The following is a 54,184-nucleotide window of genomic DNA, read 5'->3' as shown; positions in this document are numbered from 1 at the left end:
TGAGCAGGTGGCGCGGATTGGCCGGGTCGTCCTCGATGGCGCGGCGCAGGCGCAGGATGCGCACGTCTATGCTGCGGTCGTTGATCGCGGCGCCGGGGCCGTCGGCGAGGCTCACCAGGCGGTCGCGGCCCAGCGCGCGGCCGCGGTTGGCGGCCAGGGCCTGCAGCAGGTCGAACTCGCCGGCGGCCAGCGGGATCACCTGCTCGCCATCCAGCAGCTGCCGGCGTTCGCCGTCCAGCCGGTAACGGCCGATGCGGACGGCGGCTTCCGGTTGTCGATGGACCTGGGCGCCGAGCAGGCGCTGGCGGCGGATCAGGGACTGGATGCGGGCGAGCAACTCGCGCGGCTCGAAGGGCTTGGGCAGGTAATCGTCGGCGCCGGTCTCCAGGCCGATGATGCGGTCCACCGGATCGCCGCGGGCGGTCAGCATCAGGATGGGGATGGCGTCGCCATTGGCGCGCAGCCGGCGGCAGGCGGCGAGGCCGTCTTCGCCCGGAAGCATCAGATCCAGCACCAGCACGTCGAAATGCTCGCGCTCCAGCAGCCGGTCCATGGCCGCGGTGTCCGCCGCCTCGCGCACCCGGTAGCCGCGGCTGCCGAGATAGCGGGCCAGCAACGCACGCAATTCAGCTTCGTCGTCCACCACCAGCAATTTGCCGGCTTCCTCCACCTCGTTCTCCGTCCATGACTTTACCGGCGACATCTTAGCCGCGCTGTCGGTGCCTCACCGCGGCCGCTACGGTTACCGGCGATTACCAGCGGGGCCGCCGGTAACCGCCGGTAATGAGGCCGATTCTCCAGGTAACCCGGCGGCAGGTCCGCTTCCGTAGAGTGCAGACGACCCGACGCGCAGGGCGGCGGGCATTGCGATCAGGAGGTTTTCCCATGACGACCCATCTTCGATTCCTGCGTACCGGCGGCGTGCCGGGCAGCGTGCTGGCCATGCTGCTGGCCGCTACGTTCGCGCTGCCGGTCCAGGCCGCCGGCGTGGCCGGATCGCGCGAGGTAACAGGCCCCAAGGGCGGCAGCATGGCGCGCCAGTACATGCGGCAAGGCGACGGCGCCGGCAACCGCAGCGGCCAGCGCAGCCGCAGCTGGAACAGGGCGGACGGCGGCAGCGGCGCGCGCAGCGCGCAGAACAGCCGCGGGGCCGATGGCAGCGCCAGCCACAGCAGCAGCGTGGCGGCCAGCAATGCCCGTGGCAGTGTAAGCAGCAGCGGCAGCGCCAGCCGGGATGCCGACGGCAACCTCAGCCAGAGCCGCAGCACTTCGGCGACCAGCGCCACCACCGGCAACTCGGTGCAGAGCAGCACCAGCTACAGCAAGGACAGCGGGTGGTCGCACAGCGCGACCTGCTATGACGCGGGCGGCAACACCATCGCCTGCCCTGGCCGTTGAGCCGGCACATGGATCAGGACGAGGAGCGGCAGATGAAGCGGATGATTTCAGGAGTGGCGCTGGCGGCGCTGCTGGGGCTGGCCGCCGGCATGGCGGCGAGCGGGGTGAGGGCGGCGGAGCCTGCGGCGCAGGAGGGAGCGGCGCGGATGAAGGAGCGGCTGCAGGAACGTTTCGCGGCGGCCGACACGAACCGGGACGGCAGCCTCAGCGAAGAAGAAGCGAAGGCAGGCATGCCCTTCGTCCATCGCCACTTCGGCGAGATCGACAACGCCGGCAAGGGCAGCGTGACGCAGGCGCAGGTGGAGGCTTACATCACCGCGCAGGCTGCATCGCGGCGGGGCAGCCGCTGAGTTGCGGCTGGGGGCTTGCCGGCGGGGCTGCCGCCTGCCGGGTTCAACTGCCCCAGGTCACCGGCACGCCGGCGCGGGCCGAGCGCTCCAGCATCTCCAGCAGCGGCCAGCCGCGCTGGGCGAGGCCGACCGGCGCCGCCATGCCGGTCTGGCCCTGTTCCCGGGCGGTCTCTTCGTCGGCGTCGCCCTGCCGGGTCTGGCGGGCGCGGTCTTCCTCGATGGCGGCATGCAGGCGCTCGATGGCGGCCGGCAGTTGCTCGACGGTGACGATGCCCTTGCTGTCCTGCGGGTCCTTGCCGAGGATGCCTAGCAGTGCCTTGGCGGCGTCGCCGAACATGATGACGTCGGCGCTTTCGTCGGAATGGAAGGTGATCAGCATGTATTCGCTCCCTCAGAGTCCCTTCACCGCGTAGATGCCCGGCGCATTGCGCCAGTAGCCTTTGTAGTCCATGCCGCAGCCGAACAGGAAGCGGTCGGCCACGTCCACGCCGGTGAAGTCGGCGCGCATGCCGGGGTAGGCCTTGCGCGTGTGGTTTTTATGTACCAGTACCGCTGTGAGTACTTCCCGCGCGCCTTCGTTCTTCAGGTAGTCGACGATGGCCGCCAGCGTGTGGCCTTCATCCAGGATGTCGTCCAGCACCAGCACGCTGCGGCCGCGCAGGTCCTGCGTGGGGCGCACCCGCCAATCCAGCAAGGTGCCCTGCAGCGCGTGGCCGTAGCGGCTGGCGTGCAGGTAGGAGGTTTCCAGCGGGAAAGGCAGGCGGGTGAGCAGGCGGCCGGCGAAGATCAGGCCGCCGTTCATCACCGTGTAGACCAGGGGGTTGCTGTCCGCCAGTCGGGTGGTGATTTCGTCCGCCATGCGGTCCAGCGCCTGCTCCACCGTCTGCGGGGAGGCGAGGCAGTCGGCTTCTGCGAGGATGAGGCGGAGGGCGTTGAGGTCGGTGGGCATGGATTGCTGCGAGGGCTCTCGGCCCGGGCACGGGAGGTCTGCGGAAGGCGCGCATTTTATCCCAGTGCGGCGGAAGCCACGCCGTTGGCGCAGTCGTCGGTAGTAAACTGCGGCGACCCTTCAAGGACCGCTTCCGATGCCCATTCACCAGATCGACCATCCGCTCGTGCGTCATAAGATCGGCCTCATGCGCGAGGCTGACATCAGCACCAAGAAATTCCGCGAGCTCACCGCCGAACTGGCGCGCCTGCTGGCCTACGAGGCCTGCAAGGACTTTCCGCTGGAAACCGTGACCATCGCCGGCTGGGCCGGGCCGGTGGAGGTGGAGCAGATCAAGGGCAAGAAGGTGACGGTGGTGCCCATCCTGCGTGCCGGCCTGGGCATGCTGGACGGCGTGCTGGACATGATTCCCAGCGCCAAGGTGAGCGTGGTGGGCATCGCCCGCGACGAGGAGACCCTGCAGCCGGCGCCTTACTTCGAGAAGTTCGTCGGCCATCTGGGCGAGCGCATGGCCTTGATCATCGACCCGATGCTGGCCACCGGCGGCTCCATGGTGGCGACGGTGGACATGCTCAAGCGCAACGGGTGTACCCAGGTTCGCGCGCTGGTGCTGGTGGCGGCGCCCGAAGGCATCGCCCGCATGGCGGCCGCCCATCCGGAGGTGGAGATCTACACCGCCAGCATAGACAGCCACCTCAACGAGCAGGGCTACATCATTCCCGGCCTCGGCGATGCCGGCGACAAGATCTTCGGCACCAAGATGAACTGAGCGCGGCTGCCGGCGCGGCAGCTGTTCGAGGCGGCGATGCCGCAGGCGCCGGGCCGGTCCTGGGCCGCTGGCGGTGCGGCAGCCGGCGGGCGGGCTGCCAGCGCGCGCAAGCCCGACGCCTCCCAACCCTTATCCATCACTTCCGCCCTCGGCGGGGAGCTCAACCATGCGTGAGAACGCAATTGCGCCGGCGGCCCCGGCGTGGCGCCAGGCGGTGGCCGGCGCGCAGATCCTGTTCGTGGCCTTTGGCGCCCTGGTGCTGGTGCCGCTGCTCACCGGCCTGAATCCCAGCATGGCGTTGCTGGGCGCCGGTGTCGGCACGCTGCTGTTCCAGGCGCTGACGCGGCGGCAGGTGCCGATCTTCCTCGGATCCAGCTTCGCTTTCATCGCCCCCATCATCTACTCGATGCAGACCTGGGGCCTGCCGGCCACCATGGGCGCGCTGGCCTGCGTCAGCCTGGCCTACTTCGCATTCGCCGGGCTGGTGAAGCGTTATGGCGCCCAGGTGGTGCACCGGCTGATGCCGCCGGTGGTCATCGGCCCCATCATCATGGTGATCGGCCTCGCGCTGGCCGGCGTGGCGGTGAACATGGCGATGGGCCTGAGCGGCGACGGCAAGCTCACGCTCATGCCGCGCGAGCAGGCGCTGCTGCTGGCGGTGGTTTCGCTGGGCACGACGATGGCGGCGGCGATCTTCGCCCGCGGCATCCTGCGGTTGGTGCCTATCCTGCTCGGTGTCGCCGCCGGCTATGTGCTGGCGGCGCTGATGGGCGACGTGGATTTCTCCAGGATCGCCAATGCGCCCTGGATTGCGATGCCGCACTTCGTCACCCCCAGCTTCGAGCTGGCGGCCATCCTGTTCATGCTGCCGGTGGCGCTGGCGCCGGCGATCGAGCACGTCGGCAATGTGATCGCGGTGGGCGGTGTTACCGGACGCGATTACACCCGCGAGCCGGGCCTGCACCGTACCCTGGCGGGCGACGGCCTGGGCGTGCTGTTCGCCGGCATGGTCGGCGGCCCGCCGGTGACCACCTATGCGGAGGTGACCGGCGCGGTGACGCTGACGCGCAACTTCAACCCGGTGATCATGACCTGGGCGGCGGTATTCGCGGTCGCGATGGCTTTCGTCGGCAAGTTCAATGCGGTGCTGCAGTCGATTCCGGCGCCGGTGATGGGCGGCATCATGATCCTGCTGTTCGGCTCCATCGCCGCCATCGGCCTGAAGACGCTGATCGCCGCGCGCACCGATCTGGAAGAGCCGCGCAACCTCGTCATCGTCTCCACCGTGCTGGTGCTGGGCATCGGCGGTTTCGGCTTCTCGATCGGCAGCTTCGTGCTGCAGGGCGTGAGTCTGTGCGGCGTGTTCGCGGTGCTGCTCAACCTCGTGCTGCCCGAGAAGCGCGCCAACGGCTGAACAAGCTGAGCAGTACCGGCACCAGGGGCGCGACAGAACCGCCGCGCACCCGACTCAACAGCATCCAGCCCACCCAGGCCCGCCGCACCAGCCACCAGGTGCGGCGCGGGCGGGCCATCAGCAGGAGCAGTGCGGCACCCGTCAGCAGGGGGGCTTTCTCCTTGGCCCAGTCCAGTTGATCACGCACCCGGTCCACCGTGTCCAGTGCGGACTCTATGCCTGCCAGCCGCCCCATCATGTCGTCCCGCTGCGCTTCGGCGCGGATCTGCAGCCGTTGCTTGCGCAGCGCCAGTTCGACCATCTGCGGGCTCATGCGGGTATCACCGTGCGCGGCTCATTCTTCGCGCTGCAGGGCCGCGCGGTCACGGCGGAGCTCGGCGAGGCTGGCGGAGAACAGGCTGCTGCCACGGCGTAGTTCGCGGGCCGCGTTGGCCGCGGTGAACAGGCCGCCGCCGAACAGGATGACGGTGGCGAGGCCGAGGGCGAGCAGGCGGTAATCGTCCCACAGCAGCACGGTGAGGAAGATCACCAGGAAGACGAGGCCGAAGCCCAGCAGCACCGCGGCGAGCACGGTGTTGAGCAGAAGTGCGGCCAGCCGCAGCTTTTCTTCCTGGAGTTCGACGCCCAGAAGTTCGAGCCGGGTCTGCACTGCGTGCAGCCCGGCATCGAGGATGCCGCGCAGGCTGTCAGCCAGGCGCGGCCGTCGCGATTCGCTCATGCGCCGGTTCAGCGGCGGCTGACCAGCAGGCCCAGCAGGAAGGCGACGCCGGCGGCAACGCCGACGGATTGCCAGGGGTGGGCGTGGACGTAATCGTCGGTGGCGTGGGCGGCCTGCTTGGTCTTCTCCAGCAGGGCGGCCTCGGCTTCGGCGATGCGCTCCTTGGCGCCGGCAAGGCGTTCACCGATACGGCCGCGAACGTCGTGGAGCTTCTCGCCAGCCTGGTCGGCGGTCAGTTTCAGCAGCTCTTCGGCGTCGGCGACGACGACCTTGAGATCGGAAACGAGTTTGTCCTTCGAGGGGTGCGTGGTGTCGCTCATTGAAGCCTCCGTGGGGGTGCTATGACATTCGCGGCGGGGCGCGAGGGCGGGTCAACGCTAATCCCAAATCCCGGTCGAAGCAAATGGCCCCGGCGGGCTCAGGCCGCGGGCTGGCGCGGCGTTGCGGCGGGGGCGACGCGGGGCAGATGGAGGGTGAAGACGGTGCCGGAGCCGGTATTACCGTTGCTCACGCTGCTCACTTCGATGCGACCGCCCAGCAGCTCGGTGACGATCTGATAGACCACATGCAGCCCCAGCCCGGTGCCGCCGTCGTGGCGCCGGGTGGTGAAGAAGGGGTCGAAGATCTGCGTCAACACTTCGGCGGGGATGCCGACGCCGGTGTCGGCGACGGTGAGGAGGACGCCATCTTCGCCTTCCGGTTCGGCGCGGATGGTGAGATTGCCTGCGCGGTTGTCGGGGAAACCGTGTACCAGCGCGTTCTCGATCAGGTTGGAGACGACCTGGCCGAGCGGGCCCGGGTAGCTGTCCATCTCGATGGCCGGGTCCAGTTCCAGCGCGAGGCTGACCGGCAGGCTGTGGTCCCACTTGTGCAGGCGGTGGTCGGCATCCACCAGGGTCTCGGCGAGCACGAAGCTGCGCCGTTCCATGGTGGTGCGGTCTATTGCCGTCTGTTTGAATCGCCGCACCAGCGAGCCAGCCCGGTCGACCGCCCGGGCGGCCAGTTCCATGCCTTCGCCGCAGTTGGCGAGGAAGGCAGTGAGGTCGGATTTCTTCAGCCCGGACTGGATGCGCTCCTCCAACTGCTGCAACTCCTGCCGCGCGGTGCTGAGCGCCATCATCGCGCTGCCCAGCGGGGTATTCAGCTCATGGGCGACGCCGGCCACCATGAGGCCGAGAGAAGAGAGCTTGTCAGCGCGGGCGAGGTCTTCCTGCACTGCGCGCAGGTTATCCAGCGAGTGCTGCAGGGCGGTGTTGGTTTGTGCCAGGGCGAGGCTTTTTTCCTCCTCGGCGCGCATGGCGAGGGCGAGGCGGGCGGAGAGGCCGACAGTGATTGCTACGGCCATCAACACCAGCAGGGTGAAAGTAAGTTTGCTGCGGGCGGCGACCGCGTCCAGTGCGGGCTCGGGGATGCGTACCAGTAAACGCCAGGTGAGCGGGTTGCTGCGCAGGCCTGCACCCGGCGTGGTATCGGCGCTGGGGTTGAAGGCGAGGTAGCTCCAGATGCCGTGCTCATCACGGTAGCTACCCCGGTCGTTCTCCTGCATCTGTCGCCACAACTGTGGGTAGTGTTGCGCCAGGCTGTCCTTTGGGCGGTCCAGTTGCCAGCCCCAGTTCATTTGCGCGTCAGGGTGGAGCAGCCAGTAACTGTCCTGGTTGATCAGTTGTATCTCCAGCCCCTGCTGCAGGCCAATGGCCATCAGGCGTTCGAGCAGGCGACCGGCGTGGTAATTGAGAATGACGATCCCGCGCTTGCGGCTCTTGTCGAATACAGGGGTAGCTACCCGCAGCGTCGGGCGCAAGGGCTGTTCGATGGCACCGTGCTCAATGTTGAGGTCCAGCGGGGAGTAATAGATGCTGCCACTGTTCAACTGCATGGTGTCGACGAAGTAAGGCCGATCAGCTTTATTTTGCAATTCTGCCCTGGGCACGAGCTCACTGTGCTGTGCCCTGTAGTTGATACGGATGCGCTCCATGCCGGTCTCGTCTATCCAGCGTACTTGGTCGTAGTAGCCGGAGCTCTCGGCGAAGCTGTGGAAGAGCTGTAGTTGCAAAGGGCCATCGGCAAGGCCGGTTCCGGGCAGGTGAGTGAAGAAGTCACCGAGGAACTGGATGTCGCGCTTCAAGATGGCCAGGCTACGCACCAGCACCTGGTTGCCTTCGGTCAGCGCGTCGGCTTGGGCACGCAGCAGTGGGGTGTGCAGCGTCTGGCGCAGGTCGTACCAGACCAGCGGGGTGCCGAAGCCGAAGACCAGCATCCAGGGTAGCAGCAGGGTGGCCAGCCGCCGGCGCACCAGCCACAGGCGGGCGAGGGAGGGGCTCGGCGCCAGGCCTGCCGGCGCGCCTTCTAGGGGTTCGCCTGCCATCCTCTTAATGTTGTCAGCAGATCGGACAGCGGCTGCGGTCGGCCGAAGAAGTAGCCCTGGGCCTGGTGGCACCCCCGGGCGATCAGCCATTCGCGCTGCGCGGGTGTCTCCACGCCTTCGGCGACCAGCCGCATGTCGAAACGTTGGCCGAGCCGGATGATCATGTCCGCAATCGCCAACCGTTCCGGTGTATTGCCGATCTCATGGACGAAGCTGCGATCTATCTTCAGCGTGGTGGCGGGCAGGCTGCGCAGGTAGGAGAGCGAGGAGTAGCCGGTGCCGAAGTCGTCGATGGCGAGCGGGAAGCCGGCATCGCGCAACTGTTCCAGCACGTTGCTGGTGCCGGTGCGCTCATCCATGGCGATGGATTCGGTCACCTCGATCTCCAGCAACGAGGCCGGCAGCCCGTGCAACTCCACGGTGGCGCGCAGGTCATTGAGGAAACCGTCGCGGGCCAGTTGCAGGGCGGACACGTTTACTGCCACCGGGATATTGCCGAAGCCAGCGGAGCCCAGGCGGGCGAGGGCGATGCAGGCGAGCTCGATGATGCGTCGGCCCAGCGGCACGATGAGGCCGTTGGCCTCCGCCATCGGGATGAACTCCGAGGGGGGGATGCTGGTGCCGTCGCGCTTGGTCCAGCGCGCGAGCGCTTCTGCGCCCACCACCCGGCCGCTGGCGAGGTCCACCTGCGGCTGCAGGGCGATGTGGATCTCGTCGCCCCGCAAGGCGTGGTAGAGGTCGTGGGACAGGGTGTAGCGCTTGTCGGCGGCTGCCTCCATGCCGGCCTCGTAGCCGATGACCTGGCTCAGTCCCTGGCGCCGCGCCTGCTTCAGCAGCAGCGAGCCGACCGCCATCGCGGAGCGCGCGGAGCCGGTGTAGCGGTCGAGATCGATGCGGGCGGCGCAGACGCTGATGAAAGGCGGAAAGTCGGGATCGTCCGGGTCTTCCGCTTCCAGGTGGCTCACGCACTCCATGCCCAGCATGGCGCCCGGGCCGAGGATGCCGAAGGTGTCGTCATGCAGGCGGGCGACCACCGCCGGCGAGGGAAAGCGCCGACGCAGGCGGTTGGCCATGCGGCGCAGCAACTGGTCGCCCTGGGAGATGCCGAGCGACAGGCAGCTCTCGGAGTACTGGTCGAGGTCGATCAACAGCAGGGCGCGGTCGCGGGGGGGCGGTACGGCGAGGAATTCCTCCAGCACCCGCACCAGGGCGTTGGCGTTGGGTATGCCCAGCAGCTCGTCCTCGAAGGCCATGCGGTCCAGCCGGCTGACGAGGGCGATGGAGACTAGTCCGGCGTTGATGTTGCTGGCGAACACCCGCAGCAGCTCGTGCTCGGTGGTGTCCAGCGGTCGGCGGGTGGCCAGGTAGGTTGCGCCATGCGGGCCTTCGGCGCTGCCAGGGAAGTAGAGCACCTGGCCGGTGTCGTCCTCCATGTTGCGGTGTTCTTCCAGCGCCCGCGACAGTAATTGGCGGATGCGGCCTTCCTCCAGCACTGACAACTTGCTGGCGACGAGCTGGCCGAAACGGCCGGCGGCGCCGACGATGGTGGCGGACAAAGGGTCGCCGTCGCTGCCTTCCTGCACGCAAACGATGCCTTCGGGTGTGAGGCCCAGCAGCCGGGCCAGTTCCTGCACCACGCGGGTGGAGAACTCCTGTAGGCTGCGGGCGTGGATCAGGCTGCTGCTGGCCTCCACGATCATCTGCAGGCCGCGGCGGGCGCGGCTGAGGGCGATCAGCTGTTCCCAGGCGCGCAGCGCGCTGGTGAGCACGCCGTAGAGGCGCTCGGTGGTGAGCTCGGTCTTGAGCCAGTAATCGTTGATGTCCAGCCGATCGAGCGCGGTCTGCATCGGCGCCATGCCGGGTTGACCGGTGAGCAGCACGATGCGGATCTCGGCGTTGCCGATGACTTCACGCAGGCTTTTCACCAGGCGCAAGCCGGCGTCGTCCGACTCCATCACCACGTCCAGCAGCACCACGGCGATGTCGCGGTCGCCAGCCAGCACCCGCGCGCCTTCGGCGGCGGAGCTGGCGGTGAGCAGTTCCACCGGCTGGCCTTGGTAGCGGAAGCGCGCCAGCGCATAGCTCAGGGTGCGCTGGAAGCTGGCGTCGTCATCGACCGAAAGCACCCGGAAGCGCTGTCCCGAGTTGGCCTCCGCGGCGGCCTGGCCGTCGTCTTCCGAGGCGAAGGCGAAATCCTCGTCCCCGGACGCCCCGCTGGGCGGCCGTGTCATCGAGCTGTCCATGTGGCGCTGCTCAGTGGTGTTGCGGCGGTGTGGAAATCGGCCGCAGCAAGGCGGGCGGTGCTTTCGCCGCGGTGCGTCGGGCGGTGCCGGAGTCTGTGCGCTGCGGGCGGCGGATATTCACCATTGGGGACCTCGCGATGCAAACGCTGCCCCATGAACTGGGGCTATATCGGAATCATAGACAGGCCAACGGAATATTCCAGACGCTCGCAGGGGCTTTCCCCATCAGGGGGTGAAGTCGTAATCCACCGTCAGCGGCGCGTGGTCCGAGAAGCGGGTGGTCTTCCATACGGCGGTGCTGCGGGCGGTGTCGGCGATGCCCGGGGTGGCGATCTGGTAGTCGATGCGCCAGCCCACGTTCTTCGCCCATGCCTGGCCGCGGTTGGACCACCATGTGTAGCACTCGTCGGTGGTTTCCGGGTGCAGGCGGCGGTACACATCCACCCAGCCCTGCTCCTCGAACAGCAGCGACAGCCAGGCGCGTTCTTCCGGCAGGAAACCGGAGTTCTTGCGGTTGCCCTTCCAGTTCTTCAGGTCGATCTCGCGATGGGCAATGTTCCAGTCGCCGCAGACCACCACTTCGCGGCCGCAGGCGCGCAGTTGCGCCAGGTGCGGCAGGAAGCGCTCCATGAAACTGAACTTCGCCAGCTGGCGTTCTTCCGAGCTGGATCCCGAGGGCAGGTAGAGGGAAATGACCGAGAGCTTGCCGAAATCCAGCTGCAGGTAGCGGCCCTCGGCGTCGATGTCGGCGATGCCCAGCCCTTCGACGATGTTGTCCGGCTCGTGTCGCGAATAGATGCCGACGCCGCTGTAGCCCTTCTTCTCCGCGTAGTGGAACCAACCTTTGTAGCCGGTCGGGGCGCGCATGGCGTCGGTGAGATCGGCGGCCTGTGCCTTCAGCTCCTGCAGGCAGACGATGTCCGCATTCTGCTGCGGCAGCCACTCCAGCAGCCCCTTGGTGACGGCGGAGCGGATGCCGTTGAGGTTGAGGGAGATGATGCGTAACATGGTCGAGTTTCCAGTCAACAGTAGCGATACGGGCAAAAGATCGTGGATTTTAGCCGGGATTTCATCGCGCTCGCCTGCCGCAAGGGCGTGCTGCGCTTCGGTAGCTTCATCACCAAGGCGGGTCGCAACTCGCCTTATTTTTTCAATGCCGGGCTGTTCGACGATGGCGCCTCCTTCCGTGAGCTCTGCGGGTATTACGCCCGTGCCATCCGTGAGTCCGGCCTCCGCTTCGACATGCTGTTCGGGCCGGCCTACAAGGGCATTCCGCTGGTTGCGGGCACCGCGATCCGGCTGGCGGAGCAAGGGGTGGATCTGCCCTTCGCCTTCAACCGCAAGGAAGCCAAGGACCACGGCGAAGGCGGCACGCTGATCGGCGCGCCGCTGGCCGGCAAGGTGCTGATCCTGGACGACGTCATTTCCGCCGGCACCTCGGTGCGCGAATCGGTGGAGATCATCCGCGCCGCCGGTGCGGAGCCGGCGGGCGTGGTCATCGCGCTGGATCGCATGGAGCGCGGCAAGGGCACGCTGTCGGCGGTGCAGGAAGTGCGGGAAACCTTCGGCATTCCGGTGATCGCGGTGGCGACGCTGGAAGACCTGATCGGCTTCCTGGCGGACAGCCCGCAACTGGTCGAGAACCTCGGAGCGGTGAAAGCCTACCGGGACACTTATGGGATTGCGTCGGCTCGCTGACATCGGCCTGGCGGTGCTGCTTGCGGCGCCGCTCGCAGCCTCTGCCCAGAGTGGCGGCGGCAAAAGCATCTATTGCTGCGACATCGGCGCCCAGCCGGTCTGCGGCGATGTGCTCCCCAATGCCTGTTATGGCCGGGCTTATCGCGAGATGAGCCCGCAGGGCGTGATACGCAGGCAAGTGGCGGCGCCGCTGACGGCGGAGGAGATTTCCCGCCGCAATGAAGAGGCCCGCGCGCGTGCCGAGGCCGAGGCACGCCTCGCGCGGCAGCGGCGGCTGGATCAGGCGCTGCTGGATACCTACCAGAGCGTGGCGGACGTTGAGTCCCGCCGGGACCGCGCGCTGGCCGACCTGGACAAGACCATCGCCGGCCTGCGCCTGCGCGAGGGCGAGTTGGTGGAGCGGCGCAACCGCATCGCCAAGGAAGTCGAGCCCTACCAGGGCAAGAGCGTGCCGCGCGAACTTGCCGACGATCTGGACAACGCCAACGGCGAGTTGAGCGCCCATCGCTCTGTCATCGACGCCAAGCAGCGCGAGCGGGAATCCATCCGCGCCCGGTTCGAAGAAGACCGGCGACGTTATATAGACCTGACGACAGGCGCCCCGCGTCGCTGAGCTTTGTGCGGCCCGGCCGCCCGGCTGGCGGGGCGCAGTCCCGAAACAGAGAGTTTTCCCATGAGTGCCGCGAACAGCACGGTAGTGCGTGCCGCCTGTCCCCACGACTGCCCCGATACCTGTGCCATGGAGGTGACGGTTGAGGACGGCCGCGCGGTGCGCCTGCGCGGCGCCGACGCCATGCCGTTCACCAACGGCGCGCTGTGCACCAAGGTGGCCCACTACCTGGAGCGGGTCTATTCCGACCAGCGCCTGCGCTACCCGATGAAGCGGGTAGGACGCAAAGGCGAGGGCCGCTTCGAGCGCATCAGCTGGGATGAGGCGCTGGACACCATCGCAGCGAAATTCCGCGACCTTGCCGCCGACGACCCCCGCGCCATCCTGCCCTACAGCTTCGCCGGCACCATGGGCCTGGTGCAGGGCGAGAGCCTGGACCGGCGCTTCTTCCATCGCCTGGGCGCCTCCTTCCTGGAACGCACCATCTGCTCCTCCGCTGGCACCGCCGGCTGGAAGGCGACCATAGGCGCCTCGGTGGGCGCTGACCCGGAGGCGGTCGTCAATGCGGAGCTGATCCTGATCTGGGGCGGTAACCCCATCGTCTCCAACCTGCATGGCTGGCGCTACCTGCAGGAAGCGAAGCGCAAGGGCGCGCGGCTGATCTGCATCGACCCGCGGCGCAGCGAGACGGCGGAAAAATGCGATCTGCACCTAGCGCCGCTGCCCGGCACCGACGGCGCGCTTGCGCTGGCAATGATGAACGTGCTGATCGCCGGGAACCTGCTGGACCGTGACTACATCGCCGCCAACACCCTGGGCTTCGACGCGCTCGTCGAACGGGTGGCGCAATTCACCCCGGACTGGGCCGCGCCGCTGACCGGTTTGCCGGCCGCGGCGATCCGCGAGCTGGCGCTGGAATACGGCCGGTCGCAACGCACGCTGATCCGCCTCAACTACGGCCTCAACCGCTGTGCCGGCGGCGGCATGGCGGTACGCAACATCGCCTGCCTGCCGGCGCTCACCGGTGCCTGGCGCCACGCCGGCTGCGGCGCGCTGCTGTCGACCTCGGGCAATTTCCCGCTGGACGGCCAGGCGCTGGCGCGGCCGGATCTCTACCCGGACGCGGAGCGCTTCCCGCCGCGCAGCATCAACATGTCCACCATAGGCGAGGCGCTGCTTACTGCCGGCGAGCCGCCGATACGGGCGATCTACGTCTACAACTCCAATCCGGTCGCAGTGGCGCCGGACAGCAACCGGGTGCGCGCCGGCTTCATGCGCGAAGACCTGTTCTGCGTGGTGCACGAGTTGTTCCAGACCGACACCGCCGACTACGCCGACATCCTGCTGCCTGCCACCAGCCAGTTGGAGCACCGCGACCTGCACACCACCTACGGCCACTACTACGCGGTGGCGAACACGCCGGCGATCGCGCCGCTGGGCGAGGCCAAGCCGAACACCGAGGTGTTCCGCCTGCTGGCGGCGCGGCTGGGCTTCACCGAGCCGGCGCTGTTCGAGAGCGACGAGGACATCGCCGCCGCCGCCTTCCGCCGGCGCGATCCGCGTGCCCTGGGGCTGGAGCCGGAGAAGCTGGCGGCGCGCGGCTGGGCGCGCATCAATCTGCCGCGGCCTTTCGCGCCTTTCGCCAGCGGCGAGTTCCGCACTGCCTCCGGCAAGTGCGAGTTCTATTCGGAAATGCTGGCCAGGCGCGGCCAGGATCCTTTACCGGCCTGGCATCCACCGTATGAATCGGTGCTCAGCAATCCGGCACTGGCGCGGCGCTACCCGCTGGCGCTGATTTCGCCGCCGGCGCGCAATTTTCTCAACACCAGCTTCGCCAACATGCCGCGCTTCCTGGAGCGCGAGGGCAGCCCCAGGCTGGAGATCCACCCGGCGGATGCCGAGCTGCGCGGCATCGCCAGCGGCCAGCGTCTGCGCATCCATAACGACAGGGGCGCCTTCCACGCCCTGGCGGTGGTTACCGACAAGGTGCGGCCCGGCGTGGTGGTGTGCCCCTCCATCTGGTGGCAGAAGCTCTCCGGCGACGGCGAGAATGCCAACGCGGTGACTTCCTCGGCGCTCACCGACATGGGCCGCGGCCCGGTGTTCTATGACTGCCTGGTGGAGGTCGTCCATGCTCCCGCGCCGGCGGCGGAGGCCGGCTGAGCGGCTCTCCGCCTTGCGGCAAGCCGCGCTGCCGCGGTTTCCAGGGCAAGCGTATGATCCGCCCGTACTGAATCCCGAACGCTCGCAGCATGACTCCCGACTACGATGCCGTCGCCGCCCTGGTGGCTGGCGCCCGCCGCATCCTCTTCATCACCGGCGCCGGTATTTCCGCCGACTCCGGTCTGCCGACCTATCGCGGCATTGGTGGCCTTTACCATGAGCGGCTGACCGCGGAAGGGCTGACCATCGAGGAGGCGATGTCCGGCAGCATGATGGAGGAGCATCCGGAGATCTCCTGGAAATACCTGGCTGAGATCGAGCGCAATTGCCGCGGCGCCGGCCCCAACGCCGCCCATCGCCTGATCGCCGAGCTGGAGCGGGAGAAGGCCGGCCATGGCGAGGCGGTGTGGGTGCTGACGCAGAACGTGGATGGCCTGCACCGCGCGGCTGGTTCGGCGAAGCTGATCGAGATCCACGGCACGGTGCATCACCTGCGCTGCACCGAATGCCCGCATGAGCGCGACGTGGCGGACTTCGCCGGTCTGACGCTGCCGCCGCCCTGCCCGCTGTGCGGCGGCGTGCTGCGGCCGGACGTGGTGCTGTTCGGCGAGATGCTGCCGCAGCGCGCGCTGGATCTGCTGCAGGCGCTGCTCGGCCAGGGCGTGGATCTGGTGCTCTCCGTCGGTACCACCAGCGTCTTTCCCTATATCGCAGGCCCGATCTGGTGGGCACGGCAGGCGGGCGTGCCCTCGGTGGAGATCAATCCGGGCGACACCGAGGTCAGCCACCTGGTGTCCCATCGCCTGCAGGTTGGCGCGGCGGAGGCGATGACGGAGATCTGGCGTCGCCTGCATCCGGACGCGGGGGCGGCTTAGGTCGGGCTGAAGCGGCAAGGCCGCCTCTTCGGCATGCTTTGGGGTTTAGGGGGTAGCCGCCATCATCCGACCGCGCGTTGAATCCCGCACCCCAAAGAAAAACGGCAGCCTTTCCGGCTGCCGTTTCCTTTATTACAGCAGCACCCGCTCGATGCCACCGCTGTTGGCCTTGGCCACGTAGTCCGGCATCCAGTTCTCGCCCAGCAGGTGCTTGGCCAGTTCGACCACGATGTAGTCCGGCTCCACGCCGCCGGCGTCGTCGGCGTAGCGCGAAAGACCCTGCAGGCAGCTCGGGCAGGAGGTGAGGATCTTGCTCGGCGCGTCCGGCTGCGCCTGCTGCAGCTTGGCCACGCCCTTCTCGATCTCTTCCTGCTTGCGGAAGCGCACCTGGGTCGAGATGTCCGGCCGGGCGACCGCCAGCGTGCCGGATTCGCCGCAGCAACGATCGGACAGATCCACCCGCGTGCCCATCAGCTCATTGGCCACCTTGATGCCGGAATGCACCTTCATCGGCGTGTGGCAGGGCTCGTGGTACATGTAGTTCACGCCCTGTATGCCCTCCAGCTTCACGCCCTTCTCCATCAGGTATTCGTGGATGTCGAGCAGCCGGCAACCGGGGAAAATCTTCTCGAATTCGTACTTCAGCAGCTGGTCCATGCAGGTGCCGCAGGACACGATCACCGTCTTGATGTCCAGGTAGTTCAGCGTGTTGGCGACACGGTGGAACAGCACCCGGTTGTCGGTGGTGATCTTCTGCCCCTTTTCTTCCTCGCCGGCGGCGGTCTGCGGGTAGCCGCAGCACAGGTAGCCCGGCGGCAGCACCGTCTGGGCGCCGACGTGGTAGAGCATGGCCTGGGTGGCGAGGCCGACCTGGCTGAACAGGCGCTCCGAGCCGCAGCCGGGGAAATAGAACACCGCCTCGGCATCCACGCCCGCCTTCTGCGGGTCGCGGATCACCGGGATGACCTTGTCGTCCTCGATGTCCAGCAGCGCGCGCGAGGTCTTCTTCGGCAGCTTGCCGGGCATCGGCTTGTTGATGAAGTGGATGACCTGCGCGCGCATCGGCGCCTTGCCCTGGGTGGCCGGGGGCGCCTTGGTCTGCGGCTGCACCAGGCCCAGGCTGCGGCCGACCTTGTTGGCGATGCGCTGCGCCTTGTAGCCCCAGTCGATCATGCCGGTGCGGATCAGCTTGATCGTGGCCGGGTCCTTGATCGTGAGGAAGGCCATGGCGGCGGCCTTGCCGGGGTTGAAGGACTTCTTGCCCTGCTTGCGCAGCAGGTTGCGCATCTTCACCGAGACGTCGCCGAAGTCGATGTCCACCGGACAGGGTTTCTCGCACTTGTGGCAGACGGTGCAGTGGTCGGCCACGTCCTCGAACTCGGCCCAGTGGGCGAGGGAGATGCCGCGGCGGGTCTGCTCCTCGTACAGCATGGCCTCGACCAGCAGCGAGGTGGAGAGGATCTTGTTGCGCGGCGAGTACAGCAGGTTGGCGCGCGGCACATGGGTGGAGCACACCGGCTTGCACTTGCCGCAGCGCAGGCAGTCCTTGATGTCGTGCGCGATTTCGCCGATCTCGGTGCGTTCCATGATCAGCGACTCATGCCCCATCAGGTTGAAGCTGGGGGTGTAGGCGTTCTCCAGGTTGCCCTTGATCGGGCCGCGCCGCATCAGCTTGCCGCGGTTGAAGCGGCCTTCCGGGTCCACCTTGGCCTTGTAGTTCCAGAAGCTGGTCATCTCCTCGTCGGTGAGGTAGTCCAGCTTGGTGATGCCGATGCCGTGCTCGCCGGAGATCACGCCGCCCAGCGAACGTGCCAGCGCCATGATGCGGTCCACGGCGCGGTTGGCGGTCTGCAGCATCTCGTAGTGGTCGGAGTTCACCGGCAGGTTGGTGTGCACATTGCCGTCGCCGGCGTGCATGTGCAGGGCGACGAAGACCCGGCCGCGCAGCACCTGTTTGTGGATTTCCTGGATGCGGGCCAGCACCGGGCCGAACAGCACGCCATCGAAGATCTTGTCCAGCCGCGGCTTGAGCTCGGTCTTCCACGAAACGCGGATGGAGTAATCCTGCAGGCGGTGGAACAGCCTGGGGTTGGCGGCGCGGTTGCTCAGCTCGCCGGCGACCACGCCGTAGGCGGCGAAGCGGCTTTCGGCCTCCGCCAGCGGCAGGTCCAGGTTCTCGAGCAGCCATTCCCAGCGCAGGCGCACCGCCTCGATATAGTTCAGCGCGGCCTCGCGGCGATCGCCGATGACGACCTCCTGCTCGAGGTTGGCGTCGCCCTGGTCCAGCGGCAGCGGGCCCTTCAGGAAGTCGGCCAGGGTGCGGCACAGCTCCAGCTTGTTGGAGATGGACAACTCGATGTTGATGCGCTCGATGCCGTCGCAGTAGTCGCCCATGCGCGGCAGCGGAATCACCACGTCTTCGTTGATCTTGAAGGCGTTGGTATGGCGGGAGATGGCGGCGGTGCGGGAGCGTTCCAGCCAGAAGCGCTTGCGTTGCTCCGGCGATACCGCGATGAAACCCTCGGCGCCACGGGCGTTGGTCATGCGCACCATCTCGGAGGCGGCGGCCATCACCGCGTTCTCGTCGAAGCCGACGACATCGCCGATCAGCACCATCTTCGGCCGGCCGTGGCGCTTGGCCTTGGTGGTATAGCCCACCGCCTTCACGTAGCGCTCGTCCAGGTGCTCCAGGCCGGCCAGCAGCACGCCGGCCTGGCTGCCTGGCGCGCCGGGCTTGAAGTAGTCGGTGATCTCGACGATGGCCGGCACCGCCTCGCGTACCTGGCCGAAGAACTCCAGGCAGACGGTGCGGGTGATGGGCGGCATCTTGTGCAGCACCCAGCGCGCGGCCACGATCAGGCCGTCGGTGCCTTCCTTCTGCACGCCGGGGATGCCGCCGAGGAATTTATCGGTGACGTCCTTGCCCAGGCCGTCCTTGCGGCAGTGGGCGCCGGGCATGGAGAGCAGTTCTTCGCCCAACGGCGCATAACTGAGGCCGTCGAAGCGGCGCAGGCGGAAGCGGGCGATGTGCTGCTCGTGGATCTTGCCGAAGTTGTGGTCCAGCCGCTCCACTTCCAGCCAGTTGCCGTCCGGCGTGACCATCTTCCACCACGCCAGGTTGTCCAGCGCCGTGCCCCACAGCACCGCCTTCTTGCCGCCGGCGTTCATGGCGATGTTGCCGCCCACGCAGGAGGCGCTGGCGGAGGTCGGGTCCACCGCGAACACCCGGCCGGCATTGCTGGCGGCCTCGGCCACCCGGTCAGTGACCACGCCGGCGCCGGTGCGCACGGTGGCGTAGGGCGAGGCCATCGGCTTGCCGTCGGCGTCCGGCAGCAGCATCTCTTCGACCGCTCCGATGGCGATCAGCTTCTCGGTGTTGATGACCACCGAGCTGGCGTCCAGTGGCACGGCGCCGCCGGTATAGCCGGTGCCGCCGCCACGCGGGATGATGGTCAGCCCCAACTCGATGCAGGTGCGTACCAGCGGCGCCATTTCCTCCTCGGTGTCCGGGTAGAGGACGACGAAGGGATACTCGACGCGCCAGTCAGTGGCGTCGGTGACGTGGGAGACGCGGGCGTGGCCGTCGAAGCAGATGTTGTCGCGGCGGGTGTGGTGGGCCAGCGCCTTCAGCGCCGTCTTGCGCCGGCGGGCGGTGTTCTCGAACCAGCACTCGAAGTCCGCCACCGCCTCGCGCGCCCGCACCAGCAGCGGGGCGACCAGGTCATTGCCCTGGCGGCGCTTTTCGATTTCGTTGAGGCGATGGTTGAGGGCGCCGATCAGCGCCTCGCGCCGCTCGCGGTTGGCGAGCAGGTCGTCCTCCAGGTAGGGATTGCGCCGTACGACCCAGATGTCGCCCAGCACCTCGTACAGCATGCGTGCCGACCGTCCGGTGACACGCTCCCCGCGCAGTTCGTCCAGCACCGCCCAGGCTTCCGTGCCGAGCAGGCGGATGACGATCTCGCGGTCGGAGAACGAGGTGTAGTTGTAGGGGATTTCGCGCAGGCGTTGGGTCATCGGTGTGCCGGGCAAACTGCTGCAGGGAAACCTGCAATTCTAACGGACCGGCGGCGGACTCGCAGCACAAATCAAGACCTTAAGCCACGCAGGGGCAAGCTTTCCGGCGAGTGCTTTGGTTGAATCCCGCTGCGCCGGAGCGGATTACGGGGCAGTTCAGGGCAGGGCTGCGGTCAGGGCGATCTCGATCTTCCAGCCCGGATCGACCAGCGCGGCAACCTGCACGCAGGCGCGGGAGGGGGCGCTGCCGGCGGGCACCCAGGCTTCCCACACGGCATTCATCGCGGGTGCCTCCGCGAGATCGGTCAGGTAGATGGTCGCCATCAGGATGCGGGCGGGGGAACTGCCGAGGCGGGTCAACTGGCGGGCCAGGCTGTCCAGTACCTCGGAGGTCTGCTGTGCGATGTCACCTTCGTTGCTGGCCGGCACCTCGACCAGATAGGCGACGCGGTTGTGGACAACGGCGTCTGCATAACGGGCGGTGACGCCGTGACGCTGGATCTCGTTCATCGGGAACTCCGGCGGGGCTGAGGAGGAAGGGGCGGAGTATAGGCGGGCCGCCGGCGCGGCGGTCAGCTCATCGCCCAGGCGATGGCGGCGTAGCGCAGCCCCTTGCCCACCGCCATCCACAACAGGCAGGCCGACCACGGCAGGCGAAGCAGCCCGGCACCGGCACACAGGGCATCGCCGATCAGCGGTACCCAGGACAGCAGCAGGGTGGCGCTGCCGTACTTTTCCAGCCAGTTCAGGCGGGCCGGCACTTCCTTGCGGGGCAGCAGGCGTGCCATCAGGTAGGTGGTCATGCCCCCCAGGGTGTTGCCCGTGGTCGCGAGCAGCAGCGCCGGAAACCATAGTTCCGGCCGTAAGGCGAGCAGACCGGCGAGCACCGCCTCCGAGCTTCCCGGCAGCAGCGTCGCCGAAAGAAAGGCCGACAGGAAGAGGCCGCCCAGGCCCGCGCTTGCGCCGGCGTCAAGCATGGACGAGGTGTCCAGAGCCTTCCAGCCGAGTCTGGGTGTGAGACTGGTTGTTTTTGCCTATAGCATATTTCATGTTGACGAATACATATGACATTTGCAGAATTGAGCGGCTTCCCTTCCTATCGCCTAAGGAGATACGCCATGAACAAGCCGTCCATTCTTGCTGTCGCGCTTTGCCTGCTGGCTGCTTCATCCTCGGTGGCCTGGGCCAATCCCCAGCATGAACGTATGAAACGCTGCAACCAGGAGGCCCGTGAGAAATCCCTCAAAGGGGATGAGCGCAAGCAGTTCATGTCCGGCTGCCTGTCGGGCAAGCATGAGGGGCAGGGAGACGTCGCAAACAAGGGCGCCAAGCCGGAGGCAGCGGCCAAGACTACCAAGAAGACGCAGCCGGCCGCGCCCGCCGAGAAGGCGAATGGAACGAATGGAGCGAAGCCGGCGGTGGTGCCGGTCGCTGCAAGCAAGGAAGCGGTGGTGGATCCGAAGGAGAGGATGAAGGCCTGCAACCGCCAGGCGACGGAGAAGACCCTGGCGGGCGATGAGCGCAAGCGCTTCGTCAGTGAGTGCCTGAAGGGTTGAGTGTGCGACGGGATGCGGCGGGTGGGCGCGGCTGAGGGGGCTCAGACGATGTCGAAGAACACCAGGTCGCGTTCCACTTCGTTGGCCGAGAAGCCGCAGCCAATGCGGCCCGGCCCGATCAGCGTCAGTTCCGCATGCTTCACGCAGTGTTCGGCAGCGCCGTCCATGGAAACGTAGGTGCCGTTGGTGCTCTGGTCGATCAGGATGAAACCCTCGCGGCGGCGCTCGATGCGGGCATGCTGGCGCGAGGCGCGGGGGTCGATGATGACCAGGTCGTTGCCCAACTCGCGGCCGAGCAGCAGCACAGGCCGCTGCTCTTCCACGAATACAACTTCCTGCTGGTGCCGCAGGCGCAGACGTTGGGAGACCCTGGCGGTCGGGGGCACCGAAGTCACCATGCCAACGCGGTGGCCTATGGTGAAGACCGGCCACTCCAGCGTGTCGAGCAGCGGATCGTGAACTGCTTCCGTGCCGGCGAAATGGCGGGTGGAAGGTGTTAGCAGCATGACGGCCGCGCCGCTGGCCAGGGCCTGGCCGGGCCGGCACAGGCCTGCCAGTCGGCGGGCCACATCCAGTCCGCCCTCCTCCTGCTCGGCCACGCCATAGTGCAGGCCCAGGCGGACGCTGAGCTGCGCGCCGCTGAGAGGTGGCAGGCCGAGGATGCGGTCCAGGATTTCGCAGGCGGCAAGCACGCCGGAGTCGCAGCGCTCGAAGCTCATCGCCACCGCGCTGCCGTTGCGCTCCAGCACCGCGCCTTCCTGGCTGGCTGCGGCGCGGTCGATACGATGCATGCATCGCTCCAGCGCATGTGCGGCTTCGGTGGCGGCGGTACGGTCGCTCAGGCGGTCTGCGCCGGTGATTTCGGCAACGAGCAGGCAGAGATTGCGGCGTTCGGGCATATCAGCGCCCCCTCCGGAGCCCGGTCTGCCGGCGGGCATGGGCCGGGCTGCAACAAAGGAGGGAAGCGGCGCTTTTCATCGTTGGCGGTCGGCGGGGTCGGGGATGCCGGCGGAGTCTTGTCGGTCCGGCTCTCGGCGCATGATGATCAAATGCCTTTGCGGAAGCAAGCCCTGAGCCGCGGCCTTATTCCCGTTCCGGTACGTGGGCGGCGATGCTGATGGAGTGGGCCAGATGGGCGGGCAGTTCCGGGCGATCGAAGGCGATGTCGCCCTCGTCTACCTGGGTGTTCCGGGTGAGTCCGCTGAAGTCGAAGAGCTTGTCGTCCGCGAGGTGGGAAGGCACGACGTTCTTCAGCGAAGTGGCCAGCGATTCGATGCGGCCGGGATGTTCCCGCGCCCAGCCCTGCAGCATGGCCTTGATCTGCTTGCGCTGGGCGTTTTCCTGCGAGCCGCAAAGATTGCAGGGGATGATGGGGTACTCCATCGTGCGGGCGAAGCGGGCGATGTCGTTCTCGGTGCAGTAGGCCAGTGGGCGGATCACCACATGATCGCCGTCGTCGCTCACCAGCTTGGGCGGCATGGCCTTGATCTTGCCGCCGAAGAACATGTTCAGGAACAGGGTTTCCAGGATGTCGTCGCGGTGGTGTCCCAGCGCGATGCGGGTGGCGCCGATCTCCTTCGCGGTACGGTAGATGATGCCGCGGCGCAGGCGCGAACAGAGCGAGCAGGTGGTCTTGCCCTCGGGAATCTTGTCCTTGACGATGGAGTAGGTGTCTTCGGTGACGATGCGGTATTCGACGCCGATGGACTCGAAGTAGGCCGGCAGGACGTCGTCCGGGAAGCCGGGCTGCTTCTGGTCCAGGTTCATCGCCACGATGCGGAAATCCACCGGCGCGCGCTCGCGCAGTGCCAGCAGGATGGACAGCAGCGAATAGGAGTCCTTGCCGCCGGAGATGCACACCATCACCGTGTCGCCGTTGCCGATCATGTTGTAGTCGGCGATGGCTTCGCCCACGCTGCGTTCCAGCTTCTTCTTCAGGCGCAGGAAGGTGTTGGAGAAGCGTGTTTCACCGGCCGCGGTGGCAGGCGCGGCGGCGGAAGCGGCCGGAATGGGGGAGGCGGTGGCTACGGACACGACGGTGGACTCAGGGAAAAAACGTGCCGGATTATACGCTTGGCGCTTCCCCGCGCCGTGCCGGCGTCGTTTCCGCCTGTTGCGGCCGGGCTTCAGAGGTGGGCGCTGCGGCCGCCGTCCACCGCCAGGATCTGGCCGGTGATGTAAGGCGCGTCGAACATCAGGAAGCGCACCGTGCGGGCGATGTCGGCCGGACTGCCTTCGCGTTGCAGCAGGGTGTGGCGGACGATGGCGGCGCGCTCGGCGCTGGGGAACTGGTCATCCTCCGGCCATTCGATGGGGCCGGGAGCGACGCCGTTCACCCGCACCGCCGGCGCCAGTTCCATCGCCAGTGCCCGCGTAAGCCCGGCCAGGCCGGCCTTGGCCGCGCAGTAGAGCGGGTAGTGCCGCAGCGGCCGTTCGGCGTGGATGTCGACGATGTTGATGATGGCGCCGCCGCGCCGGCTCAGTTCGTCCGCGACTGCCTGGGATAGGAACAGCGGCCCCTTGAGGTTGGAGCCGACCAGATCATCCCAGGCGGCGAGGTCTATCTTGCCCAGCGGCGTGGCGAAGAAGCTGGAGGCGTTGTTGACCAGGCCATCAAGGCGGCCGAAGGCGGTGATCGCTTGCCCAGCCACTGCTTCCGGTACGCCGTCCTCGCCCAGATCGCCGCCAACCGTCACCGCCGACCCGGCCCGCAGCGCATTCAGATCGTCGGCGAGCGATTGCGCCTCGGTAGCGGAATGGCGGTAGTGCAGCACCAGGCGGGCGCCGGTGGCATGCAGTTGGCGGGAGATTTCCGCGCCCACCCTGCGGGCGGCGCCAGTGACGAGGATGACGGGGGCGTCCGGGTTCATGGGGCGATTGTCGCTGCTCGTAGGGTTCCTTGGAAGCCGGTGCGGGCATGAGGCCGCCGGGGTGTCGGCTACAATGCGCGCCTTCCGACCGCGCCATCTCCGCCATGTCTTCCCTGCCCCAGCCTTCTGCCGACGCGCTTAAGCAAAGCGAGCGCCTGACCGAACTCGTGAAGCGGGAGATGACGGCCGCCGGCGGCTATCTGTCCTTCGCCCGCTACATGGAGCTGGCGCTGTATGCGCCGGGCCTGGGGTATTACAGCGGCGGCGCACGCAAGTTCGGTCCGGGCGGCGATTTCATTACCGCGCCGGAACTCACGCCGTTGTTCGGCCAAGCGCTGGCCGGGCAGGTGCAGCAGGTGATGGAGGCTAGCGCGCCGGCGGTGATCGAAGTGGGGGCTGGCACCGGGCTGCTTGCCGCAGACCTGCTGCTGGAGCTGGAGCACCGCGGCTGCGCGCCGGAGAGCTACGCGATCCTCGAGGTTTCCGGCGAGCTGCGGGAGCGCCAGTTCGACACCCTGGCGCAGAAGGCGCCGCATCTGGCCTCCCGGGTGCGTTGGCTGGACCGCCTGCCGGAGACCTTCTCCGGTGCGGTTGTTGCCAACGAGGTACTGGACGTGATGCCCGTACACATTATGGTGTCCCGCGCGGAAGGGCTGTTCGAGCGTGGCGTTGCCCTGGATGACGCCGGCCGGCTGTGCTGGGCGGATCGTCCGGCCAGCGGCGCACCCGCCGAGGCGACGCTGGCGCTGAACCTGCCGACGCCATCCAGCGGCGAATACGTGACCGAGATGAATCTGGCCGGCCGGGCCTGGATCACCGCCTGGGCGGAGCGCTTGCAGCAGGGCGCCCTGCTGCTGGTGGACTATGGATACCCGGGAGCGGAGTACTACCTGCCGTCCCGCAGCGGCGGCACGCTGCTGTGCTACTACCGCCACCACGCCCATGGCGACCCTTTCCTGTGGCCGGGGCTGAACGACATCACCGCCTTCGTGGATTTCACCGCCATGGCGGAGGCCGGCTACGAGGCCGGGCTGGATGTGCTGGGCTATACCAACCAGGCCCAGTTCCTGTTCAACTGCGGCGTGCTGGAATGCCTGGCCCGGCGCGGGCCGGAAGACAAGGCGGATTACGTGCGGGCGGCGCGCGCGGTGCAGCGGCTGACTGCGCCGCACGAGATGGGCGAGTTGTTCAAGGTGCTGGCGCTGGGACGCGGGCTGGGGCAGCCGCTGCTTGGCTTCAGCCGCGGCGACCGCCTGCATACGCTGTAACCCGGGCGCCCCCCGGCTGCGGCCCATTTCGCCCCTCCACCGGCCTGGGGCGCGAAGGGACGGAGTGCCAATCCACCCACGAGCTCACCGCAGGGAGCGGGTCCTGCCGGCATATCATTCCTGGCTGCGATACATCGCGTTCAGGAAGGCCTCGACGTCGACGGGCGGCAGCATCTCGCGGCGCGGGCGCTGGGGCTCGACGGCTTCCTGCAATTGCAGCGCGACCTCCGGTTGCGGCGGCAGCCAGCTGGCATTCAGCACTTCTTCGTCGTAGGGGGCGGGGTCGTTCATAGCCCGCCCCGAGCTCATTTGCATGACGATCATCATGATGGCCTCCACGCTCTCTGTCGGATCCGTCAGGTCCTTGGCTACTTTATCGGCGGCGGGCGGGATTCCTTGAATGCCGGCTCTGCCATCTGCCGCTCTCCGCGGCGCCCCCTGACAAAGGGACGCCGCTGCAGCCATCTTCCGCCTGCACTTTCGCTCCGGCGCGGAAATTCCTCACAGATCGTGTTCCGCCAGCCAGCCAGCGATGCGCTCGGCGACTCGTAGCCAGTCGCGCTCCAGCATCAGTCCGTGGCCCATGTCCTCGAAAATCTCCGCCTGGCAGCCATAGGTGGCGGCAGTCATCTGCACCTGCGGCGGCGGGATCAGCGTGTCATGCTCGGCGCCAAGCACCAGCAGCGGCGTGCGGCGCATGGCGGCCGGGTTGGGGAGGTTGAACAGCGTCATGTCCCAGATGGCGCGGTGGGATTCAGGCTGGCTCAGGCGGTAGTAGCGCTCCAGGTCGGCCCGGGCAACCGGCTGGTGGAACAGCGCTTCACGCAGGCTGGCGATGTCTACCTGATTGCCATTCATGATGCGGTTGAGGTCGCCGAGCAGGTTGGGTCGGGTCAGCGCCAGATGGAACATGGAGAAGCCCAGGCCCTGCGGCGGCACCGAGCACAGCAGCGCGACCGCCGGTGCGTCGTGGCGCTCAAGATACTTCTGCACTACCAGGCCGCCCATGGAATGGCCGATGAGGATGGGGGGCGCCGGCAGGGCGGCGACGACGCGGGCGACATCCGCCACGTAGTCGTCTATCGAGTAGGCATCCAGCTGCTGCCGGTCCGGGCTGGCGCCGTGGCCGGAGAGGGAGAGCGCGTAGCTGCTCCAGCCCTGTTTGGCGAACCAGGGCAGGAAGTGCTCTTCCCAGCACCAGGCGCCGACGTAGGCGCCATGGATGAAGAGCAGCGGCGCGGCGCGGCGGGGCTTGGCCGGCGTGTGGCAGAGGACTTCCAGGTTACCGAAGCGGGAGGTGTTCATTGCGGCACCTTGCGGCCGCGTTCCACCGCTGGGCGGGCGGCAATGGCCTGGAACCAGCGGTTCACCGCCGGGTAATCCTCCAGCGAGATGCCCTGCCATTCATGGCGGCCTATCCAGGGAAAGGTGGCGATGTCGGCGATGGAGTAGCTGCTGCCGGCCAGCCAGTCGCGGTTGGCGAGGCGGCTTTCCAGTACGGAATAGAGGCGCCTGGCTTCCTTGCCGTAGCGCTCCATCGGGTAGGGCAGACGCTCCGGCGCGAAGCGCAGGAAGTGGTGAGCCTGGCCCAGCATGGGGCCGATGCCGCCCATCTGGAACATCAGCCACTGCAGCACTTCGTAGCGCTCGCGGGCGTCCTGCGGCAGCAGGCGGCCGCTTTTCTCGGCGAGGTAGATGAGGATGGCGCCGGACTCCATCAGGGTGATGGGACGACCGCCGGGGCCGTCGCTGTCGACGATGGCGGGAATCTTGTTGTTCGGATTGATGGCGAGGAATTCGGGGGCGAACTGTTCGTCGCGGGTGATGTTGATGGGGCGCACTTCGTAGGGCAGGCCCAGTTCTTCCAGGGCGATGGAGACCTTGTAGCCGTTCGGCGTGCTCCAGGTGTAGAGGGTGATCATGGGCGGGTTCCGGTTCTGTCGTTCGAAGGGCGGGATTGCGGCGCCTGCTGCGCTGGGGGTCTAATCGCGCTTCGTCGCGCGGAGCGGGCAATGCTGAAGTGGGTGGTGGTGATCGTGCTGGTGGTGGTGCTGAGCGGGCTGATCCAGCCGGGGCTGGCGGGCCGCCTGCGGCTGGGCCATCTGCCCGGGGATGTGTCTTTCCGCCTGCGCGGTCGTCATTTCCATTTTCCTTTCACTACCACCCTCCTGCTTTCCTTGCTGGCGGGGGTGTTGCTGCGGGCCTGGTGAGTGCTCATTACCCGCTTGACGCCGGGCTTTGATCCGCGCCGCGGCGCAGGTTCTTCACCGCTTCTACGCGGGCCGCGTGCACCCGCTGCGGGATCTGCGCCTTGTCGGAGCAGGCCCGGGCGATCGCTCCCGCATCCACCGCCCGCACTGCCGCCAGCGCAGCCTGCCAGGCTGCAGCCGGCGCCCAGGGGCCGGCTGCAGCCCCGCCGCGGCCGCGGTGATCGCAGGCGCTGGCGTCCAGCATGGCGTGGAAGCGTTCCGGCCGTCGCAGGGCGTCGCTGCGCTCCAGGATCTTGACGATGGTATCCGGCCGCAGTTCGGCGATGCGCGGTAGTACGCCATGCTCGCGTGCGACCAGCACGGCCAGGTCGCGGCAGTCGGCGGGCGCCTTCAGACGTCCGGAGACGTCGCGGGCCAGCGTGGCGCTGCGGGCTTCGTGGCCGTAGTGATGCGGCAGCACGTCGGCCGGCGTCTCGCCCTTGCCGAGGTCGTGCAGCAGGCAGGCCCAGCGCACCGGCAGCGGCGTATCGGCCGCTGCGGCGACGTCGATGACCATCAGCACATGCTCGCCGGTGTCTATCTCCGGGTGGTACTTCTCCGGCTGGGGGACGCCGAAGAGCTTGTCCAGCTCGGGCAGCAACCGGGCGAGGGCGCCGCAGTCGCGCAGCACCCGGATCATGCGCGAGGGCCGGGCTTCCATCAGGCCACGGGCGAGTTCCTGCCATACCCGTTCCGGCACCAGGTGATCGACCTCGCCGTCGGCCACCATGGACTTCATCAGCGCCAGGGTTTCCGGCGCGACGGTGAAGTCATGGAAGCGGGCGGCGAAGCGGGCGAGTCGCAGGATGCGCACCGGGTCTTCGACGAAGGCAGGGCCGACATGGCGGAACAGTCGCGCCTGGAGATCGGCCTGGCCGCCGTAAGGGTCGATCAACGTGCCGGCTTCGTCGCGGGCGATGGCGTTGATGGTGAGATCGCGGCGCGCCAGGTCCTCTTCCAGCGTGACCTCCGGCGACGCATGGAAGGCGAAGCCGGTGTAGCCGCGGCCTGTCTTGCGTTCGGTGCGGGCGAGGGCGTATTCCTCCTGCGTTTCGGGGTGGAGGAAGACGGGGAAGTCCTTGCCCACCGGGCGGAAGCCGTGGGCCAGCATCTCCTCCGGCGTGGCGCCCACCACCACCCAGTCGCGGTCCTTCACCGGCAGGCCGAGCAGGGCGTCGCGTACCGCGCCGCCGACGATGTAGCTGCGCATCAACCGTACAGGTCCTCGGAGGGCAGGGTTTCGCTTTCCTGCCGCGCGGCTTCCGCCCAGGCTTTCATATGCGGATTGGCCAGCATGGTGGCGAGGTAGGCGCCGGCCTGGCCTTCCGGCTTCACGCCATAGGTGGCGAAGCGGAAGCAGATGGGCGCGTACATGGCGTCGGCGATCGAGAAGGCGCCGAACAGGTAGGGACCGGCGGCGCCAAAGCGGCTGCGGCAGTCGTTCCAGAGGGCGGTGATGCGGGCGATGTCGGCCTCCACTTCCGGGCTGCGGCCGTGGCCGGCGTAGTCCTTGCGGATATTCATCGGCATCTTGCTGCGCAGGGGTACGAAGCCGGAGTGCATCTCGGCGCTGACCGCGCGCGCCACCGCGCGCGCGGCGCGGTCTGCGGGCCATAGGGCAGGGTTCTGCTCCGCCAGGTACTCGTTGATGGCCATCGAGTCCCAGACCGCCAGGCCGTGGTCGATCAGGCAGGGCACCTTGGCCGAGGGCGAGTGCGCCAGGATGCGCTCGCGGCTGCCGGGGATGAACAGCGGGATGCGGATCTCCTCGAAAGTGAATCCGCCTTCGCGGGCGGTGAGCCAGGCGCGCAAGGACCAGGACGAGTAGTTCTTGTTGCCGATGATGAGCTTCATCTCGGGGCTTCCACGGTGAGTGCAGGGTGGCCGAACCTTAGCATCGGCGGCCACCCCCGGGCTACCCGGGCGTCTTAGCCCCGGTTGTGACGCAGGCCGCGCCGATAGCGGTCGTAATGACCGCGGCTGTTGCCGCCGGCCAGCCATGCCGGGGCGAGCGCTTCCAGCGAGCGGGGCGCGAGGCCGAAGGGCAACGGGTCTCCGCTGGCGACGTTGTCCACCTTCATGGAGCGGACGTTGTCGCGGCTCATCAAGGGCTGGGGCGCGAGCTCCATCAGTGCTGCCTGCGCCATGGCGAGGCCATCTGGCAAGGGGATGACCGGGCGTGGCGCATCCACCAGCCGCGAAACGTACTCGACCAGCTCCCGCAGCGTATAGACGGTGGGCCCGGCCACTTCATAGGTCTGGCCGTCGACCTGGTCTTCACTCAGGCAGCGCCAGATCACCTCGGCGACGTCTTCCACGTAGACCGGTTGGAAACGGGCCTGGGCGCCCGCCAGCGGCAGCAGTGGGAAGCGGCGGGCGAGCTGGGCGAAGAGGTTGAGGAAGCGGTCGTTGCGGCCGAACACCACCGAGGGGCGCAGGATGGTCCAGCTCAGCCCCGGCGGGGCCGCGCGTAGCGCCTCCTCGCCGGCGGCCTTGGAGCGCAGGTACTCGGAGGGGCCGTCGGCGCTGGCCCCCAGCGCGCTGATGTGCACCAGCCGGCGTACGCCGGCCTGCGCGGCGGCCGCGACGATCTTGCGCGGCAGTTCCACGTGCGCCTTGGCGAAATCCGCGCCGTAGGGAGAGCCGCTGCGGGAGTGCAGGATGCCGACCAGGTTCACCACCGCTTCCGCGCCGGCGAACAGCCGAAGCAGCGTTGCTGGGTCGTGCACATCGGCGGGAATCAGGTCCACCGTGGGCAGCAGTGCCAGCGGCGACGCGGTACGGGCTTGCCGGGTGGGGACCAGCAGGTCCAGCGCAGCGGCGGTGAGGCGGTTGGCGGTTGCGGCGCCGATGAAGCCGGTGCCGCCGACGAGGACGACGCGTCTGTTCATGACGAGCTCCTGTGGGCGGAAGGAAAAGGGCTGCCCTGCCCGCGGTATTACTGCGCGGTCGGGCGGGGGGCGATGACACCCAGGCGTGTCTTCAGCGATTGCGGCCGGCCTTCCAGCATGGCCGCGTAGATCACGGTGTTGGCCATCACCTTCTTCACATAATCGCGGGTTTCGTCGAAGGGAATGGTTTCGGTATAGATGGCGCCTTCCATCGGCTGGCCGTCGCGCCAGCGCTTGGCGCGGCTGGGGCCGGCGTTGTAGCCGGCACTGGCCAGCACCGGGTGGTTGTCCAGATCCTCCAGGATCAGACGCATGTAGCTGGTGCCGAGGCGGACGTTGGTGTTGGGCTCGGACAGCATGGTCGGGCTGTAGCCGGTCATGCCGATCTTGCCGGCCACCCACTTGCCGGTAGCCGGCATCACCTGCATCAGGCCCTGGGCGCCGGAACTGGAGCGGGCCGGTACCACGAAGCGGCTTTCCTGCCGCATCAGACCATACACCCAGCTGATGTCCAGACCTTGGTTGAGGACCTGCGGTTCGATCAGCTGGCGGTAGGGCGTGAGGAAGCGCAGGTCGAAGTTGCTGCGCGGGTCGGCGCGCTCGGCGGTATTGATGGCGCGGTCATAGATGTCGTTCTTCAGCGCCAGCCGGGCCGCGGCGAGGATGAAGCCGTCCTCCTGGTTGCGCAGTGCCCAGTTCCACTCGCGGGTGCCTTCTGTGCGCATGTCGATGCGGAACAGTGCCAGCGCCCGGCGCAGGCTGGGATCTTCCTCGGCCTGGCGCAGTTGCTCCGGCGTGATGTTGCCGCTGCGTACCGGCGGTGCGAACAGCTGGCCGCGTTCTTCGGCGGCGAGGATGCCGTAGAAATGCGGCTCGCCGGCGATGCGGGCGTACAGCGCATCCGCCTCAGCCTCACGCCCGCGGGCGGCCAGCGCGCGACCGCGCCAGTAGAGCCACTCGGGGTCAGTCTGCTCATTCACCGGCAGTTGGGCGATGGCCTCTTCCACCGCCGCCCAGTTGCCTGCCCGCAAGGCACTGCGTACTCGCCAGGCGCGTTGTTCGGCGCTCAGCGGCGTGCTGCCGGCGGCGCGGTACCAGGCCGGCGCTTCCGGCAATTGGCCGAGGGCGGCGCGCAGGGCGAGGTTGGCCCAGGCGTAGCCGCGCTCCTCGGCGTCCAGCCTGTCCTGGATGCGGACCAGGCGGCCTTCGGCGGCACGCACGTCCTCCCGTGCCAGGCGCACCAGTGCGGCCAGTGCCAGCTCCCGGCCGGCGCGGTTAACGGCGAAGTTGGGCGGCAGGCGGTCCAGGTACTGGGCGGGGCTGCGGATGGCCTGGTCGAAGGCAGCCGGGTTGGGCGCGGTGCCCGCCGGCAGCCAGGCCAGCGTCAGTTTGGCATTGGCCGGATTGCGGCCTTCCACCTGGCGGCGGATGCGCCACCACACATCTTCCGGCCCGACCTGACCGGCGGTGACGGTGGCGAGCAGCACCGGTTCGCAGGCGCTGTGGCTCTCCACCAGGTCCAGCCATTGCAGTGCGACTTCGGCGAGGGCGCTGCGGTCGCCGGTCATCATGCGGCCGGTCCAGCCCAGGCAGCGCAACTCCTGGTCAGGCGCGAGGATGTCCGGGTAGAGCTGGACCACGCCGCGCCAGTCGCCGTCCTTGGCGAGCCGGCGCACCCAGTCCCCGCGCAGGCGGTCGGCCAGCATGCTGCCGGCCTGTTCGACGAGGAATTCGGAGAGTTCGGTTGCCGGCGGGGGCTCGGGGCGCGCCAGCTTGTTGAACAGCAGCCAGTAGCGCACATAGGGTTCGAGTACATGGCCATCGCGTTGACCGGCGAGGCGTTCCAGGGTGTTGCGGTCTCCGGCACGCACTGCCTCACGGGCGGCGATGATGCGGCTGTCGTCCACTTGCCCGATCGCACAGCCCGACAGTGCCAGCAACAACGCTGCCACCACCCCTCCCCACAAACCCTTTTTCATCCCTTACCATCCTTCGTTCTGCACTGCCGACCTTACCACATGACTGCCGCCCCGTTCCCGCCGCCCAAGGACGTAGATGCGCTCCGCCGTCACCTGCGCGAGCACGCCCTGGCGGCGCGGGAGGCCCTGGCGGCGAGGCTGCGCGCCGAACTCACCGCCAGCATCGAGATGCACCTGGACGGACTGCTTGCGCGGCTGGCGCCGGACAGCCTGGCCTACTGCTGGCCGTACCGGGCGGAGCCGGATCTGCGGGGCTGGGTCGGACGCTGGCTGGCGGCGGATGCCCGGCGGCGGGCATCGCTGCCCGTGGTCCTGGACAAAGCAACGCCGCTGACGTTCCGCAGGTGGACACCGGATTGCGCGATGGTGCCGGACCGCCACGGCATCCCGGTGCCGGCGGAGGGTGAGGAACTGGAGCCAGCGGTGCTGCTGGTGCCGCTCAACGCTTTCGATGCGGCGGGCTACCGGCTGGGCTACGGCGGCGGCTACTTCGATCGCACGCTGGCGCAGAGGAAGGTGACGGCGATCGGCGTCGGCTTCGAGCTGGGGCGGGTCGAGTCGGTGCTTCCCCTGGCGCACGACCTGCCGATGGACTGGCTGGTGACCGAGGCGGGCGCTTTTCCTCGTCGCCAGTCGGCCCGCGCAGTGCGACCGGCGCCGGCCGCTCGACCGCTCAGCGAGTGACGGCGATGGGTTCCAGGCCGTGGCGCCGGGCGGCCTCCTGCAACCGGCCGTCGCGCTTCACCGCGGCAATGAAGGCATCCACCCGCTTCTGCCAGCGCTCGTCGCCGGGCGCCAGCGCCCAGGCGTAGGGCGTGACATGGTAGGTGCCCGAGGGCGAAACCAGTCGCGCCCACTTGGCCGTAGTGAGCATCCAGCGACTGTAGGGGTAGTCGGTCATGAAGACATCGGCGCGGCCGGCCTCGACTTCTTGCTCGCGGGCGTGGGGAGAGGAGAGCACCGAGAGCCTGGCATGACGCAGTTTGTCCCGCATCACCATCTCATGCAGCGTGCCGCGGGCAACCGCAACGGTGACCCCTGGCTGGTCGATATCGTCCCAGTTGCGGATGCGCTGGTTGTTCTGGGTGGTGATGGCGTAGATGTCGCTAGCCAGATGCGGCGCGGTGAAACGCAGCTTCTCCGCGCGCTGATTGGTGATGCCGATGGCGAAGGCGGCAACGTCGCAGCGGTTGCCGAGCACGTCCTGGATCAGCCGGGAAAAGCTGCTGTCGACGAACACCACCTCCGCCTCCAGTTCCTTCCCCAGTTCCTTGACCAGGTCTACATCCAGGCCGACGAGCTCCCGGCTGCCGGGCGCTCGATAGGAAATGCCGTAGTAGTCCGGCCAGATGCACACGCGCAGCTTGTGCTCGGCCGTAATGCGGTCGAGTCGGCTGGGAGTCGCATCGTTCGCTATGGCGTTCGCGAGAGAGAACGCACATAGAAAGTACGGAAGCAGGCGGGCAAGGCGGAGCATGGCTTAGCCTGGAAGTAATACGAAACCCTGCGTTCGCTGACCTTGGACAAGAATCAAACGCAACTGCAAAGACAGGGCTCTGGATCTCGGGAAGGCGAATTCGTCGCAACTTTTGCCGTTCTAATACAAACGGCTTAGTTATTCAACCGCTCCCCCGACGCTTGGCAGCGCGCGCCGGGCGTTCTTTGGCAGATTGCCGCAGAACGCCCTTCGATGCCAAGCGAATTTGCTCAGGATAGGAAGAGCTTGTAGGCCGGGCTATCCGTCTCCGCGCTGTACTCATAGCCCAGGCGCTGTAGGAACTCCTCGAAGGCCTGCTTATCCGAGGGCGGGACCTGCATGCCGACCAGCACGCGGCCGAAGTCGGCGCCGTGGTTGCGGTAGTGGAACAGGCTGATGTTCCAGTCCGAGCGCAGATTGGTGAGGAAATTCATCAGCGCGCCCGGCCGCTCGGGGAAAGTGAAGCGGTACAGCAGTTCGTTGTCCGCCTGCGGCGAGCGGCCGCCGACCATGTAGCGGACGTGGGACTTGGCCATTTCGTCGTCGGTGAGGTCTATCGCGTGCAGGTCGTGCTCGGCCAGCGTGGCGACGAGCTGGGTGACCTCTTCGCGAGCATTGACGGTGACGCCGACGAAGATATGGGCACGCTGCGGATCGGCGTAGCGGTAGTTGAATTCGGTAATGTTGCGGTTGCCCAGCGTGCCGATGAAGCGGCGGAAGGAGCCGGGTTGTTCCGGGATGGTGACCGCCAGCACCGCCTCGCGCTGCTCGCCGACCTCAGCCCGCTCGGCGACAAAGCGCAGCCGGTCGAAATTCATGTTGGCGCCGGAGGCGACCGCCACCAGACTGCGATCCACCAACTGGTGGCGCTTGGCGTATTCCTTGGCGCCCGCCAGCGCGAGGGCGCCGGAGGGCTCCAGGATGGAGCGGGTGTCCTCGAAGACATCCTTGATGGCGGCGCAGATGGCGTCGTTGTCCACCAGGATCATCTCGTCCACGTATTGCTGGCACAGGCGGAAGGTTTCCTCACCGACCTGCTTTACCGCGGTGCCGTCGGCGAACAGGCCGACCTGTTCCAGTGCCACCCGCTGGCCGCAAGCGAGCGAGCGGGTCATGGCGTCCGCGTCTATCGTCTCCACCCCGATCACCCGGGTTTCCGGGCGAAGGCGCTTGACGTAGGCGGCGATACCGGAGATCAGCCCGCCGCCGCCGACCGCACAGAAGATGGCGTGGATGGGCTTGGGATGAGCGCGCAGGATCTCGACAGCAATGGTGCCCTGGCCGGCGATCACGTCCGGATCGTCGTAGGGGTGCACGAAGGTGAGCTTCTCCGCCTTTTCCAGCTCCAGCGCATGGGCGTAGGCGTCGGAATACGACTCGCCGGCCAGCACGACTTCGCCGCCACGGGTGCGTACCGCGTCGATCTTGATCTGCGGCGTGGTACTGGGCATGACGATGACCGCACGGGCGCCCAGGCGTTGGGCCGACAAGGCCACGCCCTGGGCATGGTTGCCGGCGGAGGCACAGATCACGCCGCGCTGCAGGGCCGCCGGCGACAGCTTGGCCATCTTGTTGTAGGCCCCGCGCAGCTTGAAGCTGAACACCGGCTGCATGTCCTCGCGCTTGAGGTAGATGCGGTTGCGCATCCGGGCGGAAAGATTGGCGGCGAGGTCTAGCGGAGTCTCTTCGGCGACGTCGTATACCTGGGCGTTGAGGATACGCTCCAGGTAGTCCGGGCTGGCGGCGGTCATGATGGGCTTTCGGCGGCAAAGAGAACGAGGTTAGCAGCCGAGCCGCCGCCGCGGCAAGCCAGCCGGTCACGCCTGTGGTGTTACTGCTCGCCGGCGAGCAGGCGGGCCTGGCGATCGATGAAATCCTGGGTGGAATCGATGCCGCGTAGCTGCAGGATGGTGGAGCGTACCGCCGCCTCCAGCAGCACCGCGAGGTTGCGGCCGGCGGCAACGGGCAGCACCACACGGGGAATGCGCACGCCGAGGATGTCCTGGCCTTCCTGCTGCACCGGCAGGCGGGAGGGGTCGTCCTGCCCCGGCTGGCGCCTTTCCAGGTGGCACACCAGGCGCAGACGCATTTTCCGCCGGCAGGCGGTCTCGCCGAAGATGGTGCGGATGTTGAGGATGCCGAGGCCGCGGACTTCAATGAAGTCCTGCAGCAGTTCCGGGCAACGGCCTTCCAGCACGGTGGGGGCGATGCGGGAGAACTCGACGATGTCGTCCGCCACTAGGCCATGGCCGCGGGAGATCAGCTCCAGCGCCAGTTCGGATTTGCCCGCACCGGAGTTGCCGGTGATGAACACGCCGAGGCCGAGGACATCCATGAACACGCCATGCAGCGACAACTTGTCGGCCAGTTGGCGCGACAGGTAGAGGCGCAACTGGTCGATGACGCTGGCGGCCGGATGGGTGGTGGTGAACAGCGCGACGTTGGCTCCTTCGCAGACGCTGCGCACCATCGCCGGCAGTTCGCAGCCGTCTGCAAGGATGATCGCCGGCGGGCGGGCGGAGAGGATGTCACCCAGGTGGTGGGCGACCTTTTCCCGCGACTGCCGTCGGGCCCAGGCCAGTTCGGCATTGCCCAGCACCTGCAGGCGGGTGGGGTGGATCAGGTTGAGATGGCCGACCAGATCGGCGGGCCAGATTCTTTCCTCGGTGACCGAGAGGACAGCGTCGAGATTGCCGCTGACGTAGCTCAGCTGCAGGCGTTCGCGATGATCCTCATACAGCCGCGCGACGTTCGTCTGCCGCATCGGAGCCCCAGTTGGCGAACAGTGAGTGGATGGCCGTGGCATCCGGCGCGCCCAGCAGGGCTTCGCGGAAGCTGCGATCGCTGAACATCTGCGCCAGTTCGGAGAGCAACTGGAGGTGGGTCTCGTTGGCCTGCTCGGGCACCAGCAGGACGAATAGCAGATTGACCGGGCGGCCGTCAGGCGCATCGAACTGGACCGGATTGGCCAGCCGCAGGAAGGCGCCACAGGCGTCTTTCAAACCCTTGATGCGACCATGCGGAATCGCGATGCCCTGGCCCAGCCCGGTGGAGCCCAGGCGTTCGCGCGAGAACAGGCTGTCGAACACCGTGCTGCGGGCAATGCCCTGGTTGTTCTCGAACAGCAGGCCGGCTTGTTCGAACACCCGCTTCTTGCTGCTGGCGTCGAGGTCTACCACCACGTTCGAAATCGGGAGGAGTTGGGCGATCAGGCTCATGCGCTGGGGAGCTTGCGGCGCGGCGCCGGTACCGCAGGCGCCGCGGGAAGCGGTCTGTAGGTCCGGGGCGCGGTGCAGGCGTCTCTTGAAAACGCGCGAATTATAACCACACCCTAGACCTAAAGCCCTAAGGAAAAGCTCACGCTTCCGGGCTTTGATGCTTCAGCGCTTCACGGTCGTGATCGGCGCTCTTCTGCTTGTGCTTCAGGATCTGGCGATCGAGCTTGTCGATCATCCCGTCGATGGCGGCGTACAGGTCGGACTCCTCGCTTTCCACGAAAAGATCCTTGCCGCGTACATGCACCGTCACTTCCGCCTTCTGCTTCAGCTTCTCCACGGAGAGGATCACGCTGACGCTGGTGACGTTGTCGAAGTGGCGGATCACCTTGTCCAGCTTGGTGGTCACGTATTCGCGGATGCTTTGCGTGACTTCGACGTGATGCCCGGTGATGTTCAAGTTCATGATGACTCCTCTTCTTATTGCAGATCGTTCTTCAGATCGTTTTGCGCAGGCTGACCGGCGGGATATTGAGCGATTCGCGGTACTTGGCGATGGTCCGCCGTGCGACGACGATACCCTGCTGGCCCAACAACTCGGCAATCTTGGCGTCGGACAGGGGCTTCTTTCTGTCTTCGGCGTCCACCAGCTGGCGGATCAGCGCACGGATCGCTGTGGAGGACGCCGCTCCGCCGGTATCGGTGGCGACGTGACTGCCGAAGAAATACTTCAGTTCGAACACACCGCGCGGCGTGGCCATGAACTTCTGCGTGGTTACACGCGAGACGGTGGATTCGTGAAGCTCGAGCTGGTCTGCGATCTCCCGGAGCGTGAGTGGCCGCATTGCCACCTCCCCATGATCGAAGAACTGCCTTTGCTGGTCAACGATGGCCTGGGAGACGCGCAGGATGGTGTCGAAGCGCTGCTGCACGTTCTTGATCAGCCATCGGGCTTCCTGCAGCTGGCTGGACAGGCCGCCGCCCTGGCCGCGGTTCTGCTGCAGGATGCTCGCATAGAGCTGGTTGATGCGCAGGCGCGGCATCGCCTCCGGGTTGAGGCTCACCGTCCACCTGCCGCGCAGCTTGCGCACCACTACGTCCGGCAGCACGTAGCGGGTTTCCTCGGTGGAATGGCGGGCGCCGGGGTGCGGGTCCAGGCTGCAGATCAGCGCATGGGCGGCGCGCAGGCCGTCGTCGTCACAGCCGGTGAGCTTCTTCAGGCGGACGAAGTTGCGCTCGGCTAGCAGCTCCAGGTGTTCGTCCACGATCTGGCGGGCGAGGTCGCGGGTCGCGCCGGGCGGCATCGCCCGCAGCTGCAGGCTGAGGCATTCCCGAGGCGTGCGCGCGCCGATGCCGGCCGGCTCCAGGTTCTGCACGTGGCACAGGGCGATGGTGAGGTCGTCCAGTTCGACCTCCAGTTCCGGCGGCAGCAGTTCCAGCAGCTCTTCCAGCTCCTGGTGGAGATAGCCGTCGTCGTCCAGCGCCTCGATCAGGAAGCGCACCAGCGCGCGGTCGCGGTCGGACAGCGGTGAGAGCGCCACTTGCTGGTCCAGATGGTCGCGCAGCGAGGTCCCGGCAGCCTGGAATTCCTGGAAGTCGACGTCATCGTCATCGTCCCGGTTGCCGCTTCCGCTGCCCCCGGAGCCGGACCAGTCCATGCCTTCCTCGAAGCTGGCGGGTTCGGATTCGGCGCGGCTTTCGCCTTCGGGGGCGCTCTCGTTGCTTTCCGAGCTGCTGGTGGAGGTGGTGCTGGTCGTGCCTGGCGCCGGTGAGAAGTCCGGCCCGTCGTTTTCCTCGCGCTCCAGCATCGGGTTCTCGAGCAGGAAGCGTTCGATTTCCTGGTTCAGTTCCAGCGTGGATAGCTGCAGCAGCTTGATCGATTGCTGCAGCTGGGGCGTGAGCGTCAGGTGCTGCGAGAGCTTGAGCTGGAGTGTGGGCTTCATGGCTGGCGCGTCGGCGGATCAGAGGCGGAAGTGTTCGCCGAGGTAGACCTGGCGGACCTTCTCGTTGTCGATGATCTCGGCGGGGCGACCGCTGGCGAGGACGCGGCCCTCGCTGATGATGTAGGCGCGGTCGCAGATGCCGAGGGTTTCGCGCACGTTGTGGTCGGTGATGAGCACGCCTATGCCTCGCTCCTTCAGAAAGCGGATGGTCTTCTGGATGTCCAGCACCGCGATCGGGTCGACGCCGGCGAAGGGCTCGTCCAGCAGGATCAGCCGCGGGTCGGTGGCCAGTGCGCGGGCGATCTCGCAGCGGCGGCGCTCGCCGCCGGACAGGGAGACCGCGGTGTTGTCCCGCAGATGTGCGATGCCCAGTTCTTCCAGCAGTTCCTCCAGCCGCTCGGCGATGCGTTCGCTGCCCAGGCCTTGCAGTTCCAGCACGGCGCGGATGTTCTCCGCCACGGTGAGCTTGCGGAACACGCTCATTTCCTGCGGCAGGTAGGAGAGGCCGAGGCGGGCGCGCTCGTGGATGGGCAGGTGGGTAAGGCGGGCGGTGTCGAGGGAGATCTCGCCGCCGTCGGCGCGGACGAGGCCGACGATCATGTAGAAGCAGGTGGTCTTGCCGGCGCCATTGGGGCCGAGCAGGCCGACGACCTCGCCGGAGCCGACTTCGAAGCCGACGTCGTGCACCACGGTGCGGGCCTTGTAGCGTTTCTGCAGCCCGGAGACTTTAAGCAGGCTCATCGTGGTTTTCTTTCAGCAGTTTGCGGATGACTTCGGTGGAGAAACCGCGGCCGTGCAGGAAGCGCGCCTGCCTGGCCCATTCGCGGGCGTCCGCTGGCGTACAGGAGAAGCGCCCGCGCCAGAGGGCTCGGGCGCGCTCCAGCTCGGTGCCGCCCTCTTCGGCCGGACATTCGGCGGCGAGGGCTTCCTCTATGGTGTCGCGGTCCAGCCCGCGGCGGGCCAGTTCGCTGCGCAGCCGGGTGGCGCCGTAGCGCGCCGCTTTTGCGCGCACCCAGGCTTCGGCGTAGCGCCGGTCGGACTGCAGGTCGAGCTCGGTCATGCGGTCCAGCACGGCCTCCACCTCCTCGGCCGGGCCGTGGGCGGCCAGCTTGCGCGCCAGTTCGGCACGGGAGTGATCCCGCCGTGCCAGGAGCCGGATCGCGCGTTCGCGCAGGCTGGGCTCGCCCATGGCCGAAGGACGCGCCGGATCAGGCTTCCGCGGCGGTGGGTTGTTCGCCCGCCGCCGGCAGATCCTTCAGTCCGAGCGCGCCGCGCACCTTGTTCTCGATCTCGCGGGCCAGCGCCGGGTTGTTGCGCAGGAACTCGCGGGCGTTGTCCTTGCCCTGGCCGATCTTGTCGCCGTTGTAGGCATACCAGGCACCGGACTTGTCCACGATCTTCTGGTCCACGCCGAGGTCGATGATCTCGCCTTCGCGCGACACGCCTTCCCCGTACAGGATGTCGAAGTGGGCTTCCTTGAACGGCGGGGAGACCTTGTTCTTGACGACCTTGACGCGGGTTTCGGAGCCGACCACCTCGTCACCCTTCTTGATGGTGCCGGTGCGGCGGATGTCCATGCGCACCGAGGCGTAGAACTTGAGCGCGTTGCCGCCGGTGGTGGTTTCCGGGTTGCCGAACATCACGCCGATCTTCATCCGGATCTGGTTGATGAAGATGACCAGGGTATTGGTGCGCTTGATGTTGGCGGTGAGTTTGCGCAGCGCCTGGCTCATCAGGCGGGCCTGCAGGCCGGGGAGTTGGTCGCCCATCTCGCCTTCGATTTCGGCCTTGGGCGTCAGCGCCGCGACCGAGTCGATGACGACGATGTCCACGCCGCCGGAACGCACCAGCATGTCGGCGATTTCCAGCGCCTGTTCGCCGGTGTCCGGCTGCGAGATCAGCAGGTCGGTGATGTTCACGCCCAGCTTCTCGGCGTAGCCCACGTCCAGCGCGTGCTCGGCGTCGATGAAGGCGGCGGTGCCGCCCAGCTTCTGCATTTCGGCAATGACTTGCAGCGTCAGCGTGGTCTTGCCGGAAGATTCCGGGCCGTAGATTTCGACCACGCGGCCGCGCGGCAGGCCGCCGAGGCCGAGGGCGATGTCGAGGCCCAGCGAGCCGGTGGAGACGGTCTGGATGTCCTTCTCGACGTTGCCGTCGCCCATCCGCATGATCGAGCCCTTGCCGAACTGCTTCTCGATCTGCGAGAGCGCGGCGGCAAGCGCCTTGGCCTTGTTGTCGTCCATGAGCTGTCCTTCCTGAGTGAAGCGGCGATTATGGCACAGAGATTGCAGGGTTGTTGCCGTTATGGCGTGGTCCGGGCGAGGCGGATCACCTCTTGCAAAGCATGGATCACCGTGCTCCGCCGCACCGCTTCGCGGTCTCCGGCGAACAGCCGGGTTTCGGCCCGGCTGCGGCCGTCCGCACAGGCCCAGGCGAAGCAGACGGTGCCCACCGGCTTGCCTGGCGTGGCGCCGCCGGGGCCGGCGATGCCGGATACCGCGACGGTGACGGCGGCGCTGCTGCGGAGGAGGGCGCCGGCGGCCATTTCCCGCACGGTGGTCTCGCTGACCGCGCCCATGCTCTGCAGCGTGACGGCGGCGACGCCCAGCATGTCCTGCTTGGCGGCGTTGGAATAAGTGACGAAGCCGCGGTCGAACCAGCCGGAGCTGCCGGCGGTGGCGGTGACTACCTCGGCGATCCAGCCGCCGGTGCAGGATTCGGCGGCGGCAAGCATCCAGCCGCGTTGGGCCAGCGCCTCGCCGACGTCTCGGGAGAGGGCGTGGAGTTCCTTGTCCATCGTTCGCTCCTCAGCCGAAGAAATGCACCAGCACCGCCAGCACCAGAACGGTGTAGCCGGCGGCGAAGAGGTCGTCCAGCATCACGCCGAAGCCGCCCTTGAAGCTGCGGTCCGCCCAGCGCACGGGTGGTGGCTTGACGATGTCGAAGAAGCGGAAGAGCGCCACCGCCACCGCCTGCCACAGCAGCGTCTTGGGCGCGAACAGCAGCACCAGCCAGGTAGCGACCATCTCGTCCCAGACGATGGCGCCGTGGTCCGGCACGCCCAGCGCGCGGCCGGTGCGGTCGGCGGCAATGATGCCGGCGACGAACAGGCTGGCGAGCAGGGCGAGGAAGACGAACTCCGACACCGGCGTGCGCAGCAGCGGGTACAGCAGCCAGGCCAGCAGGGTGCCGAAGGTGCCGGGCGCCTTGGGGGCGAGGCCGGAGCCGAAGCCCAGCGAGATGAAGTGGGCGGGGTGGCTGAACAGCAGGCGGACGGTGGGGCGCATCTGGGCTCGCGATGGAATTGTTGTTTGGGAGGCGGCGGGCGCGCGGCCGGCTCAGGCGAAGTGGTCGTAGCCGCCGAGCAGCGGCGGGATGAAGCGGCCGTCGCTCTCGCGCAGCAGCAGTTCGCCCGGTGTGGCCGTTGTTGTGCCGATGCGGCTGAGCGGCAGGGCGAGATGTTCCGCCACGGCGGCGATGGCGTCGCGCTGCGCCGGCGGCGCGGTGAACAGCAGTTCATAGTCGTCGCCTCCGGCCAGCACGCAGCGGCGGGCGAGCACCGGGTCGATGCCGTGCTGCGTCAGCGGTGGCAGCGGCAGGGCGTCCAGTTCCACCTGCGCGCCGACGTCGGAGCGCTCCAGGATGTGGCCGAGATCGCCCAGCAGGCCGTCGGAGACGTCCAGCATCGCGCTGGCGAGGCCGCGCAGCGCCAGCCCGAGCTCGACGCGTGGCACGGGCCGGTGCAGCGCGGCCAGGCAGCGGTCGCGGAGACTGCCCGGCAAGGCCAGCTGGCCGCGCAGTTCGGCGAGGCCGAGGGCGGCGAGGCCGGGCTGGCCGGAGATCCAGATGTCGTCACCCGGCGTCGCGCCGGCGCGGGTGATGGCGTCACCAACCGGCAGTTCGCCGGCGATGGTGACGCTGAGTGTCAGTGGGCCGCGGGTGGTGTCGCCGCCGACGAGGTCTACGCCGTAGCGCATTGCACAGGCGAAGAAGCCATCGGCGAAGGCCGCCAGCCAGTCCTCGTCGGCCGCTGGCAGCGCCAGCGCCAGCGTCGCCCAGCGCGGCTCGGCGCCCATGGCGGCGAGGTCGGAGACATTGACTGCCAGCGTCTTCCATCCCAGCGCGTTGGCATCGGTATCCGGGAAGAAGTGGGTACCCGCCACCAGCATGTCGGTGGAGACCGCCAACTGCATGCCCGCACGCGGCCGCAGCAGCGCGGCATCGTCGCCGACTGCGAGGTCGGTGTGCACCGCGGCGCGGGTGAAATGGCGGCGTATCAGGTCGAATTCTGAAGGCATCGATTGTTGCCACGCGGATGGGCTGGCTCCCTGGAAGCACGGAGCTTACCGCAGCGGCGGCGTGGCAATGGCGGTCCGCGATGGAATGCGGACCGCCGCGGCGGCCGGGCGGCCTCCGGTGTTACAGCAGCTGGAAGGCGAGGATGGCCACTAGCGTGGGGGGGACCGCGGCCACGAACAGGCCGAGCGGATTGACCGCGCCTTCGTCGAAATGGCCGCGCAGGATGGACATGCCGGCCGGGTTGGGGGCGTTGGCGATCACCGTGAGGCCGCCGCCAGTGACGGCGCCGGCCACGACCGCGTACTTGAATTCCTCGGTGAGGCCCTCGACCAGCGAGGCGAGGTAGGTGAGCGCCGCGTTGTCGGTGATGGCGGTCAGTGCGGTGGCGCCGAAGTAGACGGTAGTGGCGTCCATGCTGCCCAGCACCGGCTGCAGCCACCACGCCTGCTGGCCGCCGAGCACGACCAGGCCGGCGAGGAAGAAGGCGACCATCAGCCCTTCGCGCAGGATCAGGCGTTCCTGGAACTGCGGGTAGGCGGTGGCCAGGCCCATGAACAGCAGGAAGACGCCGAGGAAGACTGGCGGATGGTGGGCGAAGCTGACGATGAGAAAGAGCAGGAAGAGGTGGCAGCCCACCATCACGGGTGGCACTTCGCCGCGCTGCGAAGCGGTGTCCAGCGACAGCGCCAGCAACTCGCGGCGGAAGATCAGCGTGGCCACCGCAGCGTTGATGATGACCGCGAGGGCGGACTTCCAGCCGAAGTGCGCCAGCATGTAGAAGGAGTCCCAGTTCCAGGTGGTGGCCACCATCAGTACCGGCGGCGCGGCGAAGCTCGTCAGCGTGCCGCCGATGGAGACATTGACGAACAGCGTGCCCAGGGTGACATACATGAGGCGCTGGGAGAGCCCGCGGCTGTAGTAAAGCTCGCGCAGCATCAGCGCCGCCAGCGTCATCGCCGCCGGCTCGGTGATGAAGGAGCCCAGCAGCGGCACCACCGCGACGATGGTGAAGTACACCGCGACCGACTCCGGCAGCGGCACGAAGCGCGCGATCATCCGCACCAGCGTGGAGGCGAACTGCATCACCGGCTTGCTGGCGGCCACCACCATGATGGCGAACACGAACATCGGCTCGGTGTAGTTGCGGCTGTCCAGGTATTCGACCGCCGGGTCCTTGCCGGCGCTGACGCCGATGAAGACGATCAGGACGATGGCCCAGAAGCCGAACACGGCCTCGACCTCGCCCAGCAGGTGCCACAGGCCGGCATGCGCCGGCCGGGTGTGGGCGAGGTGCTCGAAGAACTTGGTGGAGAAGGTGTGGAGGATGGCGATGGCGAAGAGGATGGCGCCCGCCAGTTGAATCGTCGTTGGAGTCATGCCGTGAGGGTCAGCGAGTGGGAGGGGCGCTGCCCTGGCAGCGCACGGGGGAAAGCGCGATCGAGCTGGCGGCCGGAAGCGCACGGCAGCCGCGGTTGCGGTGCGGCGCCGGCGGGGCATGGGCGTGCCCCGCCGGCGCGGTGGGATCAATCCTCGTCTTCGTCGTCCTCGGCGCCGCCGCGGCGCGGCACCTTGGTCGGATCGCAGGTGATGGGGCGGTAGATCTCGACCCGGTCGCCGGGGCGCAGGGGCGAATCCAGCTTGCTGACCTTGCCGAAGATGCCGACCTTCTGGTTCTCCAGGTCGATCTGGGGGAAGGTCTGCAGGATGCCGGAGAGCTCGATCGCCTCTTTGAGGGTGGCATTCTCCGGCACGTCTATCCGCAGCCAGACGGTCTGGGCGACATCGGCGTAAGCCACGCCTACACGCATGGTGCTCATCTGCTTCTCCTCAGGCGTGGGCGCCGTCGGGCAGCGGCGCCTGCGCGGCGGCGGCCCGCTTGGCGGCGCGTTGCTCGATCACCCGGTGGCCGGCGATCAGGAAGGCGATGACGAAGAAGGCGCCCGGCGGCAGGATCATCATCAGGAAGCCCTTGTAGTCGTGGATCAGCGTGACCTCCAGGACATGGAAGGCCGGGCCGAACATCTGGCTGGCGCCGGCGAACAGGGTGCCGCTGCCGAGGATTTCGCGGATGCCGCCGAGCACCACCAGCGTCAGGGTGAAGCCCAGACCCATGGCAAAGCCATCGACTGCGCCGGCGGTCACCGGATTCTTGCAGGCGAAGGCCTCGGCGCGACCGAGGATGGCGCAGTTCACCACGATCAGCGCGATGAACAGGCCCAGCACCTGGTAGAGCTCGTACATCCAGGCGTTCATGCTCATGTCGATCAGCGTGACCAAGCTGGCGATCAGGGCGACGAAGACCGGGATGCGGACGTTGGGGCTGACCAGGTTGCGGATGGAGGCGATCAGCATGTTGGACAGCACCAGCACGGCGGTGGTCGCCAGGCCCATGCCCAGGCCGTTGGTGGCGTTGCCGGTAACGGCCAGCGTCGGGCACAAGCCTATCATCTGCGCCAGCACCGGGTTGTTGGACCACAGCCCGTCCTTCATCAGCGCCCCATAGTTGGGGCCGGCGGGCGGCGTGGGTTTGGCCGGCACGCTGTCGGCGGCGGCGGAGGCGCAGGCTTCGCTCATGGTGGATACCTCGGACTGGCTCAGGATTGGGGGGCGGCGGAGGCGGCAGGCTCGCCCAGCATGGTGGCCTGCTGCGCGGCGTAGAGGTCGAGGCCGCGCTTCACCGCGTTCACCACCGCGCGCGGGGTGATGGTGGCGCCGGCGAACTGGTCGAAGATGCCGCCGTCCTTCTTCACCGCCCATTGGGCGGGGGCCGGGTTGTCCAGCGAGCGGCCGTTGAAGGACAACACCCAGGGAGTCTTGACGATCTCGATCTTGTCGCCCAGGCCGGGGGTTTCGGTGTGGCCGGTGACGCGCACGCCGGTGAGGCGGCCGCCGCGGTCCACGCCCATCACCAGCTTGATGGTGCCGGAGTAACCCTTGTTCTCCATGCCAAACACCACGCCCGTCACCACGCCGGCCTTGCGGGCGCGGTACACGGTGACCGTGCGTCCGTTGGTGTCCTTCACGGCAACCGTGTCCGCCATCAGGTCGTTGTCGAAACTGTTCCTGGGCAGCACCTCCGCCAGCGCGGCCTGGGTCTTGCGGGCCTGGGCTTCGGCGATGCGCGGGCCGGTTGCCTGGGAGGCGATGGCCAGGGCCGCACCGGTGACCGTCGCCACGAAGGCGAGCGAAGCGCCCTGATACCAGAGCGTGTCGAATTGTTTGGCGATATTCATCGGGCGCGGGCCTTGACGGTTTCGGCGGGGTTCAGGGAGCGACCGTCACGCTTGCGGCCGAAGATGCGCGGCCGGGTGTATTGGTCGATCAGCGGCGCGGTGGCATTCATCAGCATGATGGCGAAGGCGATGCCTTCCGGGTATGCGCCCCAGGTACGGATGATCCAGGTCAGCAGGCCGCAGCCCAGGCCGAAGATCCACTGGCCCAGCGGCGTGCTGGCCGAGGTCACATAGTCGGTGGCGATGAAGAAGGCGGCCAGCATCACGCCGCCGGACAGCAGGTGGGCGACCGGGCCCAGGTAGTGATCCGGCGCCACCGCGCTGGCGATCGCTGCCGGCACGACGACGCCGGCGAGGAAGGCCAGCGGAATGCGCAGCCCGATCACGCCCTTGATCACCAGGAAAATGCCGCCGGCGAGCAGCAGCAGCGCGCTGGTTTCGCCCAGGCTGCCCTGGCGTTCGCCCATGCCGAAGGCGGTGGCGGAGTAATGGCCGGGCAGGGACTGGTCCAGCAGCACACCCTTGGTGGCTTCGGCCTTGATGTGGCCGAGCAGGGAGGCGCTGCTCATGGCGTCGGGCGCGCCGGCGCCGAAGGTGATGGCGAGGGCGTCCAGTGCGCCGGGCAGCGCATCCGGCGTGGGCAGCAGCCACTGCGTCATCTCCACCGGAAAGGAGATCAGCAGCATCACCCGCGCAGCCATGGCCGGGTTGAACAGGTTCTGGCCCAGGCCGCCGAACAGGTGCTTGGTGATGGCGACCGCGAACACCCCGCCGACCACGCCTATCCACCACGGCGCCCAAGGCGGCAGCGACATCGCCAGCAGCCAGCCGGTGAGCACGGCGGAGCCGTCGAACACCGCCTTCCCGGCGGAGAGGCCGCGCAGCCGCACGCACAGCACTTCGGTGGCCACACAGGCCAGGATGGTGACCAGCCACAGGTAGACCGAGGGCCAGCCGAAGCGCCAGAAGCCAGCCAGCGTGGCCGGCACCAGCGCGATCAGGACCAGCCCCATCACGTTGCCGACGGAGCGGGCGCCGATGGCATGGGGAGACGAGAGTACGGTGTTCATGTGGTGCTTTCCTCTTGCTTGGCGGCTTCCTGCGCAGCCTTCTTGGCGGCCGCCTTGGCTGCGGCTTCGGCCTTGGCGCGTTCGCGCTCGGCCTTGCGGGCGGCGGCGGCCTCGGCCTTCTCGCGCGCCTCGCGCTCCATGCGTGCGCTGCGCTCCTCGGCGAGCTGCTTGATCGCGTCCTGGCGCAGCTTGCCTTTGTCCTGGCTGGCCAGTTCGCCCTTGGCGTAGTTGAAGTAGTGCACCAGCGGAATGTGGGAGGGGCACACATAGGAACAGGTGCCACAGGCGATGCAGTCCTTGAGGCCGATGTCCACCGAGGCCTTGAGGTCGCCGGAGCGGATCAGCGCCGCCATGTCCAGCGGCATCAGGCCGATGGGGCAGGCGCCGACGCAGGAGGCGCAGCGTATGCAGGGGCCCGCGTCGGCGCCGTCGGCGGTCTCTTCCTCGCGCAGCGCCAGCAAGCCGCCGCTGCCCTTGATGATGGGCACCGCCAGGTTGCTGACGGACAGGCCCATCATCGGGCCGCCCATGACCCAGCGGGCGACCTCGCCGGTGGTGCCGCCGCAGAAGTCCACCAGCGCCGACAGCGGCGTGCCGATGCGCACCTCCAGGTTGCGCGGCGTGCGGATGGCGCCGCCGGAAACGGTGACGATGCGGCGGGTGAGCGGCTCGCCGAAGCGCAGGGCGCGATGGATGGCCGCCGCGGTGCCGACGTTGTGCACCACCACGCCGATATCCGCCGCGCGGCCGTCCGCCGGCACCTCCTGGCCCGTCAGCCAGTTGATGAGCTGCTTCTCGGAGCCCATCGGATAGCGGCTGGGAACGGCCACCACCTGCACCTCTGCATGGCTTGCCGCGGCGGCCGCAAGGGCGTCTATCGCTTCGGGTTTGTTGTTCTCCACGCCGATCAGCACGCGCTCCCCGCCGATGGCGCGCAGGATGATGCGGGCGCCGTCGATCACCTCCGCGGCCCGCTCGCGCATCAGGCGGTCGTCGCAGGACAGGTAGGGCTCGCATTCGCCGCCATTCAGGATCAGCGTGGGGATGGGCTTCTTCTGCCCGAGCGCGAGCTTGACGGCGGAGGGGAAGGTGGCGCCGCCCATGCCGACGATGCCGGCCGCGGACACGCGGCGGGCGATCTCGGCCGGCTCCAGCGTCCATGGGTCGGCGCCCTCGGTTTCCAGCGCCTCGTCCTTGCCGTCCACGTCCAGCAGGATGGCCGGCCCGGTGAGGCCGGAGGGATGAGGCACCGGCACTTCGGCGATGCCAGCGATGGTGCCGGAGGTCGGCGCATGGATGGGCGCCGAGATGGGGCCGGCGGCTTCGGCGATCATCTGGCCGCGCAGCACGCGGTCGCCAGCGGCGACGATGGGCCGCGCCGGCGCGCCGATGTGCTGCATCAGCGGCAAGGTGAGCCGCGGCGGCAGCGGCAGCACGGCGATCTCGGTGCCGGCGGCCGGATGCTTGCGGCCGTCGGGATGCACGCCCCAGCGCCGCAGCAGGCGGCCCAGGCGGGAGGCGGCGGACAGGGGGATCTGGTCAGGCGAGCCCATGATGTGAGTTCCTCAGGCGGTTGCGGGCTTGGGCCAGACCCAGCTCTGCAGGGTGACGGGCACGGGAGCCAGGCTGATGGCGCCGGTGGGGCAGACGCCCTCGCATTTGGCGCAGCCGGTGCAGGCATCGCGGATGACCGAATGAACCTGTTTGACCGCGCCGAGGATGGCGTCGGTGGGGCAGGACTTGTAGCACTTGGTACAGCCGATGCAGATCTCCTCCTGCACGCCGGCGATGGTCGGCAGGCTCTCCGCCATGCTGGAGGTGTCGATGCTGATGCCCAGCTTCGCTGCCAGCGCTTCGGCCAGGGCCTTGCCGCCCGGCGGGCAGCAGGTGACTGGCGCCTCGCCGGCGGCGATGGCGTTGGCCGCGCCGGAGCAGCCGGGGAAGCCGCACTGGCCGCATTGCGAGCCGGGCATCATGGCCTCGATCTCGGCGACGACGCTGTCGGGTTCGACATAGAAGCGCCGTGCGGCCACGCCGAGGGCAACGCCGCAGAAGGCCCCGATCAGGGCGACGCTGGTGACCGCGATCAACATGGGGTTCTCCTTTCCTGTCGGGTCAGTGATTGGTCAGGCCGGCGAAACCCATGAAGGCGAGCGACAACAGACCGGCGGTGACGAAGCTGATGGGCGCGCCGGCAAAGCTGGCGGGCACGCGGGTGAGTGCCAGGCGCTCGCGCAGGCCGGCGAAGAGGATCATCACCATGGTGAAGCCGAGCGCGGAGCCGAAGCCGTAGAGCACGCTGCGCACGAAGCCGGCCCCTTCGCCGGCGTTGAGCAGCGCAATGCCCAACACAGCGCAGTTGGTGGTGATCAGCGGCAGGTAGATGCCCAGCACCTTGTAGAGGTCGGGTGCGCTTTTCTTTATCACCATTTCCACGAACTGCACGGTGGCAGCGATCACCAGAATGAAGGCGAGGATGCGCAGGTAGCCGAAGTCGTAGGGCACCAGCAGCAAGTGCTCCAGCAGCCAGGTGAGCGCACAGGCCAGCGTCAGCACGAAGGTGGTGGCCAGGCCCATGCCGATGGCACTGTCCACCTTCTTGGAGACGCCCATGAAGGGACAGAGCCCGAGGAATTTCACCAGCACCACGTTGTTGACCAGGGCGGTCCCCAGCAACAGCATCAACCACTCGCTCATTTCGGTATCTCCAGTGCCGTTTCCGGCTATTGGAATCGCTCATTGCAGAACGCATGCCACGCCCCGGAAGCGCTGCAAGCTGCTGATTGGAAAGTATTGTTGCGGCGCGACGCGGGTGTTCGGCTGTGTCGAGTGCTTCAGCCTTTCCGGAATTGTCGCAATGCCGACAAATGTCGAGCCTGCGAGCGTTTACACCCTGTTTACATGAGGTCGAGCGGAGAACCCGGGTGAGGGGGCCGGCCCGATGGCGGGGATGCGACGGCGCACCGGGAAGGTGCGCCCGATTGTCGTGTTTGGCACAACGCTTGCTAGGGTATGGGTGCCCGCATAGCACGAGATCATCATGTCCGCATCCGCCCAGATACCGGTCGTTTTCGCCGACGCGGTATTCCATTACGCGGTCGAGCAATCGGCGATCGCCATTTCGATCACCGACGCCAACGCCAAGATCCTGTATGTGAATCCGGCCTTCTGTGCGATTACCGGCTATGCCGCCGAAGAAGTCGTCGGGCAGAGGCAGTCCCTGCTGTCTTACAAGTCCACGCCGAAGGCGGTCTACCAGGAGTTGTGGGGTGCGCTGAAGGCGGGTGGTTCCTGGACGGGCCGGCTGCTCAACCGCCGGCGCGACGGTACGCCCTACGTCGCCGAATTGACGGTGACACCGCTGAAGACGCCGGACGCGGAGGAGGAAGACGGCCTGCGCCTCAACTACCTCGGCATGCACTGGGATGCCACCGAGGAGCACCGCCTGTCGCAGCAACTCACCAACCACAAGCAGCTCATCGAGTCGGTGATCTCGGTGGCGCCGGTGGCGGTAGCGCTGCTGGACGTGGAAGGCCATGTGGTGCTGGATAACCCGGCCTACAAACGCATCGTTGCCGAGATGAAGGTGGACGAGCCCGCGCATGCGGTGATGGACGCGCTGCGCCAGAGCCTGGGCGAGGCTTTCGATCACGCCTACGCCCACCGCCGCGCGCTGCTGAACCACGAACTGCGCTTCGACCGCGTTGGCGGCGAGCCGCGCTGGTACTCCTGTTCGCTGTCCTGGTTCGAAGAGCGCCACACCAGCCCGGACGCCTTCTATGGCGGTGGCTGCTCCGACTACCTGCTGCTGGTGATGCACGACATCAGTGCATCCAAGCGCCAGCAGGAGGCATTACGCCTCGCCGCGATGCGCGCCATGCTGTCCGAGGGCGAACTCAACCAGAGCCTGCGGGAGGCGCTGTCCGGCGCCATCTTCCAGTTGCAGGGGCCGGTGAACCTGATTGCCGCCGCCGCCAACCTGCAGCGCCGCCGCATCGGCAGCGGCGGCAGCGATCCGCTGGCGCGTGCCCTGTCCGACGCCCAGCGCGCCGGCGAGCACGCCATCGAGACCTTGCAGGCGGCAATGCCGCCAGAACCGGAGGCGCCCTCCGGCCCGGTCAATCTCAACGAGGTGCTGCGCGATGTGCTGATGCTGGAGACCGACGCCCTGCTGTCGGCCGGCGTCACGGTGGACTGGCACCCGGCGCATGTGCTGCCCTCCATCCAGGGCGATCCCACCGCACTGCGCACCCTGTTCCGCCAACTGGTGACCAACTCGGTGGAGGCGATGAACGTGCGCGGCTGGAGCGAGCGCGCCATCAGCCTCGGCACCTCGGTGCAGGACGGGCAGGTCGAGGTCGAGGTGGTGGATACCGGCCCCGGCATTCCGGAAGAGCTGCGGCTGAAGGTGTTCGAACCCTTCTTCTCCACCAAGCAGGTGCGCGCGGCCGGCCGCGGCGTTGGCCTGTCGCTGGCGCAGGAGATCGTCAGCCGCCACCGTGGTGTGCTGGAGATCGACCCCCACCACACCGGTGGCTGCCGCCTGCGGGTCAGTTTCCCGCCCAGCCGCAGCCTGTCCGCGTCCGAGATGGAGGCCCACGGATGAGTACTGAGGATCATCCCGAGCAAACCGATGCGCGGGCGGCCTGGCTGGAGTCGGCACTGGAGGCGCTGTACCGCGTCAGCCGGGTGCTGTCGCGCTCGCTGGAGTTGCGCGAAACGCTGTCCGAAGTGCTGCGGGTGCTGGATGAGGAGTGCGGCTTCAACCGTGCCCTGGTCACCCTGTCGGAAGCCGACGGCGAGTCGATGGCGATCTCCGCCCTGCACGGTGTCGATGCGCCCTACAACCCGGACATCCGCTGGCGTGCCGGCGAAGGCGTGATCGGCAGCGTGTTGCAGCGCTCCCGCCCGCTGCTGCTGGAGCGGCTGGCGGACGACAGCAACTACCTGTCGCGACGCGGGTTGTTCGATGGCGAGGCACCTTTCATCGGCGTACCCATACGCGCCGGCCACGAAACCGTGGGCGTGCTGGCGCTGCAGCCACCGCAGGCGGCGCGCGACCGCCTGGAGGACGACGCCCACTTCGCCGAGATGGTGGCCAACCTCGTCGGCCAGACCGTTCGGCTCTCCTGTCAGGTGCGGCAGGAACGCCGCGACATTGCAGAAGAACGCGACAACCTCCGCCGCACCGTGCGCAACCGTTTCGGCTTCGACAACATCGTCGGCCACACGGTGCGCATGCGCCAGGTGTTCGAGCAAGTGCGCCAAGTGGCGAAGTGGAACACCACTGTGCTGGTGCGCGGCGAGACCGGCACCGGCAAGGAGCTTATCGCCCAGGCCATCCACTACAACTCGCCGCGCGCGGCCGGCCCTTTCGTCAAGCTCAACTGTGCGGCGCTGCCGGAGAACCTGCTCGAATCCGAACTGTTCGGCCACGAGAAGGGCGCCTTCACCGGCGCGCTCACCCAGCGCAAAGGCCGCTTCGAGATGGCGGATTCCGGCACCCTGTTCCTGGACGAGATCGGCGAGATCTCGCCGTCCTTCCAGGCCAAATTGCTGCGGGTATTGCAGGAGGGGGAACTGGAGCGGGTGGGCGGCGCGCGCACGCTGAAGGTGGACGTGCGGGTGATCGCCGCCACCAACCGCGACCTGGAACTGGAAGTGGAAGCCGGCAAGTTCCGCGAGGATCTGTATTACCGCCTCAACGTCATGCCCATCATGCTGCCGGCGCTGCGCGAGCGGGTGGAAGACATTCCCGAAATCGCCCGCTTCCTCGTGGACAAGGTGGCGCAGATGCAGGGCAGGCCGCTGTCCATCACCGACAGCGCGCTGCGCATCCTGCTGCACCACGCCTGGCCGGGCAATGTGCGCGAACTGGAAAACTGCATAGAGCGCGCCGCGGTGATGAGCGAGGACGGCACCATAGACCGCGACCTCATCCTCATCTCCGGCATCGAGGAACGGGTTTCGCCGCTGCGCGGCGGTGGCGGCACGGTGGACCTGGACGATCCCGGCCTCGATGAGCGCGAGCGTGTCATTGCCGCGCTGGAGCAGGCTGGCTGGGTGCAGGCCAAGGCCGCGCGCCTGTTGGGCATGACGCCGCGCCAGATCGCCTACCGCATCCAGACGCTCAACATCAAGGTGCGCCAGATCTGATCCTGCCCTCCTGAGGCGCCCACGGGCGTCTGTTGCCGCCCCGCCCCCACAGGCCGGTCCTCCCCAGGGCCGGCCTGTGTCATTTCACCCCCTCAGGGGCATGCATCTTCCCTTCCGCGATTTCCCGCGCTGGCGTCCGGGAAGAAGGCGCCTGCCCCGCTCAGGCCCTGGACTGGATTAGGGTAAACACAGCCGAAAGCCCCGGATCAAAGATGGTAATTTGGCCGGCCCTTCGAATTTGCTGCAGGAGCACATCGGCTTCTGTCCAGCCATTTCGTAAAACCTCTTTCTTGTTTTTATTGAGTTTTGGAGGGCCTCCTCGATGCCATTGTTGCTAGGAGTCGCGTCGGAGACGCTCGCAGGCGAACGCCGCCTGCCGGTGGTGCCGGACGTGCTGAAGAAATACCAGAGC

At 67.6% G+C, this 54,184-nt stretch carries 56 protein-coding genes (1 of these 56 cut by a window edge); 14 read left to right on the top strand and 42 right to left on the bottom strand.

Annotation, left to right across the window (positions count from 1 at the left end):
• On the bottom strand, positions 1 to 703 hold the 5' portion of the coding sequence (locus C7389_RS18980; RefSeq protein ID WP_133594226.1) for a response regulator. The gene continues 44 nt to the left of window position 1, outside the view; only the first 703 of its 747 coding nucleotides appear in the window; the start codon lies at positions 701 to 703; the stop codon falls past the left edge of the window.
• Between the two features lie 182 nt (positions 704 to 885).
• On the opposite strand from C7389_RS18980, the gene C7389_RS18975 reads away from it, so the two are divergent.
• Positions 886 to 1,398 (top strand): hypothetical protein, encoded by a 513-nt coding sequence (locus C7389_RS18975; protein ID WP_133594225.1) that lies wholly within the window; start codon positions 886 to 888, stop codon positions 1,396 to 1,398.
• An 8-nt stretch (positions 1,399 to 1,406) separates the two neighbouring features.
• Positions 1,407 to 1,748 carry an EF-hand domain-containing protein gene (locus C7389_RS18970; RefSeq protein ID WP_133594224.1) on the top strand — a complete coding sequence of 114 codons (342 nt, stop codon included), beginning with the start codon at positions 1,407 to 1,409 and terminating at the stop codon, positions 1,746 to 1,748.
• Positions 1,749 to 1,791: 43 nt separating this feature from the next.
• On the opposite strand, the gene C7389_RS18965 is transcribed toward C7389_RS18970, so the two are convergent.
• Together C7389_RS18965 and C7389_RS18960 are read right to left on the bottom strand one after the other, a co-directional pair.
• The gene (locus C7389_RS18965) at positions 1,792 to 2,127 is read right to left on the bottom strand and encodes a DUF1840 domain-containing protein (RefSeq protein ID WP_133594223.1); all 336 of its coding nucleotides are present in this window, start codon (positions 2,125 to 2,127) and stop codon (positions 1,792 to 1,794) included.
• 12 nt (positions 2,128 to 2,139) lie between these two features.
• Positions 2,140 to 2,697 carry a hypoxanthine-guanine phosphoribosyltransferase gene (locus tag C7389_RS18960; RefSeq protein ID WP_133594222.1) on the bottom strand — a complete coding sequence of 186 codons (558 nt, stop codon included), beginning with the start codon at positions 2,695 to 2,697 and terminating at the stop codon, positions 2,140 to 2,142.
• A gap of 136 nt (positions 2,698 to 2,833) precedes the next feature.
• On the opposite strand from C7389_RS18960, the gene upp reads away from it, so the two are divergent.
• Together upp and C7389_RS18950 are read left to right on the top strand one after the other, a co-directional pair.
• Entirely contained in the window at positions 2,834 to 3,466 is a 633-nt protein-coding gene (gene upp / locus C7389_RS18955) for a uracil phosphoribosyltransferase (protein WP_133594221.1), read from the top strand.
• A gap of 166 nt (positions 3,467 to 3,632) precedes the next feature.
• Positions 3,633 to 4,880: a uracil-xanthine permease family protein gene (locus tag C7389_RS18950; protein WP_133594220.1), complete on the top strand. Its 1,248-nt coding sequence runs from the start codon at positions 3,633 to 3,635 to the stop codon at positions 4,878 to 4,880.
• Here C7389_RS18950 and C7389_RS18945 read toward each other — a convergent pair.
• From C7389_RS18945 to C7389_RS18920, 6 genes are all read right to left on the bottom strand, one after another.
• Positions 4,843 to 5,193: a YqjK family protein gene (locus tag C7389_RS18945; RefSeq protein ID WP_133594219.1), complete on the bottom strand. Its 351-nt coding sequence runs from the start codon at positions 5,191 to 5,193 to the stop codon at positions 4,843 to 4,845. The genes C7389_RS18950 and C7389_RS18945 overlap by 38 nt on opposite strands.
• A 21-nt stretch (positions 5,194 to 5,214) precedes the next feature.
• Positions 5,215 to 5,598 (bottom strand): phage holin family protein, encoded by a 384-nt coding sequence (locus C7389_RS18940; protein ID WP_133594218.1) that lies wholly within the window; start codon positions 5,596 to 5,598, stop codon positions 5,215 to 5,217.
• A gap of 8 nt (positions 5,599 to 5,606) precedes the next feature.
• Positions 5,607 to 5,918, bottom strand: coding sequence for an ElaB/YgaM/YqjD family protein (locus tag C7389_RS18935; protein ID WP_133594217.1), 312 nt, complete (start codon positions 5,916 to 5,918; stop codon positions 5,607 to 5,609).
• A 98-nt stretch (positions 5,919 to 6,016) separates the two neighbouring features.
• Entirely contained in the window at positions 6,017 to 7,963 is a 1,947-nt protein-coding gene (locus C7389_RS18930) for a sensor histidine kinase (protein ID WP_162851784.1), read from the bottom strand.
• Positions 7,945 to 10,206, bottom strand: coding sequence for a GGDEF/EAL domain-containing response regulator (locus tag C7389_RS18925; protein ID WP_246034895.1), 2,262 nt, complete (start codon positions 10,204 to 10,206; stop codon positions 7,945 to 7,947). The genes C7389_RS18930 and C7389_RS18925 overlap by 19 nt, the downstream gene beginning before the upstream one ends.
• A gap of 225 nt (positions 10,207 to 10,431) precedes the next feature.
• Positions 10,432 to 11,214: an exodeoxyribonuclease III gene (locus C7389_RS18920; RefSeq protein ID WP_133594215.1), complete on the bottom strand. Its 783-nt coding sequence runs from the start codon at positions 11,212 to 11,214 to the stop codon at positions 10,432 to 10,434.
• A gap of 42 nt (positions 11,215 to 11,256) precedes the next feature.
• On the opposite strand from C7389_RS18920, the gene pyrE reads away from it, so the two are divergent.
• From pyrE to C7389_RS18900, 4 genes are all read left to right on the top strand, one after another.
• A complete protein-coding gene (gene pyrE, locus C7389_RS18915) occupies positions 11,257 to 11,904 on the top strand; it encodes an orotate phosphoribosyltransferase (RefSeq protein ID WP_133594214.1) in 648 nt (215 codons plus the stop codon).
• Complete coding sequence (locus C7389_RS18910; protein ID WP_133594213.1) at positions 11,882 to 12,517, top strand: hypothetical protein; 636 nt, start codon at positions 11,882 to 11,884, stop codon at positions 12,515 to 12,517. The genes pyrE and C7389_RS18910 overlap by 23 nt, the downstream gene beginning before the upstream one ends.
• Before the next feature lie 60 nt (positions 12,518 to 12,577).
• Positions 12,578 to 14,677: a molybdopterin-containing oxidoreductase family protein gene (locus C7389_RS18905; RefSeq protein ID WP_133594212.1), complete on the top strand. Its 2,100-nt coding sequence runs from the start codon at positions 12,578 to 12,580 to the stop codon at positions 14,675 to 14,677.
• An 89-nt stretch (positions 14,678 to 14,766) separates the two neighbouring features.
• Positions 14,767 to 15,552 carry an NAD-dependent deacylase gene (locus C7389_RS18900; protein ID WP_133594211.1) on the top strand — a complete coding sequence of 262 codons (786 nt, stop codon included), beginning with the start codon at positions 14,767 to 14,769 and terminating at the stop codon, positions 15,550 to 15,552.
• A gap of 132 nt (positions 15,553 to 15,684) precedes the next feature.
• Here C7389_RS18900 and C7389_RS18895 read toward each other — a convergent pair whose 3' ends face one another.
• The 3 genes from C7389_RS18895 to C7389_RS18885 form a co-directional block, all read right to left on the bottom strand.
• Positions 15,685 to 19,566, bottom strand: coding sequence for a DUF3683 domain-containing protein (locus tag C7389_RS18895; RefSeq protein WP_133594210.1), 3,882 nt, complete (start codon positions 19,564 to 19,566; stop codon positions 15,685 to 15,687).
• 156 nt (positions 19,567 to 19,722) lie between these two features.
• Positions 19,723 to 20,076: a RidA family protein gene (locus C7389_RS18890; protein WP_133594209.1), complete on the bottom strand. Its 354-nt coding sequence runs from the start codon at positions 20,074 to 20,076 to the stop codon at positions 19,723 to 19,725.
• Between the two features lie 62 nt (positions 20,077 to 20,138).
• Positions 20,139 to 20,543 (bottom strand): YqaA family protein, encoded by a 405-nt coding sequence (locus tag C7389_RS18885; protein ID WP_133594208.1) that lies wholly within the window; start codon positions 20,541 to 20,543, stop codon positions 20,139 to 20,141.
• Positions 20,544 to 20,684: 141 nt separating this feature from the next.
• On the opposite strand from C7389_RS18885, the gene C7389_RS18880 reads away from it, so the two are divergent.
• The gene (locus C7389_RS18880; RefSeq protein WP_133594207.1) at positions 20,685 to 21,122 is read left to right on the top strand and encodes a PsiF family protein; all 438 of its coding nucleotides are present in this window, start codon (positions 20,685 to 20,687) and stop codon (positions 21,120 to 21,122) included.
• Between the two features lie 41 nt (positions 21,123 to 21,163).
• Here the strand turns inward: C7389_RS18880 and C7389_RS18875 are convergent, their stop codons facing one another.
• The 3 genes from C7389_RS18875 to C7389_RS18865 all read right to left on the bottom strand — a co-directional run bounded on the left by C7389_RS18875 (position 21,164) and on the right by C7389_RS18865 (position 23,992).
• Entirely contained in the window at positions 21,164 to 22,021 is an 858-nt protein-coding gene (locus tag C7389_RS18875) for an FHA domain-containing protein (protein WP_133594206.1), read from the bottom strand.
• A 184-nt stretch (positions 22,022 to 22,205) separates the two neighbouring features.
• Complete coding sequence (ttcA, locus tag C7389_RS18870; RefSeq protein ID WP_133594262.1) at positions 22,206 to 23,132, bottom strand: tRNA 2-thiocytidine(32) synthetase TtcA; 927 nt, start codon at positions 23,130 to 23,132, stop codon at positions 22,206 to 22,208.
• Positions 23,133 to 23,248: 116 nt separating this feature from the next.
• Positions 23,249 to 23,992 (bottom strand): pteridine reductase, encoded by a 744-nt coding sequence (locus C7389_RS18865; RefSeq protein ID WP_133594205.1) that lies wholly within the window; start codon positions 23,990 to 23,992, stop codon positions 23,249 to 23,251.
• Between the two features lie 104 nt (positions 23,993 to 24,096).
• On the opposite strand from C7389_RS18865, the gene C7389_RS18860 reads away from it, so the two are divergent.
• Entirely contained in the window at positions 24,097 to 25,260 is a 1,164-nt protein-coding gene (locus tag C7389_RS18860; RefSeq protein WP_133594204.1) for a class I SAM-dependent methyltransferase, read from the top strand.
• Between the two features lie 114 nt (positions 25,261 to 25,374).
• Here the strand turns inward: C7389_RS18860 and C7389_RS18855 are convergent, their stop codons facing one another.
• The 3 genes from C7389_RS18855 to C7389_RS18845 form a co-directional block, all read right to left on the bottom strand.
• Positions 25,375 to 25,587 carry a hypothetical protein gene (locus tag C7389_RS18855; protein WP_133594203.1) on the bottom strand — a complete coding sequence of 71 codons (213 nt, stop codon included), beginning with the start codon at positions 25,585 to 25,587 and terminating at the stop codon, positions 25,375 to 25,377.
• A 174-nt stretch (positions 25,588 to 25,761) separates the two neighbouring features.
• On the bottom strand, positions 25,762 to 26,565 hold the full coding sequence (locus C7389_RS18850) for an alpha/beta hydrolase (RefSeq protein WP_133594202.1): 804 nt from the start codon (positions 26,563 to 26,565) through the stop codon (positions 25,762 to 25,764).
• Complete coding sequence (locus tag C7389_RS18845) at positions 26,562 to 27,182, bottom strand: glutathione S-transferase family protein (RefSeq protein WP_133594201.1); 621 nt, start codon at positions 27,180 to 27,182, stop codon at positions 26,562 to 26,564. Before C7389_RS18845 ends, C7389_RS18850 begins: the two co-directional genes overlap by 4 nt.
• A gap of 90 nt (positions 27,183 to 27,272) precedes the next feature.
• Between C7389_RS18845 and C7389_RS18840 the strand changes: the two genes are divergently transcribed.
• On the top strand, positions 27,273 to 27,470 hold the full coding sequence (locus tag C7389_RS18840; protein ID WP_133594200.1) for a DUF2905 family protein: 198 nt from the start codon (positions 27,273 to 27,275) through the stop codon (positions 27,468 to 27,470).
• 7 nt (positions 27,471 to 27,477) lie between these two features.
• Here the strand turns inward: C7389_RS18840 and C7389_RS18835 are convergent, their stop codons facing one another.
• From C7389_RS18835 to C7389_RS18820, 4 genes are all read right to left on the bottom strand, one after another.
• Positions 27,478 to 28,719, bottom strand: a complete 1,242-nt coding sequence (locus C7389_RS18835) for a multifunctional CCA addition/repair protein (protein ID WP_133594199.1) — start codon at positions 28,717 to 28,719, stop codon at positions 27,478 to 27,480.
• Positions 28,719 to 29,363: a glutathione S-transferase family protein gene (locus C7389_RS18830; RefSeq protein ID WP_133594198.1), complete on the bottom strand. Its 645-nt coding sequence runs from the start codon at positions 29,361 to 29,363 to the stop codon at positions 28,719 to 28,721. Before C7389_RS18830 ends, C7389_RS18835 begins: the two co-directional genes overlap by 1 nt.
• Positions 29,364 to 29,437: 74 nt before the next feature.
• The gene (locus tag C7389_RS18825; protein ID WP_133594197.1) at positions 29,438 to 30,400 is read right to left on the bottom strand and encodes a complex I NDUFA9 subunit family protein; all 963 of its coding nucleotides are present in this window, start codon (positions 30,398 to 30,400) and stop codon (positions 29,438 to 29,440) included.
• A 47-nt stretch (positions 30,401 to 30,447) separates the two neighbouring features.
• On the bottom strand, positions 30,448 to 32,379 hold the full coding sequence (locus C7389_RS18820; protein ID WP_133594196.1) for a lytic transglycosylase domain-containing protein: 1,932 nt from the start codon (positions 32,377 to 32,379) through the stop codon (positions 30,448 to 30,450).
• A 39-nt stretch (positions 32,380 to 32,418) separates the two neighbouring features.
• On the opposite strand from C7389_RS18820, the gene C7389_RS18815 reads away from it, so the two are divergent.
• A complete protein-coding gene (locus tag C7389_RS18815; protein ID WP_133594195.1) occupies positions 32,419 to 33,063 on the top strand; it encodes a 5-formyltetrahydrofolate cyclo-ligase in 645 nt (214 codons plus the stop codon).
• On the opposite strand, the gene C7389_RS18810 is transcribed toward C7389_RS18815, so the two are convergent.
• The 20 genes from C7389_RS18810 to rsxA all read right to left on the bottom strand — a co-directional run bounded on the left by C7389_RS18810 (position 33,053) and on the right by rsxA (position 50,313).
• The gene (locus C7389_RS18810) at positions 33,053 to 33,736 is read right to left on the bottom strand and encodes a substrate-binding periplasmic protein (RefSeq protein WP_246034894.1); all 684 of its coding nucleotides are present in this window, start codon (positions 33,734 to 33,736) and stop codon (positions 33,053 to 33,055) included. The genes C7389_RS18815 and C7389_RS18810 overlap by 11 nt on opposite strands.
• A 350-nt stretch (positions 33,737 to 34,086) precedes the next feature.
• The gene (gene ilvA, locus C7389_RS18805; RefSeq protein ID WP_133594193.1) at positions 34,087 to 35,607 is read right to left on the bottom strand and encodes a threonine ammonia-lyase, biosynthetic; all 1,521 of its coding nucleotides are present in this window, start codon (positions 35,605 to 35,607) and stop codon (positions 34,087 to 34,089) included.
• Between the two features lie 80 nt (positions 35,608 to 35,687).
• A complete protein-coding gene (gene hprK / locus C7389_RS18800) occupies positions 35,688 to 36,620 on the bottom strand; it encodes an HPr(Ser) kinase/phosphatase (protein WP_133594192.1) in 933 nt (310 codons plus the stop codon).
• A complete protein-coding gene (ptsN, locus tag C7389_RS18795) occupies positions 36,589 to 37,074 on the bottom strand; it encodes a PTS IIA-like nitrogen regulatory protein PtsN (RefSeq protein WP_133594191.1) in 486 nt (161 codons plus the stop codon). The genes hprK and ptsN overlap by 32 nt, the downstream gene beginning before the upstream one ends.
• A gap of 139 nt (positions 37,075 to 37,213) precedes the next feature.
• Entirely contained in the window at positions 37,214 to 37,537 is a 324-nt protein-coding gene (gene hpf / locus C7389_RS18790; protein ID WP_133594190.1) for a ribosome hibernation-promoting factor, HPF/YfiA family, read from the bottom strand.
• Positions 37,538 to 37,568: 31 nt separating this feature from the next.
• Positions 37,569 to 39,014: an RNA polymerase factor sigma-54 gene (locus tag C7389_RS18785; protein WP_133594189.1), complete on the bottom strand. Its 1,446-nt coding sequence runs from the start codon at positions 39,012 to 39,014 to the stop codon at positions 37,569 to 37,571.
• Positions 39,015 to 39,032: 18 nt separating this feature from the next.
• Positions 39,033 to 39,755, bottom strand: coding sequence for an LPS export ABC transporter ATP-binding protein (gene lptB, locus C7389_RS18780; RefSeq protein ID WP_133594188.1), 723 nt, complete (start codon positions 39,753 to 39,755; stop codon positions 39,033 to 39,035).
• Complete coding sequence (gene recX, locus C7389_RS18775; RefSeq protein WP_133594187.1) at positions 39,742 to 40,203, bottom strand: recombination regulator RecX; 462 nt, start codon at positions 40,201 to 40,203, stop codon at positions 39,742 to 39,744. Before recX ends, lptB begins: the two co-directional genes overlap by 14 nt.
• Before the next feature lie 19 nt (positions 40,204 to 40,222).
• Positions 40,223 to 41,257: a recombinase RecA gene (gene recA / locus C7389_RS18770; protein WP_133594186.1), complete on the bottom strand. Its 1,035-nt coding sequence runs from the start codon at positions 41,255 to 41,257 to the stop codon at positions 40,223 to 40,225.
• 59 nt (positions 41,258 to 41,316) lie between these two features.
• Positions 41,317 to 41,811 carry a CinA family protein gene (locus C7389_RS18765; protein WP_133594185.1) on the bottom strand — a complete coding sequence of 165 codons (495 nt, stop codon included), beginning with the start codon at positions 41,809 to 41,811 and terminating at the stop codon, positions 41,317 to 41,319.
• A gap of 10 nt (positions 41,812 to 41,821) precedes the next feature.
• Positions 41,822 to 42,301, bottom strand: coding sequence for a phosphatidylglycerophosphatase A family protein (locus C7389_RS18760; RefSeq protein ID WP_133594184.1), 480 nt, complete (start codon positions 42,299 to 42,301; stop codon positions 41,822 to 41,824).
• Positions 42,302 to 42,352: 51 nt separating this feature from the next.
• Positions 42,353 to 43,312, bottom strand: coding sequence for a thiamine-phosphate kinase (gene thiL, locus C7389_RS18755; protein WP_133594183.1), 960 nt, complete (start codon positions 43,310 to 43,312; stop codon positions 42,353 to 42,355).
• A 121-nt stretch (positions 43,313 to 43,433) separates the two neighbouring features.
• Positions 43,434 to 44,690, bottom strand: a complete 1,257-nt coding sequence (locus C7389_RS18750; protein ID WP_133594182.1) for a putative Na+/H+ antiporter — start codon at positions 44,688 to 44,690, stop codon at positions 43,434 to 43,436.
• 146 nt (positions 44,691 to 44,836) lie between these two features.
• Entirely contained in the window at positions 44,837 to 45,130 is a 294-nt protein-coding gene (locus C7389_RS18745) for an RnfH family protein (protein WP_342773518.1), read from the bottom strand.
• A gap of 10 nt (positions 45,131 to 45,140) precedes the next feature.
• Positions 45,141 to 45,887, bottom strand: a complete 747-nt coding sequence (locus C7389_RS18740; protein WP_133594181.1) for an electron transport complex subunit E — start codon at positions 45,885 to 45,887, stop codon at positions 45,141 to 45,143.
• A gap of 20 nt (positions 45,888 to 45,907) precedes the next feature.
• Positions 45,908 to 46,546 carry an electron transport complex subunit RsxG gene (gene rsxG, locus C7389_RS18735; RefSeq protein ID WP_133594180.1) on the bottom strand — a complete coding sequence of 213 codons (639 nt, stop codon included), beginning with the start codon at positions 46,544 to 46,546 and terminating at the stop codon, positions 45,908 to 45,910.
• Positions 46,543 to 47,616, bottom strand: coding sequence for an RnfABCDGE type electron transport complex subunit D (locus C7389_RS18730; protein WP_133594179.1), 1,074 nt, complete (start codon positions 47,614 to 47,616; stop codon positions 46,543 to 46,545). Before C7389_RS18730 ends, rsxG begins: the two co-directional genes overlap by 4 nt.
• Positions 47,613 to 49,169, bottom strand: a complete 1,557-nt coding sequence (gene rsxC, locus C7389_RS18725; RefSeq protein WP_133594178.1) for an electron transport complex subunit RsxC — start codon at positions 49,167 to 49,169, stop codon at positions 47,613 to 47,615. Before rsxC ends, C7389_RS18730 begins: the two co-directional genes overlap by 4 nt.
• Before the next feature lie 12 nt (positions 49,170 to 49,181).
• Positions 49,182 to 49,709: an RnfABCDGE type electron transport complex subunit B gene (locus C7389_RS18720; RefSeq protein WP_133594177.1), complete on the bottom strand. Its 528-nt coding sequence runs from the start codon at positions 49,707 to 49,709 to the stop codon at positions 49,182 to 49,184.
• Positions 49,710 to 49,731: 22 nt separating this feature from the next.
• Entirely contained in the window at positions 49,732 to 50,313 is a 582-nt protein-coding gene (gene rsxA / locus C7389_RS18715) for an electron transport complex subunit RsxA (protein WP_133594176.1), read from the bottom strand.
• Positions 50,314 to 50,656: 343 nt separating this feature from the next.
• Between rsxA and nifL the strand changes: the two genes are divergently transcribed.
• Together nifL and nifA are read left to right on the top strand one after the other, a co-directional pair.
• Positions 50,657 to 52,222 (top strand): nitrogen fixation negative regulator NifL, encoded by a 1,566-nt coding sequence (gene nifL, locus C7389_RS18710; protein ID WP_133594175.1) that lies wholly within the window; start codon positions 50,657 to 50,659, stop codon positions 52,220 to 52,222.
• A complete protein-coding gene (gene nifA / locus C7389_RS18705) occupies positions 52,219 to 53,772 on the top strand; it encodes a nif-specific transcriptional activator NifA (RefSeq protein WP_133594174.1) in 1,554 nt (517 codons plus the stop codon). Before nifL ends, nifA begins: the two co-directional genes overlap by 4 nt.
• Positions 53,773 to 54,184 lie beyond the last annotated feature (412 nt).

The organism is Azoarcus indigens (assembly GCF_004361735.1).
GTDB classification, from domain to species: domain Bacteria; phylum Pseudomonadota; class Gammaproteobacteria; order Burkholderiales; family Rhodocyclaceae; genus Azoarcus; species Azoarcus indigens.
This window is presented reverse-complemented; position numbering and strand designations above follow the sequence as displayed.

Bases quoted from the DNA above. Each gene is read 5' to 3' on its own strand.
- C7389_RS18975 (WP_133594225.1), top strand. From the start codon at position 886: ATGACGACCCATCTTCGATTCCTGCGTACCGGCGGCGTGCCGGGCAGC.
- C7389_RS18970 (WP_133594224.1), top strand. From the start codon at position 1,407: ATGGATCAGGACGAGGAGCGGCAGATGAAGCGGATGATTTCAGGAGTG.
- C7389_RS18965 (WP_133594223.1), bottom strand. From the start codon at position 2,127: ATGCTGATCACCTTCCATTCCGACGAAAGCGCCGACGTCATCATGTTC.
- C7389_RS18960 (WP_133594222.1), bottom strand. From the start codon at position 2,697: ATGCCCACCGACCTCAACGCCCTCCGCCTCATCCTCGCAGAAGCCGAC.
- upp (WP_133594221.1), top strand. From the start codon at position 2,834: ATGCCCATTCACCAGATCGACCATCCGCTCGTGCGTCATAAGATCGGC.
- C7389_RS18950 (WP_133594220.1), top strand. From the start codon at position 3,633: ATGCGTGAGAACGCAATTGCGCCGGCGGCCCCGGCGTGGCGCCAGGCG.
- C7389_RS18945 (WP_133594219.1), bottom strand. From the start codon at position 5,193: ATGAGCCCGCAGATGGTCGAACTGGCGCTGCGCAAGCAACGGCTGCAG.
- C7389_RS18940 (WP_133594218.1), bottom strand. From the start codon at position 5,598: ATGAGCGAATCGCGACGGCCGCGCCTGGCTGACAGCCTGCGCGGCATC.
- C7389_RS18935 (WP_133594217.1), bottom strand. From the start codon at position 5,918: ATGAGCGACACCACGCACCCCTCGAAGGACAAACTCGTTTCCGATCTC.
- C7389_RS18930 (WP_162851784.1), bottom strand. From the start codon at position 7,963: ATGGCAGGCGAACCCCTAGAAGGCGCGCCGGCAGGCCTGGCGCCGAGC.
- C7389_RS18925 (WP_246034895.1), bottom strand. From the start codon at position 10,206: ATGGACAGCTCGATGACACGGCCGCCCAGCGGGGCGTCCGGGGACGAG.
- C7389_RS18920 (WP_133594215.1), bottom strand. From the start codon at position 11,214: ATGTTACGCATCATCTCCCTCAACCTCAACGGCATCCGCTCCGCCGTC.
- C7389_RS18910 (WP_133594213.1), top strand. From the start codon at position 11,882: ATGGGATTGCGTCGGCTCGCTGACATCGGCCTGGCGGTGCTGCTTGCG.
- C7389_RS18905 (WP_133594212.1), top strand. From the start codon at position 12,578: ATGAGTGCCGCGAACAGCACGGTAGTGCGTGCCGCCTGTCCCCACGAC.
- C7389_RS18900 (WP_133594211.1), top strand. From the start codon at position 14,767: ATGACTCCCGACTACGATGCCGTCGCCGCCCTGGTGGCTGGCGCCCGC.
- C7389_RS18895 (WP_133594210.1), bottom strand. From the start codon at position 19,566: ATGACCCAACGCCTGCGCGAAATCCCCTACAACTACACCTCGTTCTCC.
- C7389_RS18890 (WP_133594209.1), bottom strand. From the start codon at position 20,076: ATGAACGAGATCCAGCGTCACGGCGTCACCGCCCGTTATGCAGACGCC.
- C7389_RS18885 (WP_133594208.1), bottom strand. From the start codon at position 20,543: ATGCTTGACGCCGGCGCAAGCGCGGGCCTGGGCGGCCTCTTCCTGTCG.
- C7389_RS18880 (WP_133594207.1), top strand. From the start codon at position 20,685: ATGAACAAGCCGTCCATTCTTGCTGTCGCGCTTTGCCTGCTGGCTGCT.
- C7389_RS18875 (WP_133594206.1), bottom strand. From the start codon at position 22,021: ATGCCCGAACGCCGCAATCTCTGCCTGCTCGTTGCCGAAATCACCGGC.
- C7389_RS18865 (WP_133594205.1), bottom strand. From the start codon at position 23,992: ATGAACCCGGACGCCCCCGTCATCCTCGTCACTGGCGCCGCCCGCAGG.
- C7389_RS18860 (WP_133594204.1), top strand. From the start codon at position 24,097: ATGTCTTCCCTGCCCCAGCCTTCTGCCGACGCGCTTAAGCAAAGCGAG.
- C7389_RS18855 (WP_133594203.1), bottom strand. From the start codon at position 25,587: ATGATGATCGTCATGCAAATGAGCTCGGGGCGGGCTATGAACGACCCC.
- C7389_RS18850 (WP_133594202.1), bottom strand. From the start codon at position 26,565: ATGAACACCTCCCGCTTCGGTAACCTGGAAGTCCTCTGCCACACGCCG.
- C7389_RS18845 (WP_133594201.1), bottom strand. From the start codon at position 27,182: ATGATCACCCTCTACACCTGGAGCACGCCGAACGGCTACAAGGTCTCC.
- C7389_RS18840 (WP_133594200.1), top strand. From the start codon at position 27,273: ATGCTGAAGTGGGTGGTGGTGATCGTGCTGGTGGTGGTGCTGAGCGGG.
- C7389_RS18835 (WP_133594199.1), bottom strand. From the start codon at position 28,719: ATGCGCAGCTACATCGTCGGCGGCGCGGTACGCGACGCCCTGCTCGGC.
- C7389_RS18830 (WP_133594198.1), bottom strand. From the start codon at position 29,363: ATGAAGCTCATCATCGGCAACAAGAACTACTCGTCCTGGTCCTTGCGC.
- C7389_RS18825 (WP_133594197.1), bottom strand. From the start codon at position 30,400: ATGAACAGACGCGTCGTCCTCGTCGGCGGCACCGGCTTCATCGGCGCC.
- C7389_RS18820 (WP_133594196.1), bottom strand. From the start codon at position 32,379: ATGAAAAAGGGTTTGTGGGGAGGGGTGGTGGCAGCGTTGTTGCTGGCA.
- C7389_RS18815 (WP_133594195.1), top strand. From the start codon at position 32,419: ATGACTGCCGCCCCGTTCCCGCCGCCCAAGGACGTAGATGCGCTCCGC.
- ilvA (WP_133594193.1), bottom strand. From the start codon at position 35,607: ATGACCGCCGCCAGCCCGGACTACCTGGAGCGTATCCTCAACGCCCAG.
- hprK (WP_133594192.1), bottom strand. From the start codon at position 36,620: ATGCGGCAGACGAACGTCGCGCGGCTGTATGAGGATCATCGCGAACGC.
- ptsN (WP_133594191.1), bottom strand. From the start codon at position 37,074: ATGAGCCTGATCGCCCAACTCCTCCCGATTTCGAACGTGGTGGTAGAC.
- hpf (WP_133594190.1), bottom strand. From the start codon at position 37,537: ATGAACTTGAACATCACCGGGCATCACGTCGAAGTCACGCAAAGCATC.
- C7389_RS18785 (WP_133594189.1), bottom strand. From the start codon at position 39,014: ATGAAGCCCACACTCCAGCTCAAGCTCTCGCAGCACCTGACGCTCACG.
- lptB (WP_133594188.1), bottom strand. From the start codon at position 39,755: ATGAGCCTGCTTAAAGTCTCCGGGCTGCAGAAACGCTACAAGGCCCGC.
- recX (WP_133594187.1), bottom strand. From the start codon at position 40,203: ATGGGCGAGCCCAGCCTGCGCGAACGCGCGATCCGGCTCCTGGCACGG.
- recA (WP_133594186.1), bottom strand. From the start codon at position 41,257: ATGGACGACAACAAGGCCAAGGCGCTTGCCGCCGCGCTCTCGCAGATC.
- C7389_RS18765 (WP_133594185.1), bottom strand. From the start codon at position 41,811: ATGGACAAGGAACTCCACGCCCTCTCCCGAGACGTCGGCGAGGCGCTG.
- C7389_RS18760 (WP_133594184.1), bottom strand. From the start codon at position 42,301: ATGCGCCCCACCGTCCGCCTGCTGTTCAGCCACCCCGCCCACTTCATC.
- thiL (WP_133594183.1), bottom strand. From the start codon at position 43,312: ATGCCTTCAGAATTCGACCTGATACGCCGCCATTTCACCCGCGCCGCG.
- C7389_RS18750 (WP_133594182.1), bottom strand. From the start codon at position 44,690: ATGACTCCAACGACGATTCAACTGGCGGGCGCCATCCTCTTCGCCATC.
- C7389_RS18745 (WP_342773518.1), bottom strand. From the start codon at position 45,130: ATGAGCACCATGCGTGTAGGCGTGGCTTACGCCGATGTCGCCCAGACC.
- C7389_RS18740 (WP_133594181.1), bottom strand. From the start codon at position 45,887: ATGAGCGAAGCCTGCGCCTCCGCCGCCGCCGACAGCGTGCCGGCCAAA.
- rsxG (WP_133594180.1), bottom strand. From the start codon at position 46,546: ATGAATATCGCCAAACAATTCGACACGCTCTGGTATCAGGGCGCTTCG.
- C7389_RS18730 (WP_133594179.1), bottom strand. From the start codon at position 47,616: ATGAACACCGTACTCTCGTCTCCCCATGCCATCGGCGCCCGCTCCGTC.
- rsxC (WP_133594178.1), bottom strand. From the start codon at position 49,169: ATGGGCTCGCCTGACCAGATCCCCCTGTCCGCCGCCTCCCGCCTGGGC.
- C7389_RS18720 (WP_133594177.1), bottom strand. From the start codon at position 49,709: ATGTTGATCGCGGTCACCAGCGTCGCCCTGATCGGGGCCTTCTGCGGC.
- rsxA (WP_133594176.1), bottom strand. From the start codon at position 50,313: ATGAGCGAGTGGTTGATGCTGTTGCTGGGGACCGCCCTGGTCAACAAC.
- nifL (WP_133594175.1), top strand. From the start codon at position 50,657: ATGTCCGCATCCGCCCAGATACCGGTCGTTTTCGCCGACGCGGTATTC.
- nifA (WP_133594174.1), top strand. From the start codon at position 52,219: ATGAGTACTGAGGATCATCCCGAGCAAACCGATGCGCGGGCGGCCTGG.